The 55,414-nt window shown below is 59.9% G+C and carries 58 protein-coding genes, 1 tRNA gene and 1 pseudogene (1 of these 60 cut by a window edge); 25 read left to right on the plus strand and 35 right to left on the minus strand.

The window, feature by feature from the left end; all coding sequences use genetic code 11:
* Positions 1-108: 108 nt before the first annotated feature.
* Positions 109-639 carry a peptide-methionine (S)-S-oxide reductase MsrA gene (gene msrA, locus V8P86_RS13690; protein WP_336327843.1) on the minus strand — a complete coding sequence of 177 codons (531 nt, stop codon included), beginning with the start codon at positions 637-639 and terminating at the stop codon, positions 109-111.
* An 82-nt stretch (positions 640-721) separates the two neighbouring features.
* Complete coding sequence (locus tag V8P86_RS13695; RefSeq protein ID WP_336327844.1) at positions 722-1,501, minus strand: SDR family oxidoreductase; 780 nt, start codon at positions 1,499-1,501, stop codon at positions 722-724.
* A 133-nt stretch (positions 1,502-1,634) separates the two neighbouring features.
* Between V8P86_RS13695 and V8P86_RS13700 the strand changes: the two genes are divergently transcribed.
* Complete coding sequence (locus V8P86_RS13700) at positions 1,635-2,285, plus strand: uracil-DNA glycosylase (protein WP_336327845.1); 651 nt, start codon at positions 1,635-1,637, stop codon at positions 2,283-2,285.
* On the opposite strand, the gene V8P86_RS13705 is transcribed toward V8P86_RS13700, so the two are convergent.
* The 5 genes from V8P86_RS13705 to V8P86_RS13725 form a co-directional block, all read right to left on the minus strand.
* A complete protein-coding gene (locus V8P86_RS13705; protein ID WP_336327846.1) occupies positions 2,270-3,169 on the minus strand; it encodes a glycosyltransferase family 2 protein in 900 nt (299 codons plus the stop codon). The two genes, V8P86_RS13700 and V8P86_RS13705, sit on opposite strands and share 16 nt — an antisense overlap.
* 130 nt (positions 3,170-3,299) lie before the next feature.
* The gene (locus V8P86_RS13710) at positions 3,300-3,719 is read right to left on the minus strand and encodes a glutaredoxin family protein (RefSeq protein WP_336327847.1); all 420 of its coding nucleotides are present in this window, start codon (positions 3,717-3,719) and stop codon (positions 3,300-3,302) included.
* 76 nt (positions 3,720-3,795) lie between these two features.
* The gene (gene aceB, locus V8P86_RS13715) at positions 3,796-5,106 is read right to left on the minus strand and encodes a malate synthase AceB (protein WP_336327848.1); all 1,311 of its coding nucleotides are present in this window, start codon (positions 5,104-5,106) and stop codon (positions 3,796-3,798) included.
* A gap of 108 nt (positions 5,107-5,214) precedes the next feature.
* The gene (locus V8P86_RS13720) at positions 5,215-6,507 is read right to left on the minus strand and encodes a TIGR00341 family protein (RefSeq protein ID WP_336327849.1); all 1,293 of its coding nucleotides are present in this window, start codon (positions 6,505-6,507) and stop codon (positions 5,215-5,217) included.
* A 49-nt stretch (positions 6,508-6,556) separates the two neighbouring features.
* Positions 6,557-7,069 carry a DUF5817 domain-containing protein gene (locus V8P86_RS13725; RefSeq protein ID WP_336327850.1) on the minus strand — a complete coding sequence of 171 codons (513 nt, stop codon included), beginning with the start codon at positions 7,067-7,069 and terminating at the stop codon, positions 6,557-6,559.
* Between the two features lie 92 nt (positions 7,070-7,161).
* On the opposite strand from V8P86_RS13725, the gene V8P86_RS13730 reads away from it, so the two are divergent.
* Together V8P86_RS13730 and V8P86_RS13735 are read left to right on the plus strand one after the other, a co-directional pair.
* Positions 7,162-7,395 (plus strand): hypothetical protein, encoded by a 234-nt coding sequence (locus V8P86_RS13730; RefSeq protein WP_336327851.1) that lies wholly within the window; start codon positions 7,162-7,164, stop codon positions 7,393-7,395.
* 95 nt (positions 7,396-7,490) lie between these two features.
* Positions 7,491-8,678 (plus strand): inorganic phosphate transporter, encoded by a 1,188-nt coding sequence (locus tag V8P86_RS13735; RefSeq protein WP_336327852.1) that lies wholly within the window; start codon positions 7,491-7,493, stop codon positions 8,676-8,678.
* A 1-nt stretch (position 8,679) separates the two neighbouring features.
* Here V8P86_RS13735 and V8P86_RS13740 read toward each other — a convergent pair whose 3' ends face one another.
* Entirely contained in the window at positions 8,680-10,056 is a 1,377-nt protein-coding gene (locus V8P86_RS13740; RefSeq protein ID WP_336327853.1) for a hemolysin family protein, read from the minus strand.
* A 160-nt stretch (positions 10,057-10,216) separates the two neighbouring features.
* On the opposite strand from V8P86_RS13740, the gene V8P86_RS13745 reads away from it, so the two are divergent.
* From V8P86_RS13745 to V8P86_RS13755, 3 genes are read left to right on the plus strand one after another with little or no spacing between them, the layout of a single operon-like run.
* On the plus strand, positions 10,217-10,513 hold the full coding sequence (locus V8P86_RS13745) for a glutaredoxin family protein (RefSeq protein ID WP_336327854.1): 297 nt from the start codon (positions 10,217-10,219) through the stop codon (positions 10,511-10,513).
* Position 10,514: 1 nt separating this feature from the next.
* Positions 10,515-11,042 carry a redoxin domain-containing protein gene (locus V8P86_RS13750; RefSeq protein ID WP_336327855.1) on the plus strand — a complete coding sequence of 176 codons (528 nt, stop codon included), beginning with the start codon at positions 10,515-10,517 and terminating at the stop codon, positions 11,040-11,042.
* 1 nt (position 11,043) lies between these two features.
* Positions 11,044-11,631, plus strand: a complete 588-nt coding sequence (locus tag V8P86_RS13755; protein WP_336327856.1) for an L-threonylcarbamoyladenylate synthase — start codon at positions 11,044-11,046, stop codon at positions 11,629-11,631.
* Here V8P86_RS13755 and V8P86_RS13760 read toward each other — a convergent pair.
* From V8P86_RS13760 to V8P86_RS13770, 3 genes are read right to left on the minus strand one after another with little or no spacing between them, the layout of a single operon-like run.
* Positions 11,628-12,284 carry a CRISPR-associated protein Cas4 gene (locus tag V8P86_RS13760; protein WP_336327857.1) on the minus strand — a complete coding sequence of 219 codons (657 nt, stop codon included), beginning with the start codon at positions 12,282-12,284 and terminating at the stop codon, positions 11,628-11,630. The two genes, V8P86_RS13755 and V8P86_RS13760, sit on opposite strands and share 4 nt — an antisense overlap.
* Positions 12,285-12,326: 42 nt before the next feature.
* Positions 12,327-12,605 (minus strand): DUF7854 family protein, encoded by a 279-nt coding sequence (locus tag V8P86_RS13765; RefSeq protein WP_336327858.1) that lies wholly within the window; start codon positions 12,603-12,605, stop codon positions 12,327-12,329.
* Position 12,606: 1 nt separating this feature from the next.
* Entirely contained in the window at positions 12,607-18,219 is a 5,613-nt protein-coding gene (locus tag V8P86_RS13770) for an LAGLIDADG family homing endonuclease (RefSeq protein WP_336327859.1), read from the minus strand.
* 129 nt (positions 18,220-18,348) lie between these two features.
* Between V8P86_RS13770 and V8P86_RS13775 the strand changes: the two genes are divergently transcribed.
* Entirely contained in the window at positions 18,349-18,828 is a 480-nt protein-coding gene (locus V8P86_RS13775) for a TRAM domain-containing protein (protein ID WP_336327860.1), read from the plus strand.
* A gap of 40 nt (positions 18,829-18,868) precedes the next feature.
* Here V8P86_RS13775 and V8P86_RS13780 read toward each other — a convergent pair whose 3' ends face one another.
* The gene (locus V8P86_RS13780; RefSeq protein ID WP_336327861.1) at positions 18,869-19,651 is read right to left on the minus strand and encodes an SDR family oxidoreductase; all 783 of its coding nucleotides are present in this window, start codon (positions 19,649-19,651) and stop codon (positions 18,869-18,871) included.
* A 176-nt stretch (positions 19,652-19,827) separates the two neighbouring features.
* On the opposite strand from V8P86_RS13780, the gene V8P86_RS13785 reads away from it, so the two are divergent.
* Positions 19,828-20,109: a hypothetical protein gene (locus V8P86_RS13785; protein WP_336327862.1), complete on the plus strand. Its 282-nt coding sequence runs from the start codon at positions 19,828-19,830 to the stop codon at positions 20,107-20,109.
* A gap of 31 nt (positions 20,110-20,140) precedes the next feature.
* On the opposite strand, the gene V8P86_RS13790 is transcribed toward V8P86_RS13785, so the two are convergent.
* Together V8P86_RS13790 and V8P86_RS13795 are read right to left on the minus strand one after the other, a co-directional pair.
* Positions 20,141-20,404 (minus strand): DUF8101 family protein, encoded by a 264-nt coding sequence (locus V8P86_RS13790; protein ID WP_336327863.1) that lies wholly within the window; start codon positions 20,402-20,404, stop codon positions 20,141-20,143.
* 49 nt (positions 20,405-20,453) lie between these two features.
* Positions 20,454-20,912, minus strand: coding sequence for a DUF8743 domain-containing protein (locus V8P86_RS13795; RefSeq protein ID WP_336327864.1), 459 nt, complete (start codon positions 20,910-20,912; stop codon positions 20,454-20,456).
* Between the two features lie 153 nt (positions 20,913-21,065).
* Between V8P86_RS13795 and V8P86_RS18955 the strand changes: the two are divergent.
* Positions 21,066-21,485, plus strand: a pseudogene (locus V8P86_RS18955) (PAS domain-containing protein); the annotation flags it as partial.
* Positions 21,468-22,376: a methyl-accepting chemotaxis protein gene (locus V8P86_RS13800; RefSeq protein ID WP_442909409.1), complete on the plus strand. Its 909-nt coding sequence runs from the start codon at positions 21,468-21,470 to the stop codon at positions 22,374-22,376. The pseudogene V8P86_RS18955 and the gene V8P86_RS13800, both read left to right, overlap by 18 nt.
* A gap of 138 nt (positions 22,377-22,514) precedes the next feature.
* Here V8P86_RS13800 and V8P86_RS13805 read toward each other — a convergent pair whose 3' ends face one another.
* The 3 genes from V8P86_RS13805 to V8P86_RS13815 all read right to left on the minus strand — a co-directional run bounded on the left by V8P86_RS13805 (position 22,515) and on the right by V8P86_RS13815 (position 25,617).
* Complete coding sequence (locus V8P86_RS13805; RefSeq protein WP_336327866.1) at positions 22,515-22,922, minus strand: metal-sulfur cluster assembly factor; 408 nt, start codon at positions 22,920-22,922, stop codon at positions 22,515-22,517.
* 1 nt (position 22,923) lies between these two features.
* Positions 22,924-24,021: an amidohydrolase family protein gene (locus V8P86_RS13810; protein ID WP_336327867.1), complete on the minus strand. Its 1,098-nt coding sequence runs from the start codon at positions 24,019-24,021 to the stop codon at positions 22,924-22,926.
* 564 nt (positions 24,022-24,585) lie between these two features.
* Positions 24,586-25,617, minus strand: a complete 1,032-nt coding sequence (locus tag V8P86_RS13815) for a tyrosine-type recombinase/integrase (RefSeq protein ID WP_336327868.1) — start codon at positions 25,615-25,617, stop codon at positions 24,586-24,588.
* A 389-nt stretch (positions 25,618-26,006) separates the two neighbouring features.
* Here V8P86_RS13815 and V8P86_RS13820 point away from each other — a divergent pair, with 389 nt between their 5' ends.
* The 5 genes from V8P86_RS13820 (at position 26,007) to V8P86_RS13840 (ending at position 28,757) form a co-directional block, all read left to right on the plus strand.
* Positions 26,007-26,324 (plus strand): winged helix-turn-helix domain-containing protein, encoded by a 318-nt coding sequence (locus V8P86_RS13820; protein WP_336327869.1) that lies wholly within the window; start codon positions 26,007-26,009, stop codon positions 26,322-26,324.
* A gap of 9 nt (positions 26,325-26,333) precedes the next feature.
* Positions 26,334-26,615 (plus strand): winged helix-turn-helix domain-containing protein, encoded by a 282-nt coding sequence (locus V8P86_RS13825; RefSeq protein WP_336327870.1) that lies wholly within the window; start codon positions 26,334-26,336, stop codon positions 26,613-26,615.
* Between the two features lie 84 nt (positions 26,616-26,699).
* The gene (locus V8P86_RS13830) at positions 26,700-27,536 is read left to right on the plus strand and encodes a hypothetical protein (RefSeq protein ID WP_336327871.1); all 837 of its coding nucleotides are present in this window, start codon (positions 26,700-26,702) and stop codon (positions 27,534-27,536) included.
* A 205-nt stretch (positions 27,537-27,741) separates the two neighbouring features.
* Positions 27,742-28,242, plus strand: a complete 501-nt coding sequence (locus V8P86_RS13835) for a type IV pilin domain-containing protein (protein WP_336327872.1) — start codon at positions 27,742-27,744, stop codon at positions 28,240-28,242.
* Positions 28,243-28,310: 68 nt separating this feature from the next.
* Entirely contained in the window at positions 28,311-28,757 is a 447-nt protein-coding gene (locus V8P86_RS13840; protein ID WP_442909407.1) for a type IV pilin domain-containing protein, read from the plus strand.
* A gap of 145 nt (positions 28,758-28,902) precedes the next feature.
* Here the strand turns inward: V8P86_RS13840 and V8P86_RS13845 are convergent, their stop codons facing one another.
* From V8P86_RS13845 to V8P86_RS13885, 9 genes are all read right to left on the minus strand, one after another.
* A complete protein-coding gene (locus V8P86_RS13845; RefSeq protein ID WP_336327874.1) occupies positions 28,903-29,139 on the minus strand; it encodes a hypothetical protein in 237 nt (78 codons plus the stop codon).
* A gap of 433 nt (positions 29,140-29,572) precedes the next feature.
* Positions 29,573-30,529, minus strand: a complete 957-nt coding sequence (locus V8P86_RS13850; RefSeq protein WP_336327875.1) for a hypothetical protein — start codon at positions 30,527-30,529, stop codon at positions 29,573-29,575.
* Positions 30,516-31,280 (minus strand): DUF8125 domain-containing protein, encoded by a 765-nt coding sequence (locus tag V8P86_RS13855; protein WP_336327876.1) that lies wholly within the window; start codon positions 31,278-31,280, stop codon positions 30,516-30,518. The genes V8P86_RS13850 and V8P86_RS13855 overlap by 14 nt, the downstream gene beginning before the upstream one ends.
* Positions 31,277-31,849 (minus strand): DUF8063 family protein, encoded by a 573-nt coding sequence (locus V8P86_RS13860; RefSeq protein WP_336327877.1) that lies wholly within the window; start codon positions 31,847-31,849, stop codon positions 31,277-31,279. Before V8P86_RS13860 ends, V8P86_RS13855 begins: the two co-directional genes overlap by 4 nt.
* A 1-nt stretch (position 31,850) precedes the next feature.
* Positions 31,851-33,722, minus strand: coding sequence for an Env/VP5 family phage fusion protein (locus V8P86_RS13865; protein WP_336327878.1), 1,872 nt, complete (start codon positions 33,720-33,722; stop codon positions 31,851-31,853).
* Positions 33,712-34,194: a hypothetical protein gene (locus V8P86_RS13870; protein ID WP_336327879.1), complete on the minus strand. Its 483-nt coding sequence runs from the start codon at positions 34,192-34,194 to the stop codon at positions 33,712-33,714. The genes V8P86_RS13865 and V8P86_RS13870 overlap by 11 nt, the downstream gene beginning before the upstream one ends.
* A gap of 8 nt (positions 34,195-34,202) precedes the next feature.
* A complete protein-coding gene (locus tag V8P86_RS13875) occupies positions 34,203-34,592 on the minus strand; it encodes a DUF8023 family protein (RefSeq protein ID WP_336327880.1) in 390 nt (129 codons plus the stop codon).
* A complete protein-coding gene (locus V8P86_RS13880; protein ID WP_336327881.1) occupies positions 34,589-34,960 on the minus strand; it encodes a DUF8023 family protein in 372 nt (123 codons plus the stop codon). The genes V8P86_RS13875 and V8P86_RS13880 overlap by 4 nt, the downstream gene beginning before the upstream one ends.
* Before the next feature lie 44 nt (positions 34,961-35,004).
* Positions 35,005-35,343 (minus strand): hypothetical protein, encoded by a 339-nt coding sequence (locus tag V8P86_RS13885; protein ID WP_336327882.1) that lies wholly within the window; start codon positions 35,341-35,343, stop codon positions 35,005-35,007.
* 338 nt (positions 35,344-35,681) lie between these two features.
* Here V8P86_RS13885 and V8P86_RS13890 point away from each other — a divergent pair, with 338 nt between their 5' ends.
* Positions 35,682-35,873: a hypothetical protein gene (locus V8P86_RS13890; RefSeq protein ID WP_336327883.1), complete on the plus strand. Its 192-nt coding sequence runs from the start codon at positions 35,682-35,684 to the stop codon at positions 35,871-35,873.
* A gap of 189 nt (positions 35,874-36,062) precedes the next feature.
* On the opposite strand, the gene V8P86_RS13895 is transcribed toward V8P86_RS13890, so the two are convergent.
* From V8P86_RS13895 to V8P86_RS13930, 8 genes are all read right to left on the minus strand, one after another.
* Positions 36,063-37,949, minus strand: coding sequence for a DUF8148 domain-containing protein (locus V8P86_RS13895; protein ID WP_336327884.1), 1,887 nt, complete (start codon positions 37,947-37,949; stop codon positions 36,063-36,065).
* Between the two features lie 333 nt (positions 37,950-38,282).
* Positions 38,283-38,356: transfer RNA gene (locus V8P86_RS13900), tRNA-Ile, on the minus strand.
* A gap of 85 nt (positions 38,357-38,441) precedes the next feature.
* Positions 38,442-38,987 (minus strand): FxsA family protein, encoded by a 546-nt coding sequence (locus tag V8P86_RS13905; protein ID WP_336327885.1) that lies wholly within the window; start codon positions 38,985-38,987, stop codon positions 38,442-38,444.
* A 49-nt stretch (positions 38,988-39,036) separates the two neighbouring features.
* Positions 39,037-40,893, minus strand: coding sequence for a cation:proton antiporter domain-containing protein (locus tag V8P86_RS13910; protein WP_336327886.1), 1,857 nt, complete (start codon positions 40,891-40,893; stop codon positions 39,037-39,039).
* Between the two features lie 76 nt (positions 40,894-40,969).
* On the minus strand, positions 40,970-41,830 hold the full coding sequence (gene rio1 / locus V8P86_RS13915; RefSeq protein ID WP_336327887.1) for a serine/threonine-protein kinase Rio1: 861 nt from the start codon (positions 41,828-41,830) through the stop codon (positions 40,970-40,972).
* A 218-nt stretch (positions 41,831-42,048) separates the two neighbouring features.
* Positions 42,049-42,666: a diacylglycerol/polyprenol kinase family protein gene (locus tag V8P86_RS13920; RefSeq protein WP_336327888.1), complete on the minus strand. Its 618-nt coding sequence runs from the start codon at positions 42,664-42,666 to the stop codon at positions 42,049-42,051.
* 6 nt (positions 42,667-42,672) lie between these two features.
* Complete coding sequence (gene glyS, locus V8P86_RS13925; protein ID WP_336327889.1) at positions 42,673-44,415, minus strand: glycine--tRNA ligase; 1,743 nt, start codon at positions 44,413-44,415, stop codon at positions 42,673-42,675.
* A complete protein-coding gene (locus V8P86_RS13930) occupies positions 44,412-45,263 on the minus strand; it encodes a CBS domain-containing protein (RefSeq protein ID WP_336327890.1) in 852 nt (283 codons plus the stop codon). The genes glyS and V8P86_RS13930 overlap by 4 nt, the downstream gene beginning before the upstream one ends.
* A gap of 264 nt (positions 45,264-45,527) precedes the next feature.
* Here V8P86_RS13930 and V8P86_RS13935 point away from each other — a divergent pair, with 264 nt between their 5' ends.
* Complete coding sequence (locus V8P86_RS13935; protein ID WP_336327891.1) at positions 45,528-45,692, plus strand: DUF7556 family protein; 165 nt, start codon at positions 45,528-45,530, stop codon at positions 45,690-45,692.
* A gap of 112 nt (positions 45,693-45,804) precedes the next feature.
* Entirely contained in the window at positions 45,805-47,391 is a 1,587-nt protein-coding gene (gene serA, locus V8P86_RS13940; RefSeq protein WP_336327892.1) for a phosphoglycerate dehydrogenase, read from the plus strand.
* A gap of 20 nt (positions 47,392-47,411) precedes the next feature.
* Here the strand turns inward: serA and V8P86_RS13945 are convergent, their stop codons facing one another.
* A complete protein-coding gene (locus V8P86_RS13945) occupies positions 47,412-49,286 on the minus strand; it encodes an outer membrane protein assembly factor BamB family protein (protein WP_336327893.1) in 1,875 nt (624 codons plus the stop codon).
* Positions 49,287-49,439: 153 nt separating this feature from the next.
* On the opposite strand from V8P86_RS13945, the gene V8P86_RS13950 reads away from it, so the two are divergent.
* The 7 genes from V8P86_RS13950 to V8P86_RS13980 all read left to right on the plus strand — a co-directional run.
* On the plus strand, positions 49,440-49,853 hold the full coding sequence (locus V8P86_RS13950) for an EamA family transporter (protein WP_336327894.1): 414 nt from the start codon (positions 49,440-49,442) through the stop codon (positions 49,851-49,853).
* Between the two features lie 77 nt (positions 49,854-49,930).
* Positions 49,931-52,276: a hydrogen gas-evolving membrane-bound hydrogenase subunit E gene (gene mbhE, locus V8P86_RS13955; RefSeq protein ID WP_336327895.1), complete on the plus strand. Its 2,346-nt coding sequence runs from the start codon at positions 49,931-49,933 to the stop codon at positions 52,274-52,276.
* Positions 52,273-52,734, plus strand: a complete 462-nt coding sequence (locus tag V8P86_RS13960; RefSeq protein ID WP_336327896.1) for an MnhB domain-containing protein — start codon at positions 52,273-52,275, stop codon at positions 52,732-52,734. The genes mbhE and V8P86_RS13960 overlap by 4 nt, the downstream gene beginning before the upstream one ends.
* On the plus strand, positions 52,731-53,075 hold the full coding sequence (locus V8P86_RS13965) for a sodium:proton antiporter (protein ID WP_336327897.1): 345 nt from the start codon (positions 52,731-52,733) through the stop codon (positions 53,073-53,075). The genes V8P86_RS13960 and V8P86_RS13965 overlap by 4 nt, the downstream gene beginning before the upstream one ends.
* Complete coding sequence (locus V8P86_RS13970; RefSeq protein ID WP_336327898.1) at positions 53,072-54,676, plus strand: complex I subunit 5 family protein; 1,605 nt, start codon at positions 53,072-53,074, stop codon at positions 54,674-54,676. Before V8P86_RS13965 ends, V8P86_RS13970 begins: the two co-directional genes overlap by 4 nt.
* Positions 54,673-55,308 carry a Na+/H+ antiporter subunit E gene (locus V8P86_RS13975; RefSeq protein WP_336327899.1) on the plus strand — a complete coding sequence of 212 codons (636 nt, stop codon included), beginning with the start codon at positions 54,673-54,675 and terminating at the stop codon, positions 55,306-55,308. The genes V8P86_RS13970 and V8P86_RS13975 overlap by 4 nt, the downstream gene beginning before the upstream one ends.
* On the plus strand, positions 55,301-55,414 hold the 5' end (the start) of the coding sequence (locus V8P86_RS13980) for an MrpF/PhaF family protein (RefSeq protein ID WP_336327900.1). Its footprint extends 180 nt past the window's final position; only the first 114 of its 294 coding nucleotides appear in the window; it begins with the start codon at positions 55,301-55,303; its stop codon lies off the right edge, out of view. The genes V8P86_RS13975 and V8P86_RS13980 overlap by 8 nt, the downstream gene beginning before the upstream one ends.

Consider the following 55,414-nt stretch of genomic DNA (forward strand, 5'->3'; position numbering starts at 1 on the left):
ACGCCAAAGCAGAAACTGCTGACGAGTGGTTGCGTAGATTTGCCTTCGCGTGGAATCAGCTTATCTGAACACCATGGTCCGACAGGTTTGCTGGATACCGAGTCGGGATCAGGCCTGCTGGAGTTTCTGCTCGAACTTCTCGCGGACCTTCTCGACTTTCGGCTGGGCGTGCATCTGACAGTAGGCGTCGTTGGGATTTTTCTCGAAGTAGTCCTGGTGCTTCTCCTCTGCTCGGTAGAACGTCTCCAGTCGGTCGAGTTCCGTAACTACGTCGTCGTCGTACTCCTCGTCGAGCGCTTCGATGTAGGCTTCTGCCTGCTCGCGCTGGTCCTCGCCGTGATAGAGGATGATCGAGCGGTACTGCGTTCCAACATCTGGCCCCTGTCGGTTGAGTTGGGTGGGGTCGTGGACCGCAAAGAACACTTCGAGCAGTTCGTCGTAGGCGATCACCTCGGGGTCGTACTCGACCTGGACGACCTCTGCGTGGCCGGTGTTGCCCGAACAGACCGCTCGGTAACTCGGGTCTTCGGTGTGACCGCCGGCGTATCCCGAGATGGCCGCGGAGACGCCGTCCAATTCCTTGAAGGCCGCTTCCACACACCAGAAACAACCGCCACCAAATGTCGCGTTCTCGGACATACCAGCTATTGGGCCTGAATTCGTATGTATCTGTCTGCGGTGGGGCTGCGTGTCGACAGATCCGCAGCGCGCGGGGAACCCCCTACCCGCTGCTCGTCATGCCGCCGTCGAGAACCAGCGACTCACCGTTGACGTACGAACTCAGATCACTCGCGAGATACAGCGCAGTGTCGGCGACATCTTCTGGCGTCCCGAACCGCCGACTGGGAATCTGCTCTCGGTACATGTCCTCGTCTTCACCGCCGATAATCGGCACGTCGTCGGTGGTCATCGCCGTCTCGATGACGCCCGGATGGATCGCGTTCACCCGGATTCCGTGGGGGCCCAGCGCGTCGGCGGTCGCGTAGGTCATCAGCCGAACCGCCCCCTTGCTCGTACAGTAACTGACGAACTCGCCGGTCCCTTCGAGTCCGGCGACACTCGAGAGGTTGATGATCGCGCCCCCGCCGTCGTCGACCATCTGTTCGGCTGCGACCTGTGTGCCGAAAAAGACGCCCTTCACGTTGATGTCCATCAACTGATCGAACTCTTCCTCGGAGACCGAGAGGAAATCCTCGCCACGGAAGATGCCCGCGTTGTTCACCATGACATCGACGCCGCCAAATTCCGCTGCGGTATCCATCGCCTCCCCGAGGTCTGCCTTCGAGGACACGTCACAGTGGACGAACGCCGCCTGCGCGTCGGTTTCGGACTCGATGAGTTCCTGTGTTGGCGTCTCCTCTTTCCGCGGCTCTTCGCGCACGTCCGCGACGACAACGTCAGCTCCCTGATTCGCGAACGTCCGGGCGATTTCTCGACCGTTTCCACTCATTCCCCCCGTCACGACTGCAGTCTTGTCTGCGAGCAGTGTCTCTGTATCCATGGTATCACACCACATTCTACTTTCTCTGGGAGCTTAATTAATGGTTGTGTGACATACTTAGTCCGGCTGGTGCCGTCGCAGGGACAGTCACCGAAACACCCGTGAGATACGCGCTCGAATCCACGACCGGACGATGCCGACCTATCCCGACTCGGAGCGCCAGCACGAACTCGCCGCGGACTGTCAGCGCTGTCCCGCGCTGGTCGAGAGCCGCGAGTGTATCTCGTGGGGCAACGGCCCGCTCGACGCCACGGTGTTCGTCGTCGGCGAGGCCCCCGGCGCAGGTGATCCCGACGCTGACCGCTGGCAGGGCGGCAACTGGACGGGGCTGGCCTACACCTCCCGCCACTCCGGCCGGACGATTCGCGACCTGCTCGCCGAGGCTGGATACGGCCACGAGGACTGTTATTTTACGAACGCGGTCAAGTGCTTTCCCTCGGACGGCGAGGGCTCGAACCGCGAACCGACCGCCGAGGAGCGGGCGAACTGTCGGCCCTATCTCCGCTCGGAAATCGAAACTATCGATCCGGACGTGCTCGTCCCGACCGGCAAACACGCCACGAACTCCGTCTTTGCACTCGAAGGCATCTCCCTCGACGGCTTTCTCGATACCGCGCTGGAGCCAGTTTCCTGTCCCGACCTCGGCACGACGGCACTGCCGCTGTTGCACCCATCGTATCAGAATATCTGGATTCCACAGATCGGACACACATCCGAATCCTACCGCGAGGCGATCCGCACACAGATTGCTGCTGTCGTGGGTACCGATCAGCGCCAGTCGTAGACCGTCACGGCGCGGTCGGTTCGTGTCGAGCGGCCGTTTGGATTCCGTCGGGGGCCACTGTCCTGGCGGCGAGCGGCGACGCCGTCTTTCGCACCACGGGTGATATTCGTCACCACGTTCCGGCCGGCACCGAACCACTGAGAGGGGCGGCTTTCGCCGCGCAGGACGGCTCTGAATTCAGTTCCGGCGTCGCCCAGCGCGTGACCGAACAGTCGTCGCAGAATCGTCGGCCGGAGATTGTAGTTTTTGACGAGCCGATAGGCCAGCGAGCGGTATTTCCAGCCCCGGTCGACGTCGAGTTCGCCGCCGTCGGCCTCGACACCGCGCGTGACGTTCATCTCTTCGGTCCACAGTGTCTCGAAATCATTGCCGGCCAGCCGGTGGGCGAAATCTCGGGCGCCGCCGATCTGGAGGTACTCGTCGAAGCCGTCGAGTGTCTCGCTCACCTCGCGTCGAAAGGCCATGTTGCCCGCGTTCAGATAGGTGATCGTCCGGCCGGCAATCTGCTGACTCTCCGACCCTCGGAGCACGCCGCCGTCGGGGAGTGTCTGCGTCGGTCCGGTCACGACATCCGCACTCGCCAGTCCCTCGCTGACGGCTTCGCGCCACTGCTCCGTTATCGAAAGCGTGTGGTTGACGAGCGCGATTGCCTCGCTGCTGGCCCGGTCGATGCCAGCGTTGCGCGCGGCGTTGATCGTCCGGTCGGCCAACTCGATCAACACGTCCACGTCGTCGCGCTCGCGGATCATTCCCGTCGTCCCATCCGCAGAGGGTCCGTTGACGACGAGCACCTCGGCGTCGGGCGCGTGCTCGGCGACTGCGTCCAGACAGCCCGTCAGCTCGTCACGGGCATTCAGTGTTGGGACGACAACGGACAGCTCCATATCCGATTGTACTGAGCGGCTCGTATATAAGGTCCGTGGGGCCGGTTGTGTGGTACTCGCTGCAAAAAACTCCGGTTGCCTTGCCACCTCTCGTGTTCCTTGTTCTGCCGTGTGGCGGTCGACACCCCGTTCAGAACGGCGCTTCGACGTTGCCGCTGTCACCGTCGCTTGAGCCGCCACCGAGTTCGACCGTCTCCGGATCGACGTTGAGTGTCTCGGCCAGATCGTCGCGCTCGTGGAGTTCTTCGAGGATATCGCTGCCACCGACGAACTCCCCGTCGACGAACGTCTGTGGGATGGTCTCCCAGCCGCTGCGTTCGTTGAGCGCCTCTCGGAAGGCTTCGAGATTCTGGAGTGCGTCGACGGTCGTCACGCCATCAGTGCCGCGGTACTGCTGGATCAGCGTGACTGCTTTTTTCGAGTAGCCACACTGCGGCATCCGCGCGTCGCCTTTCATGAACAGGACGACTTCTTCGGACTCGATTGCTTCGTCGACGACTTCTTGCACTTCGTCGGGACTCAGGTCTGGTTCCGTTGGATCGAACGTCATACGCTATATTGGTAGCTCTGCGTCCTAAACGTTGGCGTTGAAAAAATGACTGTGATCGACTGCCGGGAGCGCCCAGTTAGTTACCGACTTCCATCGCGCGGTCGACGACGTCTTCACCGTAGAGGTCGGCGAGGTCGTCGTGCTGGTCTGGACGGTTCTCGTAAACGTCCTGGAACAGCGTGATCGGCGTCTGCAGGGCCTGGTAGGTCGCTTCGTCCCACATTCGGTCGGAGCTGATGTCGACCTCGACGCCGTCGATGCTGACGGTCGTCGCGCGGGTCATTGCGATTGCACCCTGACCGGCTTCCTTGGCTGCCTCGAACTCTTCCATGGAGTCGACGATGTCGTCGAGGCTCGGAACGTAGGCGGTCAGATCGATCAGTTCTTCCTGCAGTTCTTCCTCGGACTCGAAGTACTGCTCGTCGCTGCCGACTTCGAGTTCGTAGCCGCCGTCTTCCGCTTCGAGTTCGATGCTGTCGCCGGTGTAGACCTGCACGTCGCCGTCAGCTTCGAGTTCGACCTCTTCGCCGTCCTCGTCGATGAGCCAGTAGCCCTCTTTCGGCGGGAGCGGAGCCTTGTTGGCCTCGACGACCTGTCCGGGAGTCAGCGACCAGATGCCGAGCTGACCCATTGCCTGATTTGCGGTCATCCGCTCGCGGTAGCCCGCCACGTCGCGGATGTCGTCGAACGGTCCGTCGACGGCGATCAGACCCGCTGCGCTGGCTGCGCGGGAGGTGTTGTGGCGCAGTTCCTTCCACTCGGGGAGCGCGCCGGTCGGCGTGATGGCGCGCATGTCCTTCGTGTAGTCGACCTCACCGTCGACCAGCAGGAACATCCGTTCGAGATTGTTCGATGGTTTGCCGATCTCGTCACGGAGTCGGCCCATTTCGAGTTCTGCGGTACCACTTTCGATGATGACCGACATCGCGAGCGAGCCTTCTTCGAGACCGTGCTCGTTTTCGACGATGGTCATGAACTCGTCTGCCTTCTTCCAGTCGTCGAGGTCGCCAACTTCCGGGATGACGAAGCCGTCGATGTTCTCGATAGCGCCGTTCTCGGGATCGGCAATCTCGAGCATGTGCTGGAAGCCCTTGTAGCGCGTCTCGGGGCTGTCGCGGTGCCAGACGACGCGGGGGTGAATCTCGCCAGGGAACTCGTCGCCGTGTTCGGCAACGACCTCGGCGATGTTCTCCGCACCCTCGTCGCGCATGTTCGGCGCGGTGGCGTCCTCGTTGTCCGGCACCCACACGTCCGGCGCTTCCATGCCACGGAGCTGGATCGACTTTTTCAGCATCGCCGCGGTGTCATCCTTCTCGCTGTCCGCTGTCGGCGTCGTGAAAAACGTTCGCACGAACTTCCGTTCGTGGAGTCGCTTGTCAACACTCATGTTCACTCACAGTCTCGGGTGTTGCACTGTTTTAGGTTTCGATCTTCATCATTTTAAATAGGAGATCGGAGAGTGCCCGAGGAAACCGCGCTGGTCCTGTCGCCTGGCTCACTCACGTTCGATGCTGATGTATCTGACCTCGATTTCGGGCGAAGTGTTCGTCGACTCCTCGACGCGGCGTTTGATCTCGCTTGCCAGTCCGGTCGCTGTCTCTCCCGGCGGAACGCCGACGGTGATGATGGCGCGCTCGGGATCCTCGAACGGCACCGCGGAGGGATACTCGACGGTGACGCTCACCTGTTCGATTTCGCGGTCACCTTCGATCGACTCGATGGCTGCCGTGGTCTCTTCTTGAATCTGTTCTTCGGTCGTCGCTCGATGCATGGAATCGAGCGTCACGCCGACCAGAAAAACCGACAGGACCGCAATCGCGAGGACGAGTGCACCAATCCGTTTGATCGTCGCTCGCTTGGCATCCGAACGGCGAAACCAGTGCTCGGGACGATAGCCGCTGTACCACAGCACCACAAGCGCCGCGAGATTGATCGAGAGAACATTCACCAGCACCAGCACCACGGAACTGAGACTGACCATCGGCTGGCCCCACGCCAGTCCGATCCCGACAGTGGCCGCCGGCGGAATCAACGCCACGGCGATCATCACGCCGACCAGTGCTGCCGACACTCCTGTGGTCAGGCTGACGATTCCCGCGACACCGGCACCGATGGCGATCACAAGCGAGAGAAAGTCGGGCGCGACGCGTTCGCGCACCTCGGGAATCGCAGTCACGTCCGTCAGCGGCGGGACGAGATGGGTCTGTCTGACGACAAAGGCAAAGACGAAGGCGGTCCCAATCGCGAGCAGCAAGCCGAGGATCTGCAACCAGACCCCGCGGATGAACATCTCACGGTCGTTGACGACCGTGCCGACGCTTGCGGCCATGGCCGGCCCGACGAGCGGCGCGATCACCATCGATCCGACGACGACCGCGGCGGAATCGAGCAACAACCCGGCGGTGGCGACCAGTGCGCTGACGATGGTCATGATGACGTAGGTCCGCATCGAGGGCGCGAGGCTGTCCGCTGCGGCGACGAGTTCGTCCCGGGCGATCTGGTCTTCGTCGGGTTCTTCGGAGTATCTGTCTTCGAGTTCGTCGAACTTCCGCGAGACGACTGTATTCGCCTCCATTACGACGGTGTAGGAACTATCGTCCAGTCCGGCCTCCCGGAGCGATTCGAGCACCGGTTCCACTGCGTTCGTCGGCAGCGGGATGTAGGCGATCCCGGCGTACTCCCGCCCGCTGGTCTCATCGGCAACGACGTAATCGACCTCCTCGTCGTCGAGCGTCGAGAGCAGCGTTTCCCGTTTTCCCGAGGGAATCGTAATCTGGACGAGGCGCACGTCTGAGAGTCATCCCCGACAGAAAAATAACCACCGCTCCGCCGTCCGATCACAGCAACCGGTAGACGCCCCCACTCTCGCTTGCCTCGCCGCCCCGAACCAATTTTTCGAGCGCCCGCTCGGTGTACGACGACGAGACGCCGTGGTCGCTGGCGTACTCGACAATCTCTGTTTCTGTCGGTTCGGCTTGCTCGCTGATCGCTTCTCTAACGATTTCCTCGCGGCTCTTGCTCGCCGACCCGTCGCTCCCGGCTTCGGCGACTTCCTCGGGGTCGATTCCCGATTCCGCGAGGTAGGTTTCGTCGTCGATGCCGGACGCTTCGACCTGCTCGTCGAGTTCCGCGAACGAGTCGAGTTCGGCGAACGCGTCGCTTTGATCTTGTCTGGCGGCGAGCATCGACGACCGAACTTCCCTGGCGTGGTTCTCGTCGTCGGTCGTCACGAACTCGCGGCGTTTCTCGTACTTGCGACTCCGCCCGCAGCGGGGACACTCGCTGCGTTCGGGGTTGCCTTCGACGATCCACAGCGCCTGGCACTCTCCACAGCCGACGACCGCGTACATACCCGTCTGTTCGTCCCAACCAGTATCAATATTCGGTGCCCGCGCTCGCCTTTACCCCGATCCCGTCGCGGTTCACGACTGGAGACTGTGCGGTGGGATTTAACACTGTGATCGACGCATCCGGACATATGCCGGAGTTGCTGGGGTACGAGGTCGAGAATCCAGTGGCCTACGTCGCCGTGAACGTCGTCGTCTGGATCGGTATGTTCACCCTCACTTCGCTCGTTTTCGGCGACGGACTGCTCGACGCGGTTATTCCCGGATTCTTCGGCGGCCTTTCATTCGGGGTGTTCAGCTGGTATCTGAAACGAGCGGCCGAGAACTGACTGTCTCGGAGTGACGCCGACCGGTCCAGCGACGCGTTCAGCGAGCGCGGCCAACCGGCAGTCTCATACGGGTTCGACTTCTACCGAGCGTTCAGATGGTCTCTGGGACGCTCTTTGTGACGCTTCTGGTCGCCGGACTCGCCAGTCTCTTCATGGCGTGGGCAATCGGTGCCGGATCCTCCGGATCGACTCCGTTTGCTCCTGCCGTCGGGGCCAACGCCATTTCGATCATGCGGGCCGGATTCTTCGTCGGCATTCTCGGCTTTCTCGGTGCGGTACTGCAGGGTGCGAACGTCACGTCTGCAGTCGGTGAGGAACTCATCATCGGAACGCAACTGTCGGCGACGGCGGCCATCGTCGCGCTGATGATCGCTGCAATTCTGGTTGCGACCGGCATTTTCACCGGCTACCCGATCGCAACTGCCTTCACCGTCACCGGTGCGGTCGTCGGCGTCGGTCTCGCGATGGGCGGCGATCCAGCGTGGGGCAAATACCAGGAAATCGCGGCGCTGTGGATCTTGACGCCGTTCGTCGGCGGCGGCTTTGCCTACGGAATCGCCCGGTTGCTCCGTGCCGAGAATATCCCGTCACGGCTCACCGTCCCGCTGTTGGGCGGCATCATCGGGCTGATTCTCGCGAACGTCCAGTTCGTTTTCTTCGCGCCTGGCGAACAGCAGGGCTCGCTCTCGCAGGCCGCTGTCCGAATGCTGGGCGGCGGGATGGTCACGTTCGCCGGTGTTTCGCTCGGGCTGGCGGCGCTCGTCGCCGTCGTCCTCTGGCGACAGACTGTCTCGAATCCGGCGAGCGCACAGCGTCGGTTCCTGCTCGCGCTCGGTGGGCTCGTTGCCTTCTCCGCGGGCGGCAGCCAGGTCGGCCTCGCACTCGGCCCGCTCATCCCGCTGCTCGGAGATTTTCAGGTCCCGATCGTGTTCGTGCTCGTCTTCGGCGGGCTCGGCCTGCTGATCGGCTCCTGGACCGGCGCGCCGCGGATGATCAAGGCGATCTCACAGGACTACTCCGCGCTCGGCCCGAACCGCTCGATTGCCGCGTTGATCCCCTCCTTCGCCATCGCACAGACGGCAGTCTTCTTCGGGATTCCGGTCTCGTTCAACGAGATTATCGTCTCGGCGATTCTCGGCAGCGGCTACGCCGCAAGCGGCGAAGACGGCGGCGAGATCAGCGGCGGAAAGATGGCCTACACCGTGCTGGCGTGGGTCGGTTCACTGGTTGGGTCGTTCGTCCTCAGCTTCAGCTTCTTTACTGTGATCGACGCGCTGCTGTGAGTTACTCCGCCTCGTCGGTTGCTGGTTCTTCCTCGTGCTGGTAGCCTTCGAGGCCGGCGATCCGTGCTCTCATGATCCGGGTGTTCTCGACCTGTTCGACGCGGATGCTCAGCCCGTCGTACTCGATCTCCTCGCCTTTCTCGACGAGTCGGCCGGCCCGGTTGAAAATGAAGCCAGCGATGGTCTCGAACTCCTCGCCCTCTGGCAGTTCGATACCGAGCGCCTCGTTGACCTCGTCGATGTTGACTTCACCCTTGACGACCGCGGCGTCGTCGCTCTCGAACTCGATCGGTTCGGCCTCGCCGCCTTCGAGAATCTCCCCGACGATCTCTTCGACCAGATCTTCCATCGTCACCAGCCCCTCCGTGGTTCCAAACTCGTCGATGACGATGACCATGTTCAGCCGCTTTTCGCGCATCTCGGTCAGGAGTTCGTCGACATTTTTCGATTCGGGGACGTGGAGGGTGGGATTGATCAGATCTTCCAGCGTGACCTCTCGATCCGTGCTGTAGTGGCGGTCCCGGACCATATCTGTCACCTCGACGACGCCGATGACGTTGTCGAGTTCACCGTCGTAGACCGGCAGACGGTCGTGGCCGCTCTGGACGCAGGTCTCGATCGCCTCGTCGATCGAGGTGTCTTTCGAGACGGCGGTCATATCCAGCCGCGGCGTCATCACTTCCTTGGCGATGGTCCGGTTGAATCGCAGCGTTCGCTGGATCATCTCCCGTTCGTCGGTCTCCAGCACGCCCTCGCGCTCGCCCGTCTCGATGATCTCTCTGATCTCCTGTCGCGTGATATACGTCTCCTCGATGGCTGCTCGTCCGCCCGTTATCTTGTTGACAATCCGGGTGAGGTGATCAAACAGCCAGACCAGCGGCATCAGAATCACTTCCGCAAAGCGGAGTGGCCGGGCGATCCGCAACGACCACGATTCGGTGTGATCGACTGCGTAGGACTTCGGCGCGCTCTCCCCGAACAGCAACACCAGCGCCGTGATCCCCAGCGTCGCGACCCCGACCGCGACGCCCTGATTGCCGATATAGAAGGCCAACAGACCGGTTGCGATCGAAGACATCGCGACGTTGACGAGATTGTTCCCGACCAGAATCGTCACGAGCAGGCGATGTGGGTCCGACTTGAGGTATTGCAACGCCTGTGAGCCCGGTTCTCCCTCCTCGGCCATCGTGTCGACACGATGATCTGGCAGCGAGAACAGGGCGATCTCCGACGAGGAAAAGAACGCCGACAGTCCTAACAGGATGGTGATGGCGATGGCACCCAGGGCGGCAAACGCCGCTCCCGAGATCGAGATCCCAACGACCTCGATACCCAAAAGCGAGTTCGTCCAGAGCGTTCCGCCGGCGAAAGCATTCATCACGAATTGCTTTTTTTCCCACCCGGATTAACTTTTGCGAGGTAACTCCCTCTATTCGAGGTGCGAACCGTCCCGGGGATGAGTCAGCAGGTCGGTCGCTCCTGCGTTCCTCTCTCCTCCGGTGCAAACCCTTACACTTCTCTCGCCCCTATCACCGCCTATGACAGAGCCAGCGATCACACTGTATCGGCTGCAGGCGTGCCCGTTCTGCGAGCGTGTCGTTCGGAAACTCAACGAGTACGGTCTCGACTATGACTCTCGATTCGTCGAACCGATGCACTCCGACCGTGATGTCGTCAAACGCGAAAGCGGCGTTCGGACCGTCCCAGTGATCATCGACGAGAACACAGGACTCACGACCGCCGAGAGCGCCAACATCGTCGAGTATCTCGACGCCACCTACGGCGACCAGACCACACAGTCGGGTACACCGGCCGAATCTGCAGAGGGGGCCTAATATGGAACTGGATTTCGACGTTGTCGACCTTCCGGAGTCGGAGCACCCGACCGAGGGCGATCTCGCTCCCGACTTCGAGCGTCCGCTGGTCAACGACGAGTACTGGGAAGACAGCTCTCTCGCCGAACTGACCGAGGAGGGACCGGTCGTTCTTATCTTCCATCCGATGGACGGCGCGTTCCCGGCAACGTACATCTGGAACGAGGTCCGTGACCGCGGCCTCGCCGACCACGACCTCTCCGTCGTCGGTGTCTCGATTTCGACGCCCTACGAGCACAAGACACTGCTCGAAGAACGCGACATCGAAGACACTGGTATTCGGCTGTTCTCCGACCCCGCAAACGAAGTCGCCGAACAGTACGGTATCGTCAACGATCTCGACGGGATGACGGGTATTTCGGAGCCACGGCCCGCAACCTTCGTCATCGACGAAGACCGGACGGTCCAGTACGCCTGGGCCGCCGACAAACACCCCGACTTCCCCGACTACGACGAACTCGAAGCCGCCGTCGAAGCAATCGCCGAGTGAGATGTCGGAGTTCGACTTCGACCGCGCCGCCGAGGCGATCCGCGACGGCGAACTGATCGTCTATCCGACGGAGACCGTCTACGGTCTCGGCGCGGATGCGCTCGATGCCGATGCCGTCGAAGGCGTCTTCGCAGCGAAAGACCGGGATCACTCGAAACCCGTCTCGATGGCAGTCCCAGATGTCGAGACTGCCGCCGAGTACACGACCCCGACAGAGCGCGAGCGAGCCTTCATGCGGGAGTTCCTTCCCGGTCCGGTGACGGTCGTTCTCGAACGCACGCCCGCAGTCCCGGATATTCTCACGGCGGGGCGTGACCGCGTCGGGATCCGAATTCCCGACCACGACGGTGCGCTCGAACTGCTCGGCCGCACCGGTCCGCTGACGGCTACCAGCGCGAACGTCAGCGGCACCGGCAGCGTCAGGGATCTCGCGACACTCGACGACCGTATCCGCGAGCGTGCGGCGGTGGTCCTCGACGGCGGGACGACGCCCGGAGGCGGGTCGACCGTCGTCGATGTCGCGGCTGGTGAAATCCACCGCCGCGGCAGCGCGGCCGACGCCATCGAACAGTGGCTCTCGGACAACTAACCCTGTAACAGACTCCGCAATGACCGCGTCTTCACGCCACACTCGCCGCGATACTCACAGGGCGTACATTTCGACTCATTTCCGATCCGCGCCGGCGGTCCGTCGATCGAATCGGCGATCCGTACTGCTTCCCGGTAGGCTGCGGTCCGGCGGGCATCGATACCGACCTGCCGGATCACGCCGTAGGCCGGATACTCCGCGTATACCGACTCGACGGCAGTTTCTTCCTCCCAGGAGAGCGCTTTCGCGCCGGCGACGAGTCGGGCACTCTGGGGCCGCCAGATTCCGTTCTCGGGTGGTTGGCCGGCGAAGACCAGCGACAGCGATGGCGGATCGGTCAACCGCTTGTGGACGATGCCGCGACACTCACGTCCGCTGAGAAATGCTTCCCGCTCGGGTGGGTCTGCGAGTTCGTCCCACCGATCTAACTTTGCCCGCGCACAGCCCAGTCTGGAGCGAAACTGTGTCGGCGTCACTTCGAGTGGAGCGTTCCGGACGGCCTCGTCGTCGGCCAGCAACGACTCGTACTCGTAGGCGATCTGTCGGCGCTCGCCGACGATTTCCGGGATCTCTTTTTCGTCCGGATCGCGCTTGCGGTAGTACAGTTTTCGGGGACAGTAAGTCGCGGTCTCGATGTCACGGAACGCGTGCATGGGGCGTCTGGCCCCGGTTTCGGATAAAAAGCTACTGACCGCTCACTCGATCCGTTCGACCTCGAAAGTTGTCGACGCGGGCTCAGAGAGCAACTCCTCTACCTGTTCTCGGGCCTCTGTGCGAGAGGACGCGACCACGGTGAGCCCGTCAGCACTCGGCTCGCCGCTGGCGCGATAGGCCGTCGTCTCCTCGTCGAATTCTGTCGCGTAGGTGCGCAAGATTCCCTGCACTTCTCGTTCGAGTTCCGGCAGGGCCAGTTCGTCCTCTTCGTAGGCTGTCAGCGACTCTTCGATGGTCCGGAGGGCTGTGATTCGATCCATGTCAGGTCGTGCGGAGGTGGTTGTTCCGCGGTTCGTAGACCTCGCCTTTCTGTTTGAGTTTGTCGATCTCGTGTTCGGCCTTGCTCGTGTCCATCCCCTCTTCTTCGGCGCGCTCGATGACGACATCGACCGGCGCACCCTCGTCGTACTCGTCCTCGATGGACTCGATCAACTGCAGGACGTTCTTGATCCGGTCGCGCTGGCTCTTCGAGGTTCCGGTCTCGATCATATCCGCGTCGAGTTCGCCCGTTTCGGGGTCGAGGCCGATATCCTCCAGTGAGTACCGTGCGATTTCGATTGCTCGCTGGGCGTCCTCCTCGGTCACGGTATCGGATAGTCGCACGCGGGCGCTGGCCTCCGCCAGCCGCACCATCGCCTCCAGTTTTCGGGCGGTCACCGGCACCGGCGCGTCCTCGTCGGAGCCCTGCATTCGCAGTTCGACGTAGAAGTCCTGAATGGCGGATTTTGCCTCCTCGGTCATCGTCGGATAGCAGTTTCGCTGGGCGTAGGCGACGTACTTCCGGAGGAACTCCGCGTCGATGGTCGGCGCGACATCTTCGGTGACACGCTCGACCTCTTCTTTCGTGTAATTGGAGGTGCTGGTCTCCGTCCGGTGGGTGTTCAGCTCCCCGGCGTAGTTAGTCTGGAGGATGTGCTCGGCCAGTTCGTTGTCTTTCTCCTCGTCTGGCTGGTCCGTGACGGTGAAGATCAGGTCGAATCGACTGATCAGCGGCGGCGCGAGATCGATCTGCTCGCCGATCGGCTCGAACTCGTCGAACCGACCGTATGTTGGGTTTGCTGCGCCGAGAAGTGAACATCTTGATTTTAGAGTGGCATTTATTCCAGCTTTGGAAACGCTAATAGATTGCTGTTCGAGCGCTTCGTGCATGGCGCTTTGGTCTTCAGAATTGTGAACCACGACTCCGTTGGCGATGAAATTGTGGGTTCCCTCGACGGTTAGATCGTACACACTGGGTTCCTGTCTCGCGGTAAGCGTATCGTACAACCGCCGGATTCGGTTTCGCTTTGCGCTGAGCAGTTCGAATGCCACTTCCCGAACCGTTGTGAAGTCCTCTCCATCGACACACTCGTTGAACCACCGCGAAATAGTCGATGGTGCGACATCAAATCGATCTGCCAGTCGACCAAACGAAACAGCGTGTGCGTCCAGTACTGCGCTGAGTTCGTCCCAGTCGCTCGCCGCCAGGTCCGTCGAGAGAAGCGACTTGGCTCTGTCTGCTGTGTTCTCTACAGGACAATCGAGAAGTTCTGCCAGTCGGTGCTGCTGAAGACGGATCTGTCCCTCACCAACATCAGCCGTCGTCGACTCGACGTTCGAAACTCGTCGCCACTTTACGTCGTTGTTGATCAGCGAGCGCAATCGCGCGAACGACGTGTCTGCTACGTCTGCGATGATCGACCGAAGTCGCTCTCTGACCGATTGTTTGAGTTCGTCACTGTCGCCCCAGTACCGCGATATCTGCTGTTGTGAGTACGGTATCCCTACACTCAGCTCCGACTGTGAAACGTGATACTGCTGTCGTAGCTCTGTGACCTCTTCCCACGAGTGTGGGTTCGAGAGCGCGTCGAGATCCGCCTTGGCCTGCTTCTTTCGTTGCTCGAATGTCTCGAGAACTCGCCTCGCTGCTCGAAGCGAACAGTTCGCGTCGCCGTTCTCGAAGTTACAGTACGTCGAATCGACCAGCCCACACTCGGCTTGGTGCAGACGAAGGCCCGATCGAGCCTCCTCGAACAGCGGCCCACATTCGGGCAGCACGTCTAGGATCGTCCGGTCACCAGTCGTGCGTTCACAAACACTGACGAGCGCCTGTGCTTTTCGTGAGAGCGTGAACCCGATTTCGTTCCGGAAGCGCCGCAAAGACTCGTCCGCGGTAACTGCGAGAACGTACAGATCCCGTTTGGTCTCGTACTCGCGTGTCTGGATCTGGCTCGTAATGTCAAACTCCAGCAGTAGCATCTTCGTTCCCAAGAGGAGTTCGTAGCTCGACGACGAGATACGCACGTTCCGTTCACCGACCGAACCCTCGGAATCAGCGAGGGCACGAATGAACGCCGCTTTCGCTGACTTCGACGCCGCGGTAACCGGTTCCGGGACACGTTTCCCGTCATAATTCTCGATGTTCAGCCCGCAGTCCAAGAGCGTGTCGGCGTACCGTTTTCCGTGCAGACGGACAGTCCCCACTCCGTCGTCGCGCTGTTCACTTGGATATCGAGCGGGATCTGCATCCTCGAAGGCATCTCTGCAGCTGCGTTCAAAGTCACGCAGTAGTTCTTCTTCCGCATTCGTGAATCGGATACCGTATGAGCCGTCATCCCGGCTGTAGTAGATATTTCCATCTCCTGCGATGTACCCGAGGATCGCTGCGCGGGGAGTTGATATCCGGGCGTCAGACCGCCCCGCTGTCGAGCTATTCGGCGGCATGGCCGTCTGTGCGCCGCCGTCGGGCACGGTGTGTTCCATCGAATCGGGAACGTACACCCAGTCACCGTCCTCCAACTCACTGGCTGGCTTCGTCGTCTGCTCTCCGTCAGAGAGAACAAAAAATGGATGATCTTCCGTTGCTGTCACGCTCTCTCCGGATTCTAATGACACATCGAGAACGGTTTCAGGTGCGTTGTACTCGTGTACCGCGGTTACCGGCCGCTGGACAATCTCGCCGCGTTCTGTCATTGTCCACACCCGCGCATCGATATCACGAATCGTCTGCCCGTTCTCTAGCTCTTCGACGGAACCGTCTTCCTCGAACCGCCGAGCGAACTCTCGGATCGGTGTAATCCCATCGGAGGTGTGGACCATCGTGTCTCCTGTCACACACCGCATCTTATCGAGCTCGTCCACTGCCGCGATCCCCTGATCTGCTAGCACGAGCGCACCCGCTTCCAGTGTCCACTGCTGGCCCTCGCCGAAGTCGTCGCGTACCGCCGCGGCAGTGAGGCCCGCCGATGAGGAACCTTTCCCGGAGGTGTAGACCGACCGCGGCGCGATATCCTTGATGTACTGAAGTAGCTGGGAATTGTGTGAAATGACGCCATCGGAAATATAGTTGTGAGTCTCTGCGACTTCGAGATCATATACCCACTCATAATCCGGCGTAATTGTCTCGATCGACTGGATCTTTTCCCACCGAACTCCGCCATTAGCAAGCTTGGAAAGCTGTTCGATGTCGCTCTCCGTGCTCAGTGCATTCTGAATCCGGCTGAGCACGACCTCTGTCGCGCTCTCTATCTTTCCCCCATCTGGCGCAACATCCTCTCGCTCATAATAGCTCACAGCCGTTTGCGTGACTTCCATCTGATCCGAGAGCGCTCGCTGCGAGATATTCAGTTCTTCTCGCGCTGTCTGTATCGCGTCCCAATCCCCGTTCTCAATTTTCTTTCGGAGGGTTCGCAACTGTTCGATACGTTCCTCGAATGTCTTTACCACGGTAGCGAGACTTTCCCTACTTGGGTTCCGGTCACCACGCTCGTAGTGCTGGTACGTAGTCCGCGGGATCCCACAGTCAAACTGCGTCAGCGCGAGTTTCTCACGGATCTCTCCAAGTAGCTCTCCGACTTCTGGAACCACATTTGTATTCGTATTTTTCTCAACTCCATCATAGACTGCCGAGGCTGTTGATTTCCGCTCTGTCACAAACCCAACTTCATCGACATAGCGGGTGAAGTCCTCACCGCTGAGTCTCAGACGATAGCTGCCGTTCTGACGTTGGTCGAGACTTCCGTGAATTCCCACAGAACCGAGGAGTGAACGGACGCCTTCAAGGAGTTCACGACTCTTCGACGCTACCGAAATCTCCCGCTGTTTGGCTGAGACGTGGCCTTCTCCCTCGATATATGCCTTCAGGAAATTTCTCTGTGTTTCCCAGTCTGCTTTCTGTATTGCATCGGGCACTCGTTGCTGCGCAGATGATTCGAGAATCGCAGGAGCGAGATTTTCGAGAAAGCTTACGAATTCACTGGCAGTGCAAATGATTTCCTTCGCGGTCTTACCGCTGTGTGCCGCCCGCTCTGAATGAGTCAATCCCAGCCGGTCATACGCTTGTTCTATATCAGCAAGGACTTCTGAGTCATTGTTCGTAATGAATACTGTTCCTGTATTGTCTTCATTTAGAGAAGCGTTCCCTTCCGCGATAATGTAGCCAATAAGCCTTGCGAGCCATGGTTCCCACGTATCGGGTAATTCGAGACGCACTGCATTGTTTGCCTCCGAACGCCGGTAATCGATATTTAGTGAAGTCTCCGAGTCCGTAGGTATCTGCTCGGGAACAGCAACGAACTCCCCAGTATTCAGGTTCTCCGCTTTCTCCGGAACGAACTCCCCCCTAGACTGGACGAACAGCGGATGTGACGGTGTAACCTCTAGTTCCCTCCCGCTGGCGGTCGTAATCTGATACATCTGGTCCGGAGCCTCACGTTTCCACACTTTCGTCGCTCGCTTCTGGCTAATCTGTCCATCAGTAGTCAGTGACGGAACCGGAATATCAACAGTGTCATAGACGCCATCGTCGACCGGTTTCGGATCATCGAGATTCTCCTCGACGAGGTCACGGATCTGTTTCTGTCGGCCGTCACTGAGCGTTACGTTTGCATCGCCTTTTAAACACTTACCAGTACCCGGGTCACCGACCAGGAGAATGTGCAGGTCGCCGCGTGTCCGGGAGCCATCCGGGAGGAATTTCGTCACGCCGGAAAACAGCTGGAAGGCCATCGCCTTCTTCTCCTTCTCGTAGCCGTAGATGGAGGGCGCAATCGCGCCGACCATCTCATCGTAAATATCCGGCTGATTCGAGAGTTCGACGATCTCTTTTTTGTCCTCGTCGGTAATTTCCATCTCCTCGAACTGCTCGTCTTCGATGTCGATGGTCAGCCCCTCCATGTACACGTCGAACATGGCGGACTTCTCGCGGTCGTTGCCCTGCTGTTCGAGTTTGAGAATTCCCGTCGCGGTGACGTGGTCGCCGGGCGTCACCTCACCAGTGATATCGTCCTCGATGTTCACGTCGATGTTCTGTGGCGTCTCCCCGCCACGCAGTCCCTCTGGTGATTCCTGCACGCGGAGTTTCTGGGCGTCGATGAACTCCGACTGGTCGTAGTTGATGCGGAACGGGCCCTGCCGTTCACAGCCCTGGCACTCGTGGGGTTCCTGGAAGTCACCGCCTTCCTGTGGAATCCGGGTCAGCGTGCCACAGCGCTGGCACTCGAAGGCGGCCGTCGTGATTTTCGGCCGCACGTCGGTCGCTTTCCGGATAATTCCCTGGACGGAAATGAGCATCCCGCGGTGGTCCGAGCGAATCCCGCGGATGTCGGTCGTCTCCGGCAGATTTCGGAGGCGGACGTGTGCTTGTCCCAGCGACACGTCGACGGGAAGGTCGTACAGCCGGAGGGCTTCCTCGGCGTACTCCCGGAGCTGGTCGGGTTTGTTGCGGAAGTCGTCGGCCAGATCCGAGTCGAAGCGGTACAGATCCTGCCAGTCGATGTAGAGTGATTTCTGTTCGTTGGGGTATTTCTGTGCGAGTTCGGCGATTTCGTTGCGGTAGTAACTCCTGTAGAACTCCTCGAAGCTATCGATCAGTTCGGTGTCATCCGCACGGGCCATTTACTGACCCGAGATTGTTCCTACTCCCTCAAGAACCTTCCCACCAGTCGGGAGTGGGCGAGCGGGTGGCGTGTGGACGAGCCGTGTGGGTGCGTAAGCGTTTAATTCACCGGCGGAGTAGCCGAAGGCATGTCTGACTGTCCACTCGCGGATGACTGCCCCAGTTTTAGCGAGCGTATCGAGGGGATGGGATGTCAACACTACGGTGACCGGGGGGGCAAAGAGTGGTGCAACCACTACAACCAGCCCATCGAAGATCTGAAATCCCAGCCAGTCAAGCCCGGCGAAGAGGTCGTTATCGAGGTCGAGGATATCCACGAGAGTGGTGCGGGTGTCGGCCGGACCGAAGACGGCTTTATCATCATGGTCGATGGCCTCCTTCCACCGGCCCGCGCTCGCGTGAAGGTGACAAACGTCATGTCCAACCACGCCCGCGGTGAAGAGGTCGAACGGCTTCCCGACGAGGATGCTGATGAAGAAGTTACAGAGGCTGAGAAAACGGAGGAGGAGGAGGAGCCAGACGACAGCGAGGAAGAAGAGAGCACAGATATTGACCGGCAGAAAGACGACCCCCGTCTGGGCAGTCGGGACAACTTCTGGGGCGGATAAGCCGCGACCCCGCTCGCTGCAAACCCCTATTTTCGCTCGCTTAGAACGAGAACAGGTCGATGCCGCCGGTAACGCCGATGACCTGTCCGGTGATGTAGTTTGACTGTTCCGAGGAAAGATAGGCGACGAGATTCGCCACGTCCTCCTCTTTGCCGAGTTTTCGCATCGGCGTTGCCTTCGCAATCCGGGCGAAATGCTCGTCGACTTCTTCGAGTTGGTCGATGGGCATCTCCGCGAGTTGGCCGACGACGATACTCGGCGCGACGACGTTCGATGTGATGCCGTGCTGTGCGCCTTCGAGTGCGAGTGTCTTCCCGAAGCCGATCAGCGCGGCCTTTGTCGCAGAGTACGAGAGTTGGCCGAACCCGCCCTGCCAGCCGGCCATTGAGGACATGTTGATGATCCGGCCCCACTCCCGTTCTTTCATGTGAGGGAAGACCTCGGTCGTAATGTTGTACGCGCCGGTGAGATTCACCGCGATATCTCTGTCCCAGATCTCGTCGTCGAACGCTTCGACGCGGTCGCGGGCGTCGACCATCCCCGCGTTGTTGACGAGGATATCGATCCCGCCGGTCTCCTCCTCCAGTGCATCGACAGTTTCGCTCACGTCTTCGCGGTCGGTGAGATCACATTCGATGGCGTGGGCCGATCCCTCGTAGTCGCCGTCGTTGATCTCGTCGGCGACGTTCTCGGCGGTTTCGAGGTTGACATCGAGCACGACGACCTCGGCGCCCTCGTCTGCGAGTACCCGACAGTCTTCCCCACCGATTCGTCCACCGCCACCTGTGACCACTGCGGTTCGGTCGCTGAGTCCGAAATCCATACAACCCGCGTCGGAGGCCGCGAGTATAATGATTGTGCCTTCCTTATTGCTGGTCGACAACTCGGCTACGTAACTGCTATCGGAGTGTGCCGGCCCGGCCTCGTTCAGCACAACTCCTGTCTGCTGGCACCGACACGGCCCGGACCATTATGTGAGTTCACCCGGAACGCCCCAGCATGATACCCAATGGACGCGTACTGAAAGCGTATCTCGATCACTTCCTGCCGCGTGATGTCGTCGGCCCAGTTCTCATCGTCTTCTCACTCGAAGGCGTGATCGACGGCATCTTCAACGCGTACATCCCGGATCGGTACGCGACGCTCGGGTGGGGAATCATCTTCCTGTTCAGTCTCTTGCTCGTCGCCTACTGGGGAAGCGTCGACGAACCGGCTCTCGACGACTTACAGGACCGACTCGATGAGATTCAGGAAGAAGAGACCGGCGATACCACAGCCTGATCTACCCGACTGCTCGGCTCCCGACGTCTGCTCACTCGAACAGCCGTTCCATCGCCGCCAGATACTCGGCCGCCGCCGCAGTTTCGTCGTCCGCCAGCAGCGTCTGCACACGTTCACAGCCGTGTAAGATCTTCGCCCTGCGCTCACCTTCGGGTAATTTGTTGGTTGCGACGGACATAGCACTGTCGACGATCCGCTCGCACCGTCTGGGGTCGTCCTCCGCGAGTGCCTCTCTCCCCGCACCGAATAGCTGACAGAGGACCGTTTGTACGTCTGTTGGCACGTCGTCGGACACACATATTCTGTGGCGCTGCGGTCCAATGCGCTTTCCGGTCGTCGCGCTGCTAGGTCTGCGCGCGGTCGGACAACTCCGACAGGGTCGCTGACTCCCGTAACTCTTCGATTGTGCAGTACCACGCCCCCCGCAGACCTGTCTGGTCGTTCTCGACCGGCGCGTCGAGCGGTACCAACTCTCCGAACTCGAAGACGACCACTCTCTGTTCGTCCGAGAAGGGATCGACTGTGGCTTCCCAGTCGGCTTCACTCATCGGCCCCGCCTCGCCGCGGCGTTGCTCGATCCGGCTCTCGATCCGTGCGTAATGGGTGATCGCCGATACCGGCGCGGTTCGGTAGAAGGCCATGAACTCGAAGGACTTGCGCGTCCGTTCGTACGACCGCGGCGCCGGATAGAACCCGTCCCGGCACCGCTCGAAGGTCTCCTGTTGCGTTGCGACCGCACACACCCGGGCGTCCCCAGCGGCGTCGTCCGAAGGTGCCTGCTCGCTGAACCGGTCGAGGTCCATACCAGATGACGGGACTGCAGCGACAAGTACACTCTGCCGATACGGACCGTCTCTCCGCCCCGAGAGTTCCCCGGTCTGTCCAGTAAGTCGGCCGTTATCAAAATTGATTCTGGAGGGCGGGGTTTTAATCCGAGAATATAGAAGGGCCCGCAAATGGCGACAACATCAGATACGCAGACACTGGAACCGGCGGAGACGGAGGATACGGGTGAATTTTGGCGACACGCTTTCGAGAGTTTAATCGGCGATCTCCCAGAGGCGACGTTCGGTATCGACGCCGACGGGGCGATCATCTACTGGAATGACACAATAGAGGAACTGATGGGCCTTTCGCGGGAACAAGTGCTGGGCCGCAACGCCTACGACGTGTTCGGAACGGAAGGCGAGGACGAAACGCTGGCGGAAACTGTCGCCCGGACCGGCGAGGCGGTTCGGGAAGAGCAGATCAGATCTGCCGAGACGGCTGATGGCTCGATGACGCACTCACAGGTTGTCGCCGTCCCGATCACCGGGCCCTCGGGCGATGTGATCGGTGTCATCGAGATGCTCAGCGAGGTGACTGAGATCGTCGAACAGCGCGAGCAGATCCAGGCCCTTCAGGAACAACTCTCCGGAGAAGTCGAGAGCGGCATCGCCGAACTCCGGGAGAGTGCCAGCGAGGTGGCCGAAAACTCCCGCGAGATTAGCGACCACGCCGACGAACAGGCCGGCAATCTCGACGAGGTCCAGTCAGAAGTCTCGGGATTCAGTGCGACCGTCGAAGAGATTGCCTCGAGTGCCGAGGAGGTCAGCAGTCAGAGTACCGAGGCCAAACAACTGGCCGCCGAGTCCGTCGACACGGCCGAGGAGTCGATCGACCGGGTCGAAGGTGTCGCGGAGTCCGCTGAGAGCGTCACCGAAGACGCCAACACGCTGCGCGAGCGTGTCGACGAAATCGACGAGATCGTCGCGATGATCAACGACATCGCCGATCAGACGAACATGCTCGCGCTCAACGCCAACATTGAGGCGGCGCGTGCGGACAAAAGCGGCGACGGGTTCGCCGTCGTTGCCGACGAAATCAAAGACCTGGCCAGCGAATCGAAACGCCGTGCCGACGAGATCGACGATATCGTCAACGATGTACGGGAGATGACCGTCGAAACGGCCGACAACGTCGAACAGACCAACGCCGAGATTCAGGAGGTCGCCGAGAACCTGACACGCATGGTCGAAAACCAGCGGGCGATCCTCGACGCTATCGAAGAGACCGACCGGGGAATCGACGAAATCGCCACCTCGACGGACGAACAAGCGGCATCCGCCGAGGAGATCGCGAGCATGATCGACGAAATCGCCGAGGTAGCAAGCGGCGTGGCCGATGCGGCCGCCGACATCGCCGACGCGAACGACGAACAGGTCGAGCGGATCGGGGGTATCGAGGAAAGTCTGGATCGGGTCAACGACGAAATGCGGGACATCTAGAAGTCACACTGACTTTCCCAAACGCTCGTTCGTGAGGGCGAATCACAGCGAGTCAGTTACCCGATTGCTGCTCATCGAACGGATCTATTGGTTCATCAAAAAGGAATTCAACGCCGCTGACTTGTGCGCACGCACAACCTACTTCTTTGAGATTGGTACTGACTGCGCTTGTGCCCCCGAGTCCGACTGCTCCTGTTTGTACTTGTCAGCGAGTGCCTGTTGGTGTTCTTGCCGCTGTTCCAGCGCGCTCTCGGCCATCATCTCTTCACGCCAGTCCATGCCGGCGTCAGTCGTAAGCGTCACCTCTTCGACTCCGTCGAGCGCCCCAACCCGCTTCTCTGCCTGTTCGATAAAGTACCCGACCATCATGCACGACGGCGACGTGATGCGCAGGTCGATGTGGACGTGCCCGTCAGAGACATCGATCGATTTCAACAACCCCATCTCGACGATACTGATATCGGTGCCGCGGGCTTCACTGCACGGATCGACAATCTCATCCAGTCGGTTGCGGGCTTGAAGCGCCAGCGAATCGTTTGCGGCCACGTCAGTACACCTCCGCGGCGGCGTTCGTCCGCGAGAACGGATCTGCAAGCCCACCTTCGGCAACTTCTCTGCTGAAGTCGTCATCGGAAATACGCTCGCGGGCCGCATCGATATCGAGACCGATGAGGTCGGCGTAGTTCCGGCCGAGCATGTTCTTTTTGTGCTCGTCCGTGATCTCGGGCATGTCGCCAAATGCGATGCCGCGCTGGCTGAGATCCTCGGGCCAACTGAAGTCTCGAAGTGCCTCCAGTTCCGGTTGTGGGTGATACGCCATCGCGGCGGACCCCCAGTACATCCGGTCGAGGACGGCTTCGCCGCCGATGTCGATGATCTTCGCCAGCGTCTCCGCGAAGGCTCGTTTGTTGGCCGCCAGTTGCACCCCGAGCGTTTCCATGTTGATGTGGAGGTTCGGGAAGCGGGCCATCTGCCACGCAGTCTCCTCGGTGAATGCGAGTCCACCGTGGACGATGCCGAAGTTGAGTTCGGGGAAATTAGCGCACGCATCGTCGACATCTCCAGGGTGGTACGGATCTCGTGGGACCGGGCCGAACGGAATCGCTTTGTGGACTTCGATGAGGTCGATCCCGAGACTCTTTGCCTTCTCGAAGACGGGATAGGCGACCTCTTCGTCGTCCATGCGCCACCCTTCGTGGAATTCTTCGCCCCAGTGTGAGGGGTAGAGTTTCAGCCCGACGGGATCGAGCGCATCGACCTGCTCTTCGAGTGACTCCTCCCAGCCGTCACGAAGCGGGTCGATATTAGCGAAGTTGATGAAGCGGTCGCCATACTTCTCGTCGGCTTCTACGGCCTTCTCGTTCGCCGTCAGTCCGTCGTGGAAGGCATACAGCGGGAGTGATTGGAACGTCGCCATGTCGGTGTTGCTCTCGACGAAGAGCATATTCGCTGTCTCGTCGACGGTCCAATCCCGGATGTACCCATCGCGTGTCACACGGTACCCCGGTGGCGAGGCGGCATCGACGGTGCCAAAGATCATTTCAGTAATTCCCTGTGCGTGCTGTTCGTTCCTGTAGTTCGACGAGTCGAGGTTGTACGCGTGAACGACTGCGTCGATAATGAACGTGTCTTCTAGGTCGATCATATCTGTGAGTTGTCTTTTTCCGCCCATCCAACTGCATGTTGTTTGTCAACTATACTCATTATTCTGCGAAAGCAAATTTAAAAAAAGTTCGGGTGGACGAGAACGGTCCTGACGCCAGAGGCGACACGACCGGGAGGACTCCCCCGCGTTTCGGCACGTCTCACTCGACGGCGGCCGTTTTACTTGCGGCACCCGTCCCAGTTCGTTTCGGTTACCGAAACCGCCCGACGGTGTGGAGTTCAACCGCAAATCTGTTGAACTCACCATTCAGATTCCGCTCTCGAAAACTCGAATCCGAAGAATACCGTCGCTTTAGCCACCCACGGACGGAATTCTGTTCGGCTAAGAACCATGCGGAAAAGGCATGGGCCAACGCGGATTGTGAACCACGGGAAGACGGTCGTCTCACTCCGTTCGACGCTGCGACTTCCCTGGTTCAAATCCGCTCGGATTCACTTTTCACGGTCGAAATACTCGTCGCGTCGCTCCTCGTATTGTCTCCCGCAAAAGTGGGCCAACGCGGGCTATACTTTCGAACCTGGCCGGGTGGGGACAGTGCAGCCATTAGAAATCACCCGGGAGATGTTCACGACGGCGGCGCATCTTCTGGCGCTTCGAGGCTTTGTCGTAGTGTTTTTCGAGTACCTTTTCGCTCACGTCGCCGCGATCGCTGACGACTTGGCGAGGTGTTCCGGCATCTCGAAGCGCGGTGATCGAGCCGGTTCGGACAGCGTGCGGTGAGACAGATGACGGACAGCGATGTGCTGAGTCGTGATTCATGAATTCGCAGGTCGGGGGTTCGTATCCGTGGGGGCACGTCTCTCCGATCACGCAGGGACGGGTCACCCGATAGATCCAGTTTTGATAGGTCGACAGGGCCGGACGGCCATACTCGGTTGTGAGCAGGGGATCGCGGCCGTGGTCGTCGACGACATTGTGCCGGTTCGGGCTGTCGATGTAGTCCGAAATGACCGTGGCGACAGGTTCCGAGAGCGAAACGTCCCGTTCTCCGGCTTCGGCGTTTTTCAGCGGGGTGCCGGTATCCGGTCGGTGTCGAAAGGCCAGCGCTCGATCGTCCTGGTCGAAGTCTTCGAGGTCGAGCGCACGGACGCCACCGCGTCGAGCAGAGGTTCGCCACATCAGCAGCAGGGTGACGTGTTCCGGGGAAGCGTAGCGGTACGACCGGAGGAAATCGAGAACCGCGCTTGCTCGGCCAGATTCGAGCTGATCATCACTACTTCCGTCACCGTCGACGGTCGGGAGTCGGATGCGTTCGGGTACTCGTTCGTCGACGGCCTGAATGTCGGCAAGGTGATCGAGGAAGCGGCGGATAGTCGATACTTGGCCCTGCATCGTCACGTCGTTGCAGGGGTCACTTTCGCCGTTGTCTTCGCGCTTGTAGACGCGGTATTCGTGGACCGTCCGAAGGTCCACGTCGTTCATGTTGTTGATGTCGTTGTCTTTTAGCCAGCGAGCGAACGACCGAATGCGTGCCCCATGGCTTCGGAGTGTGGATTCAGCGAGATCGTACCGGCGGGCGTCGAGGTAGTATTCGAGGGCGGCATCCGGCGTGATCGGGTCGAGGTCGTCAGTCATTGTTTTCCTCCTGGTCGAGCACGATCCGTGCGCGGCGCTGGATTCGTTCGATCGTCGCAGAAACTGGCGACTCGAAAGAGGTGAGTTCAGTTTGCACGAGACTCACCTCGGGACGGACTCAGAGGGGAAACGAACGACTCCTTAGGTTTTTCAACAGTCGAGGCGTCAGATGCCGTGCGGGGCTGTTGCCCCGCAGTGGTTCCATCTTGCATGGTTGCGGAGGGAGCCACCATTTGGGCCGTGTTCCAGCACGGCCCGTTTTCAATGAACGAGAGCCATCAGCAGGTGACCCGCAATTACACAGATAGGTACTGACAACATAAATGTAACGACGGCTCTGTTTAGTTCCCATACAATCTATTAGGTGCCTCGGGGTGGAAATGCGAGCAATGCGTAGGTCAGGTTCGTGGATGAGCGTGTGGGACGACCGCATTCTCGAATGGATGAAAGAAAACGACGGCTCGGGAACACCGAAGGAACTGAAAGAAAGCGGGCTAATTAGAATCTCCCAGACACATATCGCAAGGCGCTGTAAGACGCTTGCAGAGAACGGACTGTTACAACACGTTGGGCATGGAGCCTATATTTTGAGCGAAGAAGGAGAGGCGTATCTGGAAGAAGAATACGATGCAGAAGAACACGCCTATATCAACAACAACGGGGGGGCGGGTGCGTCTGCTGGCGATCAGGGGACAAACGACGTGTAATCCAGAAATATGACAATCAGAAAAACCGCCCAGTGGCAATGGTCTCTCGATGATCGTATCCTCGAACACCTCCACGACGAATCGTACTCAACTGCTCAGAGGATGTCGAAACTACCGGGAATTCACGCGACGAAGACACAGGTACAAGAACGGTGCGAAGTCCTTGCCGAGGCCGATCTGGTCGCATTCCTCACGCGGGACAAGGACATGGTAGAACTAACGACATGGGGCGAGCGGTACCTGACCGGCGATGTGGATGTAGAGAACTATCCGAAACCGGGACGAATTTAGCATCATTCACTCCGGTTCCGTGTCTGAGTCGGCCGAAAATATAATCTCGGTAGTTTTAGACACCTTCTGCTCTTCTGGAGGGATATGGACATTACGTCGAGGCACACCCTCGTGTCGGCGTTCGCTGAGACATACGCGAAAGCCGACGAGCCGCATCCTCTCCGTCAATTCGAGCAGTACGACCGTGTTATGGCTCATCGGTCACATGACCCGGACACGGGCGGGCGGGTTCTCTCACGCCGCCTCGATCTCCCCGAAGGGCGGATCAACGGATGGCTGCGCGGCAGTCAGCCGCGGGGATACAGCCAAGCCGAAACAATCGATGAATTGGGCTGGTTCGATCTCTCCTGGACCGGGGACCTATTCTCGGCACTGAATGAGCTGCTGGCGTGGATCTACTCCTCGGGCGGCATTCGGTCTGGCTGGGAGCCTCACTTCATTTTTGACACCGCCGAGATGCGTGAACGGATCGAAACGCTGTGTGACCGCGCCGCGCTGAACTATCAGGCTACCCGAACGGGTCATGACGACAAACCCAGTGAAATCCGCGTAGCAAGTCCATCAGCGCCGGCGGGCCGTTTCTTCCACGCACTCGGCGCACCAAAGGGGCGGAAAGCGGACGCCACGTTTGGCCTTCCAAACTATCTCTCGCTCGCTCCCGAAGAGATTCGTCGGGAATTTGCAGCCCGATATATTGCGAATAGAGGCTCAGAACGACCGAACTACGCCGCTGACGCCCGGTCGATCCGTGAGCAACGGCCACAAGCGTATCTTGAACAACTCCGCGGGCTGTTCGCCTCACTCACTGATGAAGAGATCAGACGCGGCGGTGAACCTGAGATTCACCTCTCCGGCGGGGCAGTCGAAACCATCTGCGCCCCAGCCAAGACGGTCGTGATAGATACCAATTCTCAGAGTTGATTTCGACTTAGCTTCGAGTGGAGTTTGTTGTGACTGAATTCCTGAATTTCTGTCGATGATCCAAACCGCAAGACGGAACGCTTTTTTCTGACTGTGAAATTGGTATTTCTGCCCTGAATACCGTCCGCAGTTCGAATTCAAATCTCAAATCTGCTAATCGAACATGGGGGTTTATATGTAATTCTATCATCGCGTCAAAACGGAAATGCAGCAACTGAAACAGCTACTAATAGACGACGACAGTGCAGTCAGCCCAGTGATTGGGGTCATCCTCATGGTCGCAATCACGGTCATTCTCGCGGCCGTGATTGCATCGTTCGTGCTTGGTCTGGGGGACCAAGGCGACCCGGCACCGAGCCCAACGGTTGAGACGAGTACGAGTACTAACGAACTTCAGCTTGACGTGACTGGTGGTGATGACTTTGACGCAGGCGTCGCCACAATTGAAGGAGAGATCGGAGGCGAAGATATTGATATTGCTCTCGATGCCGGAGATGAACTTGATGAAGTGACTGCGGGTGACTCAATCGCGATCAACACATCGAGCAGCAACAATGTTGTCGAAATAAACGGTGTGGATGTGAGTGGTTCCGTATCCGACTATCCCAGTAGTTCAGTTGATCCTTCAAGTGACGAATGGGAGATTCAGATTATCTGGAACCCATCTGACCAGGACTCCCAAGTCATCTACAGTGACTCCTCATAACGATGCGATCACTCAACTTCACTAGCGACGACGACCGCGCAGTCAGCCCAGTGATTGGTGTGATCCTGATGGTTGCGATCACCGTGATCCTCGCGGCTGTTATCGCCTCATTCGTGCTCGGATTGGGCGATCAGGGTGATCCAGCACCTACCCCAACGATTGAATCGGACTTCTCAACTGATGAGTTGACCTTCGACATCACCGGAGGAGATGAATTCGACGGTAGCGTCTCTGAGCTTCAGCTTGACGTGACGGTCGAGGAGAGTGGAAATAGCGACGACTTGAGTACAAGCGTTGCGTTAGATGAAGATGATGCAGGGACCGATCTGGATGGTACAGACACCAGTGGTGCGTCTTTGGATATGACAAGCATAGATCCCGACGCTACTGCAGGTGATTCGATTGTAGTCACTCCAGACGGCTCAAACGCTGAAATCACCTCTTGGGAGGTTGAGATTGTCTGGAACCCGTCGGACCAGGACTCAACGATCATCTACGAAGATTCCTCAAACTAACTGAGATTCCGCATTTCTTTTTTGTGTGCGCTAAATCCACCAGTGACAACGCTTAGGAATCGAATAGAGGAACTAAAAATTGGCGATTCACTGAACAAAACTGGTTTAGGTACCCAAATAACAGCGTTTAGCTGTGTATCCAACGTCAGAGAAATTCCAGTGCATCTGCCCATTCAGCAATAAGTAGGAATGCTGCAAGCAAAATTGGTACAGAGGCAAGCGGCAACCACCATGGGAGAACGGCAAGCTCGGTTAATGTTACTATATCAGTCGGTTGTGGATTGCCAAAGTAGATTTGATACAGAAAGAACGCAACAGCAGGTAGTAACGTAACTAGCGCTATAATTGCGAGTACTAGACGAACTGCTTCTTTGAAGCTCATACGCACAATATGGTCTTAATAGTAAAAGTAGAAATTGCTATTCTCCGAGTGAGAAAACTTTGAGTATTAGACAGCAATCTACCGCAACCCACGTTCCGGGCAAAGGCCGGGCTTTCGCGCTGAAGAATCCCCCCTGCGCTCCGCTTGGGGGGTGCGCTCCGGTCCCTCCTCGGCCCCCCATGGGAGGGGGGCAACTGCGGGGGGTCCTCGCTTGCGGTGGTTGGCCGGGCTGTTGTCGGTCGGCCCGATCGTCTCGACGTGAGAACAGAGAGACGGACAGACGGACGGAGGAGAATACGGAAATGCGCTCGATACGAGGAGAAATCAAGCAGGCTTGGTGCTTCGGGTGGGGTGTTCGGGGTGATCGAGGCGAGAACGGAGGGGATCGGACAACTCAGGTTGTGGTCAGAGAGCTGTGGAACGAAACCGGGCTTTACTCCCACGACCACGGCGCCATATCGTCTGGGTCGTAGGAGACCGACGTATCCGGGACGCCGGTGAGTTCGTACTTGAGAGTGTTGCCCTGGTCCTCGATCATGTCCTCGTACACTTCTGCTGTCTTTACCTCGGTCTTGAATACGAACTCGGTGATGATCGTCGGTCGTCGCAGTTCCTTGTGAACGTCGTAGCCGGAATGACCGATGTGGATCGCGTCAGTGTTGACCTTGGCAAAGCGTTTGAGCAGCGGCGTGTAGTGATTCGCCACTTCGTAGTTATTCGTCCGGGCGTCCAAGTGCGTACTGCACTCGTCGAAGATCCACAGCTTCGGGCGATCGGGATCGATGACGGGTGGCGTGCCGTCCTCGCCGCCGGACTCGAACCAGCCATCAGCGCCGAACAGGTGCCGCCGGAACTCCTCTACGTTTTGCAGGCAGTAGTCCGCGATCGACAGGCTTCGAGCGTTCGAGAGGATCACCGGCTCCTTCCGAGTATCGTATTTCAGCCCGACGAGATCCTTCCAGAGTTCGGAATACAGCAGGGCGGTACTCGTCTTGCCGCTGTTCATGCCACCGAAGAAGACGGCAGTGTAGGGAGCGCCGTTGTTGATGATCGAGTTCTGGATCTGTGAGAACGCCTGCGCGGGAGACACGTCGACGTCTTTCTCAGTGACGCCGACAGCGAAGGCGGGAGTATCCTCGACCTCGCTGCCGACGTGTCGGCTGGCCGCAGTCCGGCGGAGTGTCTGCGCGGCTTTCGTGTCTTGGAGGTCGGGCGGCAGTCCCTCCTGGTGCGGGTCGTAGATCCCTTCGAGGAAGGACAGCATTTCTTGGGTCTTCGATTCAGGGTGTACTATTCCGGTGTGTCCGTAGAGATCGTCATTCTCTCCGAGGTCGTCGTTGACGTATTCGCGGAGCTTTGCAGCCGAGAAGGTGCGGTCACTTGTTTCCATTTTTGTTGGGTTCGGTGTCGGAATCAGGGCGGTCAGAAGTCTGTGCGAAGGAGTCGAGCAGCGGGTCGTCCTCGTCGTCCTGGTCGTCATCGGGGTCGCTGGGTTCTTCGTCCAACTCGTCGAGCGCCGAATCGACTCGTTGCTGTATCTGAGTTCCCGAGTAGGTCGATTCCTCCTCGAAATCGGCGACGAATTCCATCACGATGTCAGCGACAGCGCCGCGGACGATCGACGACTGTTTCGCGCGGATCGCCAGCCCTTCACGAGCGAGGTCTTCCAGGTCGCCGCGCACTTCGGCGACGGCTTCCCGGTGCTGGATCAGTTCGAGATCGGACGCCGAACCGCGCCAAACGCCGGTCGCAACTTGCTCGTCCGGGTCGTAGTCGTTGACCTCGTAGACAGGTTCCGAAGCATTCAGTTGGTGAAGTTCGTCCTCGATTTCGAGGGACCGCCACTGAGGGGCTGGAATCTCCCACAGCTCGAACTCGTCGGTTTCGGCATCGTACTCGACGAGGTATTTGGAATCTGGTGTATGGAGCCAGTCGACGAGCTTGGTAGCCGGGGCCGCCGCCAGGATCGAGCCGACGACGAAGGCGATCGCGAACAATTTGAGTTCGCGCCCGATCGACGGCAGCGACGGATCAACCAGCCAGTAGGAGATCGACAGCACGAGGATGACGACGAGGGCGACCGCGAGCAGGAACCACCGGGAACGAACCAGTAGTTCGCGGTTGGAGGTATCGCCGGTCATAGTTTCTTCTCCGGATCTTGTGCTGCGGGGCTGCTTCGACGCCACGCGAACGCGAAAGTGACGAACAGGCCGGAGAGTAAGCCAGCCGCGCCAGTGATCTGGGCGTCGGTCGAATCCCACGGACCAGAGATCAGGAAGTCGTCGGAGTCGTCGAGGCGAAGGGCACGCTGCTGCTTGATCGACTGGTCGGTGTACATGACCAGCGGTTCTTTCGACGAAACGAGATCGACGGAGAGTTCGGTTTTCTCGTTCGGGAGCACCCGCTGTCGGGACATCAGCACGTCGTTGGAGTCTCCGCGCGGGAGTTGCGTGAAAGTGACTTGTTCAGGAGTTTCGCCGCGCCAGGTGACCGTGACGAGGGCAGTCGTGTCTTTTCCGTTTCCGTTGAATTCGACGGAGTGAACGATGAGATCGCCGAGGGTGTCGTACTGTTCAGTCGGTTGGGTTTGGTTCTGCGAGACGTTTTCTTGAGCCGAGGCTGGTGCTGAGATCATCACTGCGCCCACAAAAAAGAGGGCGATCAGGACAGTCAGCACACCAAGCAGGCCCTTGGTGAGCATTCGGATCATCTTAGTTCAGGAGTGAGATACCGAAGATCGCGGCAATGCCGATGACGACCATGGTGGTAAAGTTCCGAACTCCGTTCCCGATGTTCGAGAGGAAGGAGAATGGATTATCCCACCAGTTGCCGCCACTGCTGCCGCCTGAGGCCTCGACCTCCTCGAACAATTCTTCGAGATCGTTGTAGAGTTGGCGACGCGATTCAGCGGCCTGCTTGAAGTCTTCTTCAGTTTGGTAGTCGGTGGGATCAGAGGGGACAGGCCGATCTATTTCAACATTGTCGAAAGTCTCACCTGAAGTTTCGTCGATTATTTCGACAATTTTGAAATCCTGCTTGAAGTGGACCGTAACGTACTCGTCCACGCCCTCGGGAACGAACATATCAATTTGAGCAACCTCTGTAATCGGATTTTCAACTTGCTCAGATATGTCGCCTTCCCAGCCGCCTGAGCCGTTGGCTGCGAAGTCACCATAACCAAGGGTTGCAGTTTCGTCGTCAGCTGTTGTGATCCGATATGTGTAGTTCTTAATCGGTTCTTGATTGAGCGTCACAATTCCACCATCAACAGCCTGCTTGTAGTCCGTCCACTTTCCGCGGATGTCGGATGTGTGAGCGGCAAGGTACACAGACCCAACGGTAGGATCAGTGCTGTTGGGGGTGTAGGTCGTACCGGCATCGAAGCCGTTCGATGGGGATTTGGTCGCAGAGAAGAATCCCGAATAAGTCCACGTGATCGGGCGACCCTCATCATCTTGATACTCGACGGCAACTTTTCGGTCTAATTCGACCGGGACATTCAACGCGATCAGATCGGTAACTGCTCGAGGAGTATCTTCACCTTCGACCGAATCTTTAGCAACATCAAGGGAGGTATAAAGTTCCTCAGTTGAGATATCGCCACTCTGGACTTCACTATAGGTATTGCTGACCCAAGTCGTTAGTTCACTCTCAACATTGTCGTACTCAGTTTCGAGCTTGTTCCAGAGTTTCGTCCACTCTGGATTATCGAGGTAGAGAACCTTTGATTCACTACTAGAAGGCGGAAAGATTTTGGCACTAAGAGGAGAGTCTTTAGAGGTAGTGACAGGACTCCATTGGTCCCATATATCGGACGACGATGGGCTGGGATCATCCGTTCCGAAGGTGCGGATCAGAGAAAGAACATCCTTGGAAGAACCGTCAGCGAGTGTTACGGTTGTCAATTTGTCAGAATCAGAAACACCATCAGCAGTGGCAGGAGCAGGAGTGACCGAAGCCGTAGGCCATGTTGCATCGGTCGTATCGTCCTTTGTGACTGCAATATCGTTATCGTATGCAGTTTTCGGACCGATCTCGTTGATGAAGGAGGCGAGTTCCTGTACTGCGGTATTCCACTCTTTGATGAGAGTGGACTGTAACGGCGCAAATACGTCTCCAGCCCGAGAGTGGGCAGCATTGGTTACCTCGGACTCAGATTTGCCGTTATTGATGGCATCATTCGCAGCCTTTTGGCCTTCTTCAATAGCCATCTGTTTCAGTCCGCCGATGGTGTTGAGACCTTCATCCCCGAAGAAGCTATCAGATTCCAATACAGTTCGAGCAGTCGTTTCTGCGCGGGTATCCGCAGCCTGATGAAGTATTTGGTGTTGGGTTGATTGTTCGGCCTCTTGAGATGCTTCCTCAGCGGATTTGGTGGAGCCGTTACCAGTGAGTTGGTTGACCACCCACACCGAGCCACGGATTGGTGCCTTTATTGTGTTATCGGCAGCCTTTCGGAAGTCGAAAGCACGAGCAGGCGACCACGGAGAAAGGTGGGCGGTCCCAGCTACGGCTGTACCCGCAGCGACGGATTGCATCAGCGCCCGCCGACTCATCCGAGGATCTGGTGATTCAATAGTCATCGTTGTATTCCCTATATCCGAGCACGCCGATCACCGCGACCGCGCCGACACCGCCGAACCAGAGGAACTGCTGGTCTTTCGAGGAAGATCCGAAAAGGCCAGTAGCAGAATCAACGGTCTCAGCACTCTGGAGTGTCGCAACACCAGTGGTGTCAGCAGTGAGTGAGACGGTGTAGTTTCCGGAGGAGTTGACCGTGAACGTTTCAGTTACCGTATCACCGGAAGAGCCTTCGAGCGCCACGGTCTCGACGGTCGAGCCGTCGGTGTCGTTCACGAGTTCGAGAGCGACATTGTTGGTTCCGGCGTTGCCGGAGAGTTCGACGGTCGCCTCGATTTCCTCGGCGTCGGGATCGTCGACGGTGACAGTTTGCTCGTCGAGCACGGCTGCGGCAGCAGGGCCAGCAGCACCAGCGACGAGGAGGGCGGATAGTAGGAGGGCGATGCCTTTCGTGGAAGTGAGTTTTTCGATCATTGTTGTGGTTAGCCGAAGTAACTGAAGGTGATGAAGCCGCCCGCTTGGACGGCCAGCGCGACGATTGCAGCAGGACCAGCGGCGATGGTATCAGCGACCAGTGGGAAGAACGGCGGCGCGATCAGTACGCCGACCGTCGCAAGGACGAGCCAGCCCTGGATCCCATTGAAGACGGCTCCGCCGTCCCAGTCGTTCGTGTAGGCGACGTAGCCGAGCATGGCGATCGCCGCGATGTTGGCGACCGAGAAGGCGTGTCCTGCGCCGATGTTGATCGACGCACCGAGATCGAAGCCGAGAAAGGTGCTGCCGAGCAACCCGAGCGAGACAGCACAGGCCATCAGGTAGAAGGGGAACACGGCGTAGTCGAGCATGTTCACCTCCATTTTCGTGCTCGTCATCGGGCGAGCACCCCCCAGGAGAGCAGGCCGAGGCCAAAGGCCACCGAGCCTGCGAGAGGATTCTGGTTCGAAACTGTACGTGCGACTGTCGGTATGAACTGATGTGCAGTCATAATTAGGATGGTTACGCCGACCAGCACCTGCTCCCAACTCTCGTAGTATTCCCAGTCCTTGGTCCGAGAACTGGCAAACACCACGATGAGAGCGATAAGGCTGACGACGTAGCTGTGTGCCGGCGAGAACTGGTAGCCCAGCGCGCCGAGCGTGAACGTGCCGTCGAGAAATTGCACTGCTGAGGCGATGGAAAAGACCACTCCTGCGACAGCAGGAACCGTTTCGACTAATCGACCGGATTCGTGTTCTGACATAGTGGAGGGCCGAATGTCGCAGGGACCAACTGCGCTATTCGGAGTTATTCGCGGGTGCGGCAGATCGTCGGGTGGTACTCGTTGCCGTCGATCTCGGCGGTGTCCTCCTCTTTGCGGATGAACACGTCGTCACCGATGGCGAGATCGTCGGCGAAGTACATCGTCTTCGCTTCGTCTTTGGCGAAGTAGTCGACCGGGCCGCGGGACTCGTCGTTGATGCGGAGCCGCGCCCACGGACCGTACTCGCCTTCATCTTCGTGCGTGTCGACGATCGTGCCGAGCAGTTGTTCGCCGGGTTCGAGTTCGACTGTTTCAACGTCCTGTTCGCGATCGTTCGAGGGGCCTTTCGTGAATCCCTCGGGAATTGATTCGTCAGTAGCCATGCTACACCTGATTATTATCTAGAACTAGTAAATAAGGAGATATGCGATTGGATAATTATAGCGGGTGTGAGATTACTATGAGTTATGAAGACAGTGGGCAGTTGGTGTATGTATATTTTCAATCATAATCGATCAGTACAGGGCACCCACATACCGCAACGAGTGACAACCCATCCGGAATCCACCAGATACACAGTAAAACATCCAAAAAGTGGATTCAGCAACTGTATCTGCTAAATAACGAGGTGTAGAGCGATCATCGGTTATTACTCTCCTTCTGCTAATAGATAAGAACAGTAAACAAAAATTATTTGTCAATAACTCTCCTAAGAAGGCACATGAACCCCTCTAATCCAAGCCAAACTCCTGGACCAAGCCCAATTGCTATTCTCTTCCCGGGGATAACTTTCGCTGTTTTCGGTATGTTGTTTTTTGGTGGAATTGGTGCTGCAGTTGGTGGAAATCTAGGTGTAGCCATCGGCTCAATTGCCGGAAGGAGAGATGCACGAGATTTATCTACTAATTTATGAGAGATGTAAGAGTAGAGATGGGTAATTTTGCTCGATTAATCCATTTGAGGCCCTTATCTGTGGCTGAAGCACTCAATATGCACGTCTACTCACCAGCGTATTCAGCTAGTTCGACGCTGAAAACAACCACCTTGTGAATCGTTCTATGAAATCCTGTATTTCTAATTGTAGATGTTTCTCACAGAATGGTTAGGTTTCGGCACTGTGAGAGTTCCAGAACTCCTCGATCGGCGGTGGCCGATCAGTCGTCGATTTCAACGGTTGATGTGCCTGTCCGAATTCAGTCGTCGTATCGTCGAGTTCAGGGGCGGAAATCTCCTCAGTGGGCAGATTCCAGACGGGATAGGCACCGAGATAGTTGATCAGCACACCGAACTCCGCCGGCTCGTCGAGCGTCGACTCGACGTTCGGGGTGGCGATGTTACCCAGTGCTTCTTCTACGTCATCTTCGAGATCGTCGATTGACTCGATTCGTCGACGAGCGTACTGGTCGAGCACTTCGGGGCGGGCCTCCGCCGTGATCGTGTCGAGGGTGGCCCACCGAACCGCCGTAGCCACGTCGGGATCGTCGCGCTTGTGGTCGTATTCCTTGATGCTGTTTTCGAGCCGTTCGGACATCGACCAGAATTGTTTCTGAGTCGCCCAGTACAGCGCGAGCTTCCAGGTGGCGGCTTTGTCTGAATAGCGGTGATCGTCCGGCACGTCGATCGAGCCGTTTTGTTCCATCAGGCCGCCGAACACGGCTGAGAGGTATTTGCCGATGTATGCGCCTGCGGTGGCCTCTTTCTGCTGGCTGTGGTCGTCGAAATCGATGCGATCGTGCGCGTCCTGGCGCTCGGCTATCCACTCGTCGGAGTGGTCGTGATCACCGAATCGGTACCAGTCGACGAATCCCTGCTCAGAGTCGCCAGCGAAGTCGGCGTCCAGCTCGTCGAGGTCGCGCTTCACCAGCGGGTAGGTGTCGACGATCTGGCCCTGTCCGTAGTCGGACCACTTCGCAGAGAGTTCTTGTTTGTCGATCAGCCACGGCATGCCGTCTTTCTCGCGAGTGGGTACGTCGAAGAACAGGACGTGCAAGTGTGGGTAGCCGTTCTCGGAGAATTCGAGCACTTTGATGTAGTCCAGTTTCTCACGAGGTCGTCCGGTTACGTCATCGTCGAGATCGGGACGCCAGCCGACGACGTTCTCGCTGCGAGTGTCGAGTTTCGTCGACGGATCTGATTTGAGATACTGGGTCAGGCGGTGGAAATTCGGGTTGATCGACGAGATCTGATCAGCGAGGGGGCGCGGGTTCGGCCTGGAGGCATCGGTGTAGGTGCCGGGGTCGGTTGTCAGGGTAGCGAGTACAGCATTGTCGGCGTGCTCGAGCTTGTATTCGAGCGCGTCATGGAACTTCGAGAACTGTTTGGCAATCCGGCCGTAGTCGTTGAAGCGGGTTTTGTACGGCTTGGTCATCGTCTGGCGCTGCTCGCCGGTGCGGTCGTAGGTGACCGTCTCGAAGAGTAGTTCGTAATCGTCGACCCTGTTGATGTAGCTCTGTAAAGAGCGCTCGGCGTGTTTTTTCTGGGTGTCAGTAAGCGAATCCGTGGAGTTGAGGATCTGCTTGACGAATTCTCTGTCGTAGAGGTTTTCGTCGGTAGCGTGGTGTGTTTCACGAATGCCGTCTGATATCAAGTCAAGAAGTTCAGTTGTCGGCGCGAAGACGTTACCGGCGGGAGAGTCCTTCTTGCGCGCGAAACCACGGTCTTGGAGCTTGTTGCAGAATCGGTAGGCGAACTGGTAGTCAGAATCGGAGCCGTCGAAGCGCTCACACTCGCCGGGCTTCTGGCCTTTGATCACTTCCGAGACGATAGTCTTCAGAGGGAGACCGCCAGGAGCGGAGGATAAGCGTTTGACGATACGAATTCGGTCTTGGTCCCGGCGAGTCAGTTCGGCTTCGCGTTCGTCGGGATCGAGGTCGTCGAGCGGAGGGGAAGCAAGGAGATCGTACTTCGAGAGGTAGCCAGCGAGGATGGAGGTTTTACATCTATCTGCTTGGCACTCCCAGCAGCGTTTTGGGAGGCCTGCCGCGCTCATCAGGCGCGAGTGGTTTCCGCGGTTTGCTTGGAGCGGAGGCAGGACCGGCAGGAGCGATCACGCGCGGCCTCGCTGTCCCTGCGGTTGATGCAGGGTTCATTACAGCGAGGGTACCGACAGTGATAGAAGACGAACTGAGAGAAGTCCGTCATCCTGCCACCTCCGGTTTATATGTGGCCGGATTGATCGCAAGACGGCGAGGGTGGCCGTTAGGTCTACTGGTGAGTAAAAAGAACCGGCAATATTTCGAGAACCCGGATACTACCGATTTACCGTGTTTGAGGTGACTGAGAACCCAAGACTGTTTGGGCTGAACATGACAAGCCGCAGACATGGGCCAACGCGGATTTGAACCGCGGACCTCCCGGTTATCAGCCGAGCGCTCAACCTAACTGAGCTATTGGCCCATTGTTCGCATCAGGTTGTACCCGAGGGCCAATGTTAAGCGTTTCTTTTCGCATGCACTCGCGGCGCTCGCTCATCACAAATTCGTCATCGATCACGGTCGTCGACTTCCTCGAAATCGACATCCTGTGCGTCGTCGAAGCCGTTGCCGTTGTCCGGATCGGCGCCGTCCGGTCCGCCGCCGACGCTCGGTCCGGACTGTCCGCCCTCGCCGTTGCCGGGGAAGCCGCCGATGTAGACGTTGCCGGTGACGAAGCCGCCGGTTTTCTCGTCCGCGTACGGGACGAGCACGTACTTTTTCAGCAGGACGCGGAACGGGTACCGCGTCACGGGGATGACGAACAACAGCCCGATTGCGTCGGTGATCAGTCCGGGCGTGAGCAGGAAGGCACCGGCGACGAGCAGCAGCGCGCCATCGATCAGTTCGTTCGTCGGCGGCTCACCCTTTGCCGCCCTGCGCTGGATCTTCCGGAGTGTGTGTCTCCCCTCGGCACGCGCGAGGAGCAGACCGATCAGTGCGGAGAGGACGACCACGAGCACGACTAAGACCCAGTTGAAATACCACCCGAAGACGACCAGCAAGATGGCATCGAGCAAGGGGATCAACAACAACAGCCCGATGAGACGGAGCATACAGACCCTTCCGTCCCCTGATAAAAACCCTTTTCGAGACTCCGAGCGATCAGTCGTGGGGGTGGAACCGCTTCATGGCCTGTCGAACCGCCTTCTCCTCGCCGATGAATGTAATGTGGTCGCCGTATTCGAGTGCATCGTCAGCGTCGGGGACGTGAGACTCGCCGTCGCGACCGATCACGGCGACGATACAGCCGTCGGGGATATCCTCGTTGACTTCTCGGATCGTCCTTCCGACCAGATCGCTGGCAGTCACCTCGATCTCCTGGACATCGTGACCGTCTCCGATCTGGTTCATCCAGTGAGAGAGTGCAGGGCGTTCGATCTCGTCGTCGATTGCCGTCGCCGTCGCAGTCGGTGAGTCGATTGCGGTCACCCCGAGCGTACTGAACGCGTCCATGTTCTCGGGTTGGTTGACCCGCGAGAGGACGTGTTCGATCCCGAATTTCGATCTGGCGAGCTGACAGACCAGCAGGTTGTCGTTGTCGGTTTGGGTCGCAGCGACCACCCGCTTGGCCTCCCTGATCCCGGCCTCACGGAGTACGTCAGGCTCGGTTCCGTCGCCCGAGACGACGGTGAAGTCCTCGCCCCGTGCTCGTGCGATCTCCTCCTCGTCGTCGTCGACGATGACGACGAACTCGCCTCTGTTCTCCAGTCGTTGTGCGAGCGCCCGGCCGACCCGGCCGCTCCCGATGATGATCGTACGCATTGGTGTCACTCCGAGTTGATCGCCGACCTGTCGCGCGAGCCCTGCTTCGACCATGACGGTCGCAAAGATCACGGCGAAGACGACGCCGACGAGAATCTGGCCCGCCTCGACGTTGCCTGCCTGTTCGAGTTCGATCGCAAACAGCGTCGCCACGCTGGCGGGGATGATCCCGCGCGGGCCGACGGCCGCGAGAAAGAACCGCTCGGATCGGTTGAACCGGTCGACGCCGGCGGTCGCAATCAGCGCAACCACCGGGCGCAAGACCAGCATGACGATCAGGACGAGCGCGATTGCACCGACCCCGAGATTGACGATTGCCCCGACATCGATAAAGGCAGCCAGCGAGACGAACACGAACGCCAGCACGATCAGCGTCGCGTTCCGGGCGAACTCTTCGAGTTCCTCTTCGTGATCCAGTTCGAGATTGCCGAGCACGATTCCGGACGTTGCCGCCGCCGCGATTCCGGCCTCGGCGGCGACGGTCTCTGCGAGTGCGAACGACCCGATTGCCGCAGACAGGATGAGAAACTCGGCGGTCCGTGTCTCTTTGCCCGGAGTGATCTCCCCCTCTAACAGCAGGTAGATGATCACCGTCGCCATGACCCCCGCCCCGACGCCGACGCTGATCCGGAAGAAAAACTCGACTACTGTCGCCTCGACGCCGAGATCGTCGAGCAACAGCGTCTCGAAGATCACGACGGCCATGATCGCGGCGGTGACGTCGTTGACGATCCCCTCCGTTTCCAGTGCGGCAGAGACGTGCTCTCGCACCCGAACGACTTCGAGAATCGGGGTGATCACCGTCGGACCGGTCGCGACCAGCAACGCTCCTGCGACCAGCGCTAACTCCCAACTCGTCCCTTCGAGAACTCTGACCGCAACGGTGGTCCCAACAAAGGTCACAACTGCTCCGATCGTGACCAGCCGCAATGCGACCGTCTCTGCTTCCCGAACGCGCTCGATTTTCAGCGCGAAGGCCCCGTCGAAGACGATAATCGCCACGCTCAATCCGACGATCGTCTCCAACCCGTTTCCGAACGTCGCCGGCGTCACGAGGCCGAGCACTTCCGGGCCCATGATGAGGCCGGCCACGAGATAGAAGATGACTGACGGAACCTGCAACCGCTGAGCGAGCAACTGGACACCTAGTCCGACGATCAGAATCGACGCGATGACAGGCAACAGTTCACTCGCCACACCGGTGAATCGTGGTGCTGAAGGTTGAAACTACTGATTACGCGCGCCGCCGACTCGATGGGGAGAGGGCGTCTCGCTATTGCTCTCTCGGTTCGGCGTGCTCGTGGATGTACGCGAGCAACTGATCGCCGTCGGTGTCAACACCCTGTCTGTTGAAAAACGCCGCGACGTTCTCGCAATCTCGTTCGAGGAAATCCTCGCTGTTTGGATGATGGATCGTCACTGCCTGGCCGACATCGATGACGTACAGTTCTGAATCCTGCACGACGACGTTGTACTCCGAGAGGTCGCCGTGGACGATGCCGGCGTCGTACAGCCGGTACATGTACTCTCTGACGACTTCGTAGGCCGTCTCTGGATTCTCGATACTGACCTCGGCCAGCCGTTTCGCTCGGCCGTCCTCGGCTCCGAGATACTCCATGACGAGGACGTTTCGCTCGACGGCGATGGGCTCTGGCACGCGGACGCCCGCCGCTCGCGCGCGCTTGAGATTCGCGAACTCCTTGCGAACCCAGCCGACGACGACAGCCTTCTTGTTGCCGGCGACCTCCTCGAAACGCGGATCTCCCTCCAGATACTCCCCCATATCGCGGAAATCCGAGGCGTTGATCCGATAGACTTTCACTGCCACCTCGTCGTCGCCGGACAGGGCGGTGTAGACGTTCGCCTCTTTGCCCGTCGAAATCGGTCCCCCAAAGGCGTCTATGTGGCCGTCTTGGACGAGTTTGTACAGCGCGCCGTAGGTCGCCTCGTCGAAGACGGATTCGGTGACTTTGAACTGGTCTGCGTCTTTGATCCGCTCGCGGAACTGGCTGAACTCCCGGTCCCGCTTGCGAGCGATGCGGTCGGCCTCGGTATCCGAGTAATCGATCTCTTCCCACTCGTCGCCCGGTCCATCGGCCTCGTCCGTGTCGAGTAACCCGTACTCCTCGTCCATCTACTCGGCGCTAACGGATCCATCCGTTAAAGAATGTCCCCGTCTGCACTCCCAGCCGTGATGGTCGTCCAACTGCCCACCCGATAGCGCAAGGAGTTGCTCTCAGCGACCAGCCTCGACGATTGCCTCTTTCTCAGTGTCGACTGCCCTGGAGGCATCCACCTCTTCGGTTGCCGTCCTGTGCGGGGTTTTCGCCGAACTACTTGGCTACTGTGGCGTCACAGTGTGGCGCTCAGTTCGATACCGAGTCTGATTCCGATGGCGGCCACGATTGGGATCGTCAGGTTGTCGTCGATGACGTAGCCGCGGATGATCGGCTTGACGCCGTCGGCGATCATGCCGGCGAGTCCGCCACAGACGACGACGATCGGAGTGGTGTAATGAAAGGGCGCGGTGATGGTCGCACAGACCAGAAACATCGCAGCCAGCGCTTTCGGTCGCTTGATCACGCGCAACTCGCCGCCGCCGACCGCCCCGCTGATCGGATCGCCCAGCGTGAGCATCACAATCGCCGGGACGGCGACCTGCGGCTCGAAACTCACGGCCGCGACGGTGCTTGAGAGCATGTACAGCACGTAGCCGGCGATGTTGTCTTCCTCGTACTCTCGGATGAGGTGGTTGAACAGCCACACGTCCAGTCCGACGATCAACCGCAGCGACTCGAGCACGATCACGCCCGCCGCGAAGATCAGATACATCGCTCTGGCCTGCCCCCACGTGATGATGTTGAGCAGATACAGAAGCGGCACTCCCGTGCCGCTGGCGTGGACGAGGCGGCGGCCAACCTCGCCGCGGAGTCGTTGTTCGAGTCGGCCGAAGGCGGTTGTGGAGGACATCCTGACTTAGAGATCCTCGAAGGACTGCTCCCCGTCACGCAGGGCGAGCAACTGTTCCGACAACTGGTCGATTGCGATTCGTTTTTGATCGGTGCTGTCCCGTTCTCGTACCGTGACCGTTCCGTCTTCGAGTGTGTCGTAATCGACGGTCACGCAAAACGGCGTCCCGACCTCGTCCTGTCGGCGGTACCGCCGCCCGATTGCGCCGGAATCGTCGTAGCTCACCTCTAACCCTGCGGCTCGCAGCTCCCGGGCCAACTCCTGGGCCTGCTCTGCGAGGCCGTCCTTGTCCATCAGCGGGAAGACACCGACCGTCGTCGGCGCTGTCTCCGGCGGCAGGGAGAGATAGGTCCGCTGTTCGCCGTCGACTTCGTCCTCCTCGTACGCGTGTGCGAGGACGGTATAGATCAGCCGGTCAACGCCGAAGGACGGCTCGACTGTGTGCGGGGTCACGTGCTCGCCGGACTCGGTGACCTCTTCGACCGCGAAGCCAGTCTGCTCGACTGGTACCTCGTAGGACTCGCCGTCGACGCTCACCTCGACGCTGTCGCCGTCGAAGGCGTCGGGGTCGCGCTCGGCAAGCGCTTCGAGTTCGTCGGCAATCGCGCCCGCAGCGCCGCCGAACTCGGGGCCGAGTGCGCTCATGTCGGGATCGACGGTGGGTTTCTCGACGGTGACGGGTTCGTCGTACTGCTTGAACACCGAGTACTCCTCGCCGGAGTGTTTCTCGTGTTTGGCGAGGTCGTAATCGCCGCGGTAGGCGAAACCGGTCACCTCGATCCAGTCGCCGTCGATTTCGGTCTCGGCGTCCCAGCAGTCAGAGGCGTAGTGTGCGAGTTCGCCCGGGAGGTGCTGGCGGTAGCGGAACCGATCCATGTCGACGCCGATGCGCTCGTACCAGCCCTTCGAGACGCCGAGATAGTAGGCGACCCACTCGCTGGCGACAACGCCTTCGTCGACGGCTTCGCGGACGGTCAACTCCTGCATCTCGCCGTCGTCTGCCTGCTGTTGTTCGACGGAGTACAGTGGCAGGACAACGTCTTCGACCCGTTCGAGCGGTGGTTCGTCCTCCTCGGGATCGATGAAGTGTTCCAGTTCGGCCTGTGTGAACTCCCGGACGCGAACGAGTGCCTTCCGCGGGCTGATTTCGTTTCGGTAGGCCCGACCGATCTGTGTCACGCCGAAGGGGAGCTGATTGCGGGCGTACTCGGCGAGTTGCGGAAATTCGACGAAGATGCCCTGTGCGGTCTCCGGGCGGAGATAACCGGGCGACGAACTGCCGGGGCCGATGTTCGTGCCGAACATGAGATTGAAATCGTCGATTGGCTCGCCCGCGAGTGCCGTCCCGCAGGTCGGGCAGTCGATGTCGTACTCGCCGAACAGGTCCTCGACTTCCGGGATGGGGAGCGCTTCGGCGTCTTCGACCTCCGAGCCGGGGGCGTCCTCGACGAGGTGGTCCGCGCGGTGGCTCTCGCCACACTCCGGACACTCGATGATCATGTCGTCGAAGCCGTCGAGGTGGCCGGAGGCCTCGAAGACGGCCTCGGGCATCACCGTCGGACCGTCGATTTCCATGTGGCCTTCGCGGGTGACGTAGCGGTCGCGCCAGGCTGACTCGATGTTCTCTTTCAGCGTCGCGCCCTGCGGGCCGTAGGTGTAAAAGCCGGCGACGCCGCCGTACGAACCCGAGGACTGCAGAAAGAAGCCTCGGCGCTTCGCCAGTTCGGTCAGGCGGTCGCCTTCACTCATCGGACGGCCTCCAGCAGATGCATGTCCTGAACGACGCCCGCGAGTTGGCCGCCGCTGACCAGTGGGATCTGCTCGATGTCGTGTTCGATCATCAGCTGGGCGACCTCCTCGACTGGCCGCTTGCGGCTGACTGTGACGACATCCTCGGTCATGAACTCCGAGACGGCCTCGGCCGGAATCTCGACGTTTCGGGTCGGCATGTACCGGTTTCCGACCGCCTTGATTCCCTCCCAGGCCCACTCGTCGTCCTGATTCGCGATCGACTCGCCGGTGTCTTCTTCGCCCTCGACGACGCGAGCAACGTCGATGATATCGACTTCGGTCACTACACCCACCATCTCGCCGTCGTCACCGAGGACGACCGCGTAGGGCACGCCGGCGAAGGAGAGTTCTCGCTCGGCGGCCGGCAGCGGCGCGCCGCTGTAGACACAGCTGGCCTCCTCACCGGCAACATCTCCGGCGAGGGTCCCCTCACCGGCCTCGCCGTGGGCGATTGCTCGAATGATATCCGTCACGGTAACGATTCCTTCGAGGGTATCGCCGTCGACGACGGGGGTTCGGCGCTCGCCGGTATCGGCCATCTGAGCGGCGACCTCGGAGAGACTCGCATCGAGTGCCGTCGTCGGGACCTCTTCGGCGAGGATTGCGAGCTGGTCCTCGTCGGGTCGTTCGATCAATGCTTTCCGCGAGATGATCCCCCGGTAAATCTCACGGCCGTCTTCGATTTTCACTGCGGGGACCGAAGAGAACTGGCGATCCTGGAGATATTCGAGGACATCGTCACGGGTACCCGGAATCTCGACCGTCACAACATCTTCGGCCGGCGTCATGATATCTTCGACGTTCATACTTGCTTCTATTCCTCACCCCACCCACTAAGTCCTTACACTTCTCTCTTGACGCTTGTCTTCGCCCCCTGGCGCTCCAGTGAAAGATCCCAGTATCGCCGCTCTACTGTCCGATCCTTTCATCATTATCATATGATCTGTTTCGCAAATATGATCTTTAGACAACTATTGTCTGACGGATGTCGTGCGATCAAGGGGTTTTTGAGATTGGTTATCACTATTGATTCCGATACGTTTATGGTTGGTTGTTACATACTCTCATACATGGAGTCGGATACTGTCGTCCAGACGGAGAGCGCGGACTCGGAAGTGATGGCAGCAGTTGAGGATGGACCACGGGAGGAGTTCATCCTCGCAGATATCAACACAGACGAGGCGTACGTAACGATGCCGCTTGAGGACGCAGCGTCACTTCCGGCCTGGCGGTAAGGGGGGATTCGAACACCTGTTTTTTCGCTGTGTGTTGTCGTTTCCCACAGCTGTCGCTGTTTCTCCGGTCGAGAAAACAAAGGTTATCTCCCCGCCATGGTTTGTGACGCCCATGAAGGTACTCGTCACCGATCCGATCGCGGAGGCTGGCATCGAACGGTTGCGCGAACAGGGCCACGAGATCGAGAAGGCCTACAACCTCTCACAGGAGGAACTGCTCGATGCTGTCGTCGACGCGAACGCGATGATTGTCCGATCTGGCACAGAGGTCACCCGCGAGGTACTCGAAGCCGCCGAGGAACTGGTCATCGTCGGTCGTGCCGGGATCGGTGTCGACAACATCGATATCGAAGCGGCGACGGACAACGGCGTCATCGTCGCCAACGCGCCGGAAGGTAACGTCCGCGCGGCCGCCGAGCACACGGTCGCGATGACATTCGCGACGGCCCGGTCGATCCCGCAGGCGCACGAACGCCTCTCGGAGGGCGAATGGGCCAAAGGTGACTTCCTCGGGACCGAAGTCAACGACAAGACGCTGGGTATCATCGGCTTCGGCCGCGTCGGCCAGGAGGTTGCGAAACGGCTGAACAACCTCGGTATGGACCTCATCGTCTACGATCCGTACATCAGCGAGGAACGCGCCGAGCAGCTCGGCGCGGAGCTTGTCGGAGACCTCAACGAGTGTCTGCGCGCGGCTGATTTCGTGACGATCCACACGCCGCTGACCGAAGAGACCGAGAACATGATCGGCGCGGAGGAACTCGCCCAACTCGAAGGCGGCTACGTGATCAACTGCGCCCGCGGAGGCATCGTCGACGAAGCCGCACTCGCCGAAGCCGTCGACGACGGTATTCTCAGCGGGGCTGCGGTCGACGTCTTCGCTCAGGAGCCTGTCGAACGGGACAACCCGCTTCTGTGGGTCGAAGATATCATCGTCACGCCGCATCTCGGGGCCTCCACCGAGGCCGCACAGGAGAACGTCGCCACCGAGACTGCCGAGCAGATCCTCGCTGCCTTCGAGGAAGAGCCGGTGATGAACGCCCTGAACGCCCCGTCGGTCGACGAGAGTTCCTTCCCGAAAATCGAGCCGTACATCGATCTCGCTGATACCGCGGGCAAGATCGCTGTCCAACTGTTCGACCAGCGCGTCGAGGAAGTCGATGTCGAGTACTTCGGCGACATCGCCGACGAAGATGTCGACCTCGTCACCGCGAGTGCACTCAAGGGTGTCTTCGAGCCGCTCGAATGGCAGGTCAACGCCGTCAACGCGCCCCGAGTCGCCGAGCGCCGCGGGATCGACGTGACCGAATCCAAATCCCGCCAGAGCGAGGACTTCCAGTCCCGTGTGTCCGTCACCGTCAGCAACGACGAGGAAAGTGTCAGCGTTTTCGGCACACAGTTCGCAGGGGACGACCCGCGAATTATCAGCATCGACGGCTACCGCGTCGACGCCATCCCGCACGGCCACATGCTCGTCGCGCGTAACGAGGACGCGCCCGGCGTGATCGGCTTCATCGGCAGCGTGCTCGGTGACTCCGACATCAACATCGCGGGCATGTTCAACGGCCGCGAGACAATCGGCGGCGAGGCACTGTCGGTCTACAACCTCGACGACCCAGTTCCGGAGGACGTGCTCGACGAACTCAACGCTGACGAGCGTGTCATCGACACGAAATACATCTCGCTGAACGGCCGGTAAGAGCGTTTTCGCCGCGCGTGCTATTCGTCGTCCGGTTTCTCGCCGCTTCCATCCGAGACAGCAGCCGTCTCACTCTCTGTGGCTTCGATGGACACATCTGGTGGGTCGAGCAGCCCATCCAGCCCGTCTTCGGGCGTATCGGGCCGGCCGACCATCGTCCTGATCGTCTTGCCGGGCTCGATGGTCGACCTGAACGTGAGTTGATCGGTGAGTGTCCACCCCTCGTTGAGTGGCTGGTCCTCGAAGGCCGCCGGTCCGTCCTCGCCCAGGAGTGGCTCTTCGATGGTGACGTGTGTCAGTTCGTCGCGCGCGGATTCGATCTCGTAGGCGGTCACTGGCGATTCCAGCGTATCGTCGATGTACTTTTTAACGATGATATCCTCTCGGGCGACGGTCGCACTCTCCTCGGCGCGACCGATCACGTCGCCGACGATCACCGACCAGACGTCGGTCTCGTTGCGCTCGCTGAAGCCCGGCATCGCCGGTTGTTCGTCGTCGTCCTCGTAGAGTTTCTCGACCGGCGGTTCGTCGACGCTGAACTGGTCGGCCCACTCCGAGTTGAAGAGTAGATAGAGGCCGCCGGCGAGCAGTCCGAAGAAGCCCACGACGACGGCCGGTAAGACGAGGAAGGCGAAGGGTCCGCTGTCGGGGTTAGACAGCGGGCTGTCGTCGACGGGATTCTCACGCTGGCTTCCCGAGACGAAACTCACGTCTCCGCCTGATTCCAGTGCGTAGAGGCCGTTGTTCTCGCTCCCGAGATAGACCCGCCCGTCTGCAAGTGCTGGTGAGCCGGCGATGGTCCCCGAAGTTTCGGTGCGCCAGCGCTCCTCGCCGTCGGTCGTCAGTGCGAACACATCGTTGCCGAAGTTGGGGACGTAGACTGTCCCGTCGACGACGGCTGGTGAGGCGTTGATCTGTCGGCCGGTGTCGAACCGCCATTGTTCGTCGCCGGAGTTGACAGCGAGCGCGTACACGTTTCCGTCTCGACTTCCGACGTAGACGTGCTCTGCGGTCGCCGCCGGCGCGGTGATCGTAGCCCCGTCGGTCTCGAACTCCCACTCTACTCGACCGCTGTCGGAATCGAGCGCGTAGACGTATCCAGAGGCGCTCTGCACCGAGGTGACGTAGATCGAGCCGTTCGCGATAACCGGCGTCGACTGAATCTGCCCGGCCCCGACGGTCTGCACCCACTGCTGGTCTCCGTTCCCGTCGAGAGCGAAGACCAAACCTCCAGTGTTTGCGACGTACACTGTCACGGCACCGCCAGCGGTGACGACTGTCGGACTCCCCCAGAGTTCGACATCGTCGGCCGTCGCTTCGCCGGTGTCGAACTCCCAGCGGGTTTCTGCGCCCGTCTCCGCGTCGATGGCGTAGACGACGCCGTCCATGCTCGTCGCGTAGACGACACCGTCGTGGACGACCGGTGCGCCTCGGATCGGTCCCTCGGTGTCGAATCGCCACTGCGTCTCGCCGCTGTCGGCGTCGAGTGCGCGGAGGGTGCCGTTCTCGTTGCCGACATACACTGTTCCGTCGGCGACGGTCGGCGGCGCTTCCGAGGGGGCTCCCAGTTCGACTGGCCAGTTCTCTCGGGACTCGCCGGTGGCGGCGTCGACGGCGTGGCAGTTGCCGTCCTCGTTGGCAGCGTAGACGGTGCCGTCAGCGATGGCGACGCTCGCGCGGAAGGCCCCGCCCGCGTCGAGATACTGCCACGCACCTCCTGGATCTGAAGCGAGTCCCGTCCCGTTGGGGTTGTGTCCGGCGTGTGTCCGGTCGTAGCCGAACGTCGGCCACTCTTCGGTGACTTGCTGGGCGCTCGCGCTGTCGGCGACGGCCGCCCCGGCGGCGACGGTGCCGATCGTTCCCAGCAACTCCCGGCGCGTACATCCCGTGTCCATTATCTCCAGTTACGTGTCTGGGTTTATAACCGCGTTCTCTTCGACCCGACACGTGATCCGTTTGACATCGGCTTTTTTATTGGTCACCGTGATACTCACCGACATGCGTCACTGTCAGGGGGAGTTCGGGGGGACGAACGTGGGGGATCGGTCGTGAGCTATCTGCTGTGGGCGACGCTGGCGATGGTCTGTTACTCCTTTGCCTTCCTGTTCATGAAAGTCGCCATGCGCGACCTGCCGGCGTTTACTGTCATGCCAATCGCGGTTCTCACGCTCGCGGTCGGAGCGACCACGGTGGCACTCGCATTCGGCGACGGCTCAGTTCCGTCGGTGACCGATCGCTCGGTCCAGTTCGCGCTGGCGGCCGGCCTCTGTCTCGCCGGGGCGGTCGTCGGCTACTTCCGCGCGCTCTCGACCGGTCCCGTGAGCATCGTCGTCCCGGTCTTCGGGATGTTTCTGGTCGGCGGGGCCGTCCTCGGTATCGTCGTGCTGGGCGAGGCGGTCACGCCAAAGAAGGCCCTCGGCATCGCCTTCGGTGCGGTCGCGGTCGTTCTGATCGCCTCCTGAGGAACTCCCCGACAAGTCACTGCACCGACTGGAGTCGGTCGGCTTAAGTCGGATCTGTCCGTGGGTGCACATAATCGATGGCCGACCTCCCCGTCCTCGCCGTCGCAATCGCCCTCCCCTTCCTCGCCGCAGTCGTCACGCCGCTGCTCTATCGCCTGCTCGGCGACACCGTCGGCTACGTCGGCGCAGTCGTCGCAGCTATCTCCTTCGTCCTACTGCTCACGCAGGTCGGGGCCGACGGCACAGTCTCGGTTCCGTGGATCCCCTCGATGGACGTGGCCTTTCGGTTCACCGTCGATGCCTTCGGCCTCCTGTTCGCGCTGCTGGCAAGCGGCATCGGGATCCTGATCTTCGCGTACGCGACAGAATATATGCATGGTAAGCCCGACCTCGGACGGTTCTATATGGCCTTGCTCGCGTTCATGGGTTCGATTCTCGGCGTCGCGCTGGCGGCTGATCTCGTCTTGCTTTTCTTGTTCTGGGAACTCACGAGCGTCTGCTCGTTCGTCCTGATTGGCTACTACACTGAAGACGCGGAATCGCAGTACTCCGCACGGATGGCGATGGTCATCACCGTCGGCGGTGGTCTCTGTCTGCTCGTCGGCATCCTGCTCGTCGGCGTCGGCGCTGCGGCGGCCGGACTGGAGCCGTTCGATCTCGCGGCGATTCTCGCAAACAGCGGCGAGGTGGCCGACGCGCTGCGGGCCGAGGGAATTTTCGTTCCCGCCTTAGCGCTGATCGCCGTCGCCGCCGCCGCCAAATCCGCTCAGGTCCCGCTGTACTTCTGGCTGCCGGGCGCGATGGTCGCGCCGACGCCCGTCTCCGCATTCCTCCACTCGGCGACGATGGTCAAAGTCGGGGTGTACGCACTCGGTCGGGTCCGCCCGCTCTTTCACGGCCCCGAGTGGATGGCTCTCGTTGCAACCCTTGGGATGGTGACGATGACCGTCGGCGCGATTCTTGCGGTCATCTCGACGGACATCAAGGAACTGCTGGCGTACTCGACGGCCAGCCATCTCGGTCTGATGGTCGCCGCCTTCGGCTTCGAATCACACTACGGCGCGGAGGCTGGCGTCTTTCATCTGCTCAACCACGCGCTGTTCAAGGCCGCGTTATTCCTCGTCGCGGGGATCATCGCCCACGAGGCCGGCACGCGCGCCATCAGCGAACTCGGTGGCCTGCGCGAGGATCTGCCCATCACCGCCGGAATCACGATGCTCTCGGCGCTGAGTATGGCCGGTATCCCGCCGTTCAACGGTTTCTACTCCAAGGAGATCCTCTTCGAGGCCGCGTGGGAGGCCGCCGTCCATGGCGGCGGACTCCTCTGGCTCTATCCCGCGACGGCGGTCTTCGCGAGCATCTTCACGGTGCTGTACTCGCTGCGATTCCTCTGGCTCTTCTTCGGTGAACGGCCCGACGGACTCGGCGACGTTCACCGGGCGCCGCTCGGTCTCGTCGCCCCGCCTGCAGTGCTGGCCCTCGGCGTCGTGATCGTCAGCGTCGTTCCGGACGTGCCAATCGACCTGTTGGTCAACGACGCCGCAAGCGCGACGGCGGTAAGTGAAGTCGAGATTCACGCCGGCATCCCGACACACCTCTCCGGCCCGGTCGTGATGAGCATGATTACGATCGCCGTCGGCGTCGCCGCCTTTCCCTTCTACGATCGGATCGGCGAGGGAATCGGTCGGGTCCGCGCGGCGACGACGGCCGTCCATCCGACGACGGTCTACGACGGCGCGCTGGCGGCGACAGACCGGGTGAGCACACTCGTCGCTGCTCGCGTGCAGAACGGACTCATTCGGACGTACGTCTGGTGGGTGCTGCTGTCGACCTGTGTGCTGACGATTGCTGGCTTCGCGACGACCGCTATCGGGCTTCCGACGCCCGCCGTCGCCGAGACGCCGGTGTCGCTCGTGCTGGTCCTCGGCGTGGCCATCGTCGCCGCCATCGCGGTCACGACCGCCGAAAGTCACGTGACGGGCGTGCTCACGCTGGGGATTCTCGGTTTCATGGTCGCGATCTTCTACATCCTCGCTAGCGGAGCGGACCTGGCGCTCACCCAACTCGTGGTCGAGACGCTGCTCCTCCTGATTTTCCTGCTCGTTCTGGAGGAGTTACCGGCGTACTACGGGGAACTGGAGTGGTCTCGGATCGCCAGAGACGGTGTCCTCTCGGTCGTCGTCGGTGCGACGACGTTCGTTTCGGTGCTGTACGCCGCGCCGGACTCGGCCGCCGATCCGACGGAGACGGCGGCGTATTTCACGAACAACGCGATCAAAGAGGGCGGCGGTGCGAATATCGTCAACGTGATCCTTACGGACTTCCGGGCGTTCGATACGCTCGGTGAGTCAATCGTGATCGTGCTGGCCGCCCTCTCGGTACTGGTCCTGCTGACGATGCGCGACAGAGGTGAGACGCGATGACGACGGTCATCATGCGGACGACCGCCCGCGTCGTCGTGCCGATCATCCTCGTCGTCGCCATCTCGCTGTTCCTCCAGGGTCACAGCCTCCCCGGCGGCGGCTTTATCGGCGGCGTTCTCACAGTCGGGGCGTTCACACTGGTCTACGTCGCCTACAACCTCGATTACCTGGAGGTCGGCGTGCTGGACCGGGAGGTCGACCGCGACCGCCACATCGGCGAGCACCGGACTGTCGCCGCCTACCGGACGCTGTTCATGTTCGGACTGGTCGTGGTCGTCGCCAGCGGATTCGCCGCGACCGTCTTCGGTCAGCCGTTTCTCTCACAGGATTACACCTACGTCCATCTGCCGCTGTTCGGCGAGGTCGAACTGGCGAGTGCGGTGATCTTCGACGTTGGGATCTACTGCGTCGTCGTCGGCGGTCTCCTGACAATTTTCTCGGTGGTGGGTGCCGAATGACGTTTGCACTCGCCGCCACGGTCGGCGTCCTCTTCACCTTCGGAACCTTCCTGCTGCTTCGAGACGACCTCGTGAAAGTGATTTGGGGGCTGGCGATTCTCTCACAGGCCGCGAACATCTACCTGATCGCGATGGGCGGCATCACCGAGGCGACCGGCGACACAGTGCCGGTGCTGGCCGACCATCACGCTCCCTTCCCCGAGACGGCCGATCCGGTCGTGCAGGCGCTGGTGTTGACGGCCATCGTCATTAGCTTCGGGATGACCGCCTTTGCGCTGGCGCTGTCGTATCGTGCCTACCAAGAGAACGGAACCATCGACGTGACGGAGTGGCCACAATGAGTTCGATTGCAATCGCCCCGATGCTGGTCGTCTTGCTCACCGGGACGGTGGCGCTTTTGGTCCGCCGCTGGCCCCGACTCCAGCAAGCCGTCAGTATTCTCGGGACGATGCTCTACGGCGGGGCCGTCGCTGTCCTCTCGTGGCGGGTCGTCTTCGCCAGCGATGGCGGTGCGGTTGCCTACCAACTCGGCGGCTGGCCCGCACCCTTCGGCATCACGCTCGTCGCCGATGCACTCTCGGCGTTTATGCTTGCGCTGACGGCGCTGGTCGCCATCTACGCCGTGATCTTCTCGGTCAGATTCATCGACGAGCGCAACCAGCGGGTCTACTACCACCCGATGTTCCAGTTTCTCCTGCTCGGGGCGACGGGCGCGCTGCTGACTGGCGACCTGTTCAACCTGTTCGTCTGGTTCGAGGTGATGTTGATGGCGAGTTACGTCTTCGTCGCCTTCTACGGTAACGCCCAGCATACCGCCGCTGCCGTCCGCTACGTCGTGCTCAACATCGTCGGCGGTGTGGTGATGCTGTTGGGAATCGGTGGCCTCTACGCGACGACCGGCACGCTGAACATGGCCGACATGGCCCGGGTTCTCGCCGAACCCGGGGCTGTGACGGAGCCAGTCGTCGGCCTCTCGGCGCTCGTGTTCGTCACGTTCGCGCTGAAAGCCGGGCTGGTCCCCTTCCAGTTCTGGGTCCCCTCGGCCTATCGGGCCGCGCCGCTGCCGGTCGTTGCCGTCTTCGCCGGTGCGACGAAGAAGGTCGGCATCTACGCGATCATCCGCCTGTATTTCACCGTCTTCGGAAACGCAAACTTCTCGACGACCGTCCCGGGAATCGCCAGCGACTCGTCGATTGCCTTCCTCGCGCCGGTGCTCGTCCTGATGGGGGTGCTGAGCATCCTCGTCGGCGGGTTCGGCGCGGTCACGCGGGACTCCTTGGAAGAACTGTTCGCCTACTCCAGTATCGGCCAGATCGGATTCATCGCAATTCCGATCGGCATCGCCGCGGCGACCACCTCCGAGTCGCTTCGACATCTCGGCATCCTCGCCGCGCTCGTGTTCGCCTTCCATCACGCGGTGACGAAAGGGCTGCTCTTTTTGTCCACCGCAGTCATCCGTGACGCCGTGGGGACGACACAGCTTTCGGATCTCGGCGGACTGGGCGACCGCTCGCCTGGATTCGCGAGTGTGATGCTCGTCGGCGGCCTCTCGCTGGTCGGTATTCCACCGCTTGCGGGCTTTTTCGGCAAACTGTTCGTTTTCGACGCCGCCGCGAGACAGTTCGCCGCGGCCGCCGGCGGCGGGGCCGAAACCGCCGCGGCCGCTGTCGGCATCCTGTTCGTCCTCGTCGTCGGTGCCGTCCTGACGATTCTCTACTCGACGCGCGCGTGGATGGGGACGTTCTGGGGAAGCCAGACGGAGACGGTGATGCGCGGACAGATCGACCGCCTCGAAGTCACACTGCTGGCGACGTTCGCGGCCATCGTCCTCGTCGTCGGTGTCGGCTTCGAACCGCTCTTTCAGTTCGCCGACGCGGCCGCGGAGGCGGCGCTGGACACCGACAGCTACGTCGATATCGTCTTTGGGGGTGAGGGGTCGTGAAGACGCGCCGCTGGCTCGTCGCGGGCCTGCTCTTCGCGGTGCTGTGGGTGTTCGTCTCCGGCCCCAAGGTCACCATTCGATCTGTCGTCACGGTCTTTATTGTCGGCCTCGCGGTCGGTCTCCCGGTCGCGTACGTCTTCCGACGACTCTACGGCGAAGAGATCGACCTCAGTCAGACGATCTCTGCGATCCCGTACGTCATTCTGTACATTCTCGTCTTCTTCAAGGAGGTGCTCGTGGCGAATGTCGACGTGGCCTACCGCGTGCTCGTCCCCGGGCGGGCACTCGAACCGCAGGTCATCCTCGTTCCGCTTCGCGTCGAGACGGCACTGGGCGTGACGACCATCGCCAACAGCATCACCATCACGCCGGGGACAGTGACGCTCGATCACGACCCCGACGAGAACGCGTTGTACGTCCACATGATCGACGGCCGCTCTCCGGATGAGGTCGTCGAACCGATTCGTCAGTGGGAAGATTACGCACTGCAAATCTTCGACGAGCGCCACTCTCCCGGCGACCCGGCCCCAGAGATCACGGTCCACCCGCCGGACCATCCGCCGGAGCCGAAGAGTATCACCGAAGAACAGCGCACGGAGCGGCTCGACGACGGAGGTGAGTCCGATGGTTGACGCGACGACGGCGACCGTCATCGACGGCGCGTTGATCCTCGTCTCCGCACTCTGTCTGCTCTGTGGCTACCGGGTCATTCGCGGCCCGACGGTCCCGGATCGGGTG

This window comes from Halovenus anhuiensis, assembly GCF_037080055.1.
In the GTDB taxonomy this organism is placed as follows: Archaea; Halobacteriota; Halobacteria; order Halobacteriales; family Haloarculaceae; genus Halovenus.

Coding starts and splice junctions, on each gene's coding strand:
- V8P86_RS13780 (WP_336327861.1), bottom strand. CDS start 19,651: ATGGATTTCGGACTCAGCGACCGAACCGCAGTGGTCACAGGTGGCGGT.
- V8P86_RS13860 (WP_336327877.1), bottom strand. CDS start 31,849: ATGATCCGAATGCTCACCAAGGGCCTGCTTGGTGTGCTGACTGTCCTG.
- V8P86_RS13815 (WP_336327868.1), bottom strand. CDS start 25,617: ATGACTGACGACCTCGACCCGATCACGCCGGATGCCGCCCTCGAATAC.
- V8P86_RS13760 (WP_336327857.1), bottom strand. CDS start 12,284: ATGCACGCGTTCCGTGACATCGAGACCGCGACTTACTGTCCCCGAAAA.
- aceB (WP_336327848.1), bottom strand. CDS start 5,106: ATGAGTGTTGACAAGCGACTCCACGAACGGAAGTTCGTGCGAACGTTT.
- glyS (WP_336327889.1), bottom strand. CDS start 44,415: ATGAGTGAAGGCGACCGCCTGACCGAACTGGCGAAGCGCCGAGGCTTC.
- V8P86_RS13695 (WP_336327844.1), bottom strand. CDS start 1,501: ATGGATACAGAGACACTGCTCGCAGACAAGACTGCAGTCGTGACGGGG.
- V8P86_RS13710 (WP_336327847.1), bottom strand. CDS start 3,719: ATGACGTTCGATCCAACGGAACCAGACCTGAGTCCCGACGAAGTGCAA.
- V8P86_RS13840 (WP_442909407.1), top strand. CDS start 28,311: ATGGTTGCGATCACCGTGATCCTCGCGGCTGTTATCGCCTCATTCGTG.
- V8P86_RS13745 (WP_336327854.1), top strand. CDS start 10,217: ATGACAGAGCCAGCGATCACACTGTATCGGCTGCAGGCGTGCCCGTTC.
- serA (WP_336327892.1), top strand. CDS start 45,805: ATGAAGGTACTCGTCACCGATCCGATCGCGGAGGCTGGCATCGAACGG.
- V8P86_RS13810 (WP_336327867.1), bottom strand. CDS start 24,021: ATGATCGACCTAGAAGACACGTTCATTATCGACGCAGTCGTTCACGCG.
- V8P86_RS13855 (WP_336327876.1), bottom strand. CDS start 31,280: ATGACCGGCGATACCTCCAACCGCGAACTACTGGTTCGTTCCCGGTGG.
- V8P86_RS13765 (WP_336327858.1), bottom strand. CDS start 12,605: ATGGATCGAATCACAGCCCTCCGGACCATCGAAGAGTCGCTGACAGCC.
- V8P86_RS13895 (WP_336327884.1), bottom strand. CDS start 37,949: ATGAGCGCGGCAGGCCTCCCAAAACGCTGCTGGGAGTGCCAAGCAGAT.
- V8P86_RS13875 (WP_336327880.1), bottom strand. CDS start 34,592: ATGACGAGCACGAAAATGGAGGTGAACATGCTCGACTACGCCGTGTTC.
- V8P86_RS13770 (WP_336327859.1), bottom strand. CDS start 18,219: ATGGCCCGTGCGGATGACACCGAACTGATCGATAGCTTCGAGGAGTTC.
- V8P86_RS13970 (WP_336327898.1), top strand. CDS start 53,072: ATGAGTTCGATTGCAATCGCCCCGATGCTGGTCGTCTTGCTCACCGGG.
- V8P86_RS13935 (WP_336327891.1), top strand. CDS start 45,528: ATGGAGTCGGATACTGTCGTCCAGACGGAGAGCGCGGACTCGGAAGTG.
- V8P86_RS13830 (WP_336327871.1), top strand. CDS start 26,700: ATGGACATTACGTCGAGGCACACCCTCGTGTCGGCGTTCGCTGAGACA.
- V8P86_RS13870 (WP_336327879.1), bottom strand. CDS start 34,194: ATGATCGAAAAACTCACTTCCACGAAAGGCATCGCCCTCCTACTATCC.
- V8P86_RS13865 (WP_336327878.1), bottom strand. CDS start 33,722: ATGACTATTGAATCACCAGATCCTCGGATGAGTCGGCGGGCGCTGATG.
- V8P86_RS13960 (WP_336327896.1), top strand. CDS start 52,273: ATGACGACGGTCATCATGCGGACGACCGCCCGCGTCGTCGTGCCGATC.
- V8P86_RS13750 (WP_336327855.1), top strand. CDS start 10,515: ATGGAACTGGATTTCGACGTTGTCGACCTTCCGGAGTCGGAGCACCCG.
- V8P86_RS13825 (WP_336327870.1), top strand. CDS start 26,334: ATGACAATCAGAAAAACCGCCCAGTGGCAATGGTCTCTCGATGATCGT.
- V8P86_RS13705 (WP_336327846.1), bottom strand. CDS start 3,169: ATGGAGCTGTCCGTTGTCGTCCCAACACTGAATGCCCGTGACGAGCTG.
- V8P86_RS13965 (WP_336327897.1), top strand. CDS start 52,731: ATGACGTTTGCACTCGCCGCCACGGTCGGCGTCCTCTTCACCTTCGGA.
- V8P86_RS13905 (WP_336327885.1), bottom strand. CDS start 38,987: ATGCTCCGTCTCATCGGGCTGTTGTTGTTGATCCCCTTGCTCGATGCC.
- V8P86_RS13945 (WP_336327893.1), bottom strand. CDS start 49,286: ATGGACACGGGATGTACGCGCCGGGAGTTGCTGGGAACGATCGGCACC.
- V8P86_RS13850 (WP_336327875.1), bottom strand. CDS start 30,529: ATGGAAACAAGTGACCGCACCTTCTCGGCTGCAAAGCTCCGCGAATAC.
- V8P86_RS13885 (WP_336327882.1), bottom strand. CDS start 35,343: ATGGCTACTGACGAATCAATTCCCGAGGGATTCACGAAAGGCCCCTCG.
- V8P86_RS13785 (WP_336327862.1), top strand. CDS start 19,828: ATGATACCCAATGGACGCGTACTGAAAGCGTATCTCGATCACTTCCTG.
- V8P86_RS13725 (WP_336327850.1), bottom strand. CDS start 7,069: ATGTACGCGGTCGTCGGCTGTGGAGAGTGCCAGGCGCTGTGGATCGTC.
- V8P86_RS13890 (WP_336327883.1), top strand. CDS start 35,682: ATGAACCCCTCTAATCCAAGCCAAACTCCTGGACCAAGCCCAATTGCT.
- V8P86_RS13835 (WP_336327872.1), top strand. CDS start 27,742: ATGCAGCAACTGAAACAGCTACTAATAGACGACGACAGTGCAGTCAGC.
- V8P86_RS13740 (WP_336327853.1), bottom strand. CDS start 10,056: ATGAATGCTTTCGCCGGCGGAACGCTCTGGACGAACTCGCTTTTGGGT.
- V8P86_RS13775 (WP_336327860.1), top strand. CDS start 18,349: ATGTCTGACTGTCCACTCGCGGATGACTGCCCCAGTTTTAGCGAGCGT.
- V8P86_RS13845 (WP_336327874.1), bottom strand. CDS start 29,139: ATGAGCTTCAAAGAAGCAGTTCGTCTAGTACTCGCAATTATAGCGCTA.
- V8P86_RS13930 (WP_336327890.1), bottom strand. CDS start 45,263: ATGAACGTCGAAGATATCATGACGCCGGCCGAAGATGTTGTGACGGTC.
- V8P86_RS13700 (WP_336327845.1), top strand. CDS start 1,635: ATGCCGACCTATCCCGACTCGGAGCGCCAGCACGAACTCGCCGCGGAC.
- V8P86_RS13820 (WP_336327869.1), top strand. CDS start 26,007: ATGCGTAGGTCAGGTTCGTGGATGAGCGTGTGGGACGACCGCATTCTC.
- V8P86_RS13735 (WP_336327852.1), top strand. CDS start 7,491: ATGGTCTCTGGGACGCTCTTTGTGACGCTTCTGGTCGCCGGACTCGCC.
- msrA (WP_336327843.1), bottom strand. CDS start 639: ATGTCCGAGAACGCGACATTTGGTGGCGGTTGTTTCTGGTGTGTGGAA.
- V8P86_RS13795 (WP_336327864.1), bottom strand. CDS start 20,912: ATGGACCTCGACCGGTTCAGCGAGCAGGCACCTTCGGACGACGCCGCT.
- rio1 (WP_336327887.1), bottom strand. CDS start 41,830: ATGGACGAGGAGTACGGGTTACTCGACACGGACGAGGCCGATGGACCG.
- V8P86_RS13920 (WP_336327888.1), bottom strand. CDS start 42,666: ATGTCCTCCACAACCGCCTTCGGCCGACTCGAACAACGACTCCGCGGC.
- V8P86_RS13880 (WP_336327881.1), bottom strand. CDS start 34,960: ATGTCAGAACACGAATCCGGTCGATTAGTCGAAACGGTTCCTGCTGTC.
- mbhE (WP_336327895.1), top strand. CDS start 49,931: ATGGCCGACCTCCCCGTCCTCGCCGTCGCAATCGCCCTCCCCTTCCTC.
- V8P86_RS13755 (WP_336327856.1), top strand. CDS start 11,044: ATGTCGGAGTTCGACTTCGACCGCGCCGCCGAGGCGATCCGCGACGGC.